This window comes from Chromohalobacter nigrandesensis, from assembly GCF_023061285.1.
In the GTDB taxonomy this organism is placed as follows: Bacteria; Pseudomonadota; Gammaproteobacteria; order Pseudomonadales; family Halomonadaceae; genus Chromohalobacter; species Chromohalobacter nigrandesensis.
On record NZ_JAKGAM010000004.1, the window covers coordinates 57,672 to 112,265 of the forward strand.

General features: G+C 59.2%; 61 protein-coding genes (1 of these 61 cut by a window edge). 27 read left to right on the forward strand and 34 right to left on the reverse strand.

Annotated elements, in window-relative coordinates; all coding sequences use genetic code 11:
* Both pqiB and L1073_RS07035 read right to left on the reverse strand, forming a co-directional pair.
* A protein-coding gene (gene pqiB, locus L1073_RS07030; protein WP_246897934.1) for an intermembrane transport protein PqiB crosses the window boundary here: on the reverse strand, positions 1-195 show its start. The gene continues 1,452 nt to the left of window position 1, outside the view; 195 of the gene's 1,647 nt are visible here — the first part of the coding sequence; it begins with the start codon at positions 193-195; its stop codon lies off the left edge, out of view.
* The gene (locus L1073_RS07035) at positions 188-1,534 is read right to left on the reverse strand and encodes a paraquat-inducible protein A (protein ID WP_246898284.1); all 1,347 of its coding nucleotides are present in this window, start codon (positions 1,532-1,534) and stop codon (positions 188-190) included. The genes pqiB and L1073_RS07035 overlap by 8 nt, the downstream gene beginning before the upstream one ends.
* 271 nt (positions 1,535-1,805) lie before the next feature.
* Between L1073_RS07035 and L1073_RS07040 the strand changes: the two genes are divergently transcribed.
* A complete protein-coding gene (locus L1073_RS07040) occupies positions 1,806-2,780 on the forward strand; it encodes a calcium/sodium antiporter (RefSeq protein WP_246897935.1) in 975 nt (324 codons plus the stop codon).
* A 24-nt stretch (positions 2,781-2,804) separates the two neighbouring features.
* On the opposite strand, the gene L1073_RS07045 is transcribed toward L1073_RS07040, so the two are convergent.
* From L1073_RS07045 to L1073_RS07055, 3 genes are read right to left on the reverse strand one after another with little or no spacing between them, the layout of a single operon-like run.
* Positions 2,805-3,746, reverse strand: coding sequence for an ArsA family ATPase (locus tag L1073_RS07045; protein WP_246897937.1), 942 nt, complete (start codon positions 3,744-3,746; stop codon positions 2,805-2,807).
* A 44-nt stretch (positions 3,747-3,790) separates the two neighbouring features.
* Positions 3,791-4,087 carry a cory-CC-star protein gene (locus L1073_RS07050; protein WP_246897938.1) on the reverse strand — a complete coding sequence of 99 codons (297 nt, stop codon included), beginning with the start codon at positions 4,085-4,087 and terminating at the stop codon, positions 3,791-3,793.
* Complete coding sequence (locus L1073_RS07055) at positions 4,074-5,828, reverse strand: carbon starvation CstA family protein (protein ID WP_246897940.1); 1,755 nt, start codon at positions 5,826-5,828, stop codon at positions 4,074-4,076. Before L1073_RS07055 ends, L1073_RS07050 begins: the two co-directional genes overlap by 14 nt.
* Before the next feature lie 337 nt (positions 5,829-6,165).
* On the opposite strand from L1073_RS07055, the gene L1073_RS07060 reads away from it, so the two are divergent.
* Genes L1073_RS07060 through cydC form a run of 4 tightly spaced genes read left to right on the forward strand, consistent with a single transcriptional unit; the run spans position 6,166 to position 12,095 of the window.
* Positions 6,166-7,587 carry a cytochrome ubiquinol oxidase subunit I gene (locus L1073_RS07060; RefSeq protein WP_246897941.1) on the forward strand — a complete coding sequence of 474 codons (1,422 nt, stop codon included), beginning with the start codon at positions 6,166-6,168 and terminating at the stop codon, positions 7,585-7,587.
* Between the two features lie 3 nt (positions 7,588-7,590).
* Entirely contained in the window at positions 7,591-8,592 is a 1,002-nt protein-coding gene (gene cydB / locus L1073_RS07065; protein ID WP_246897943.1) for a cytochrome d ubiquinol oxidase subunit II, read from the forward strand.
* 3 nt (positions 8,593-8,595) lie between these two features.
* Positions 8,596-10,308, forward strand: coding sequence for a thiol reductant ABC exporter subunit CydD (gene cydD / locus L1073_RS07070; RefSeq protein ID WP_246897944.1), 1,713 nt, complete (start codon positions 8,596-8,598; stop codon positions 10,306-10,308).
* A 14-nt stretch (positions 10,309-10,322) separates the two neighbouring features.
* Positions 10,323-12,095, forward strand: coding sequence for a thiol reductant ABC exporter subunit CydC (gene cydC, locus L1073_RS07075; protein WP_246897946.1), 1,773 nt, complete (start codon positions 10,323-10,325; stop codon positions 12,093-12,095).
* Here the strand turns inward: cydC and L1073_RS07080 are convergent.
* The 11 genes from L1073_RS07080 to L1073_RS07130 all read right to left on the reverse strand — a co-directional run bounded on the left by L1073_RS07080 (position 12,067) and on the right by L1073_RS07130 (position 23,185).
* Positions 12,067-12,492: a type II toxin-antitoxin system VapC family toxin gene (locus L1073_RS07080; RefSeq protein WP_246897948.1), complete on the reverse strand. Its 426-nt coding sequence runs from the start codon at positions 12,490-12,492 to the stop codon at positions 12,067-12,069. The genes cydC and L1073_RS07080 overlap by 29 nt on opposite strands.
* The gene (locus L1073_RS07085; RefSeq protein ID WP_246897949.1) at positions 12,489-12,743 is read right to left on the reverse strand and encodes a FitA-like ribbon-helix-helix domain-containing protein; all 255 of its coding nucleotides are present in this window, start codon (positions 12,741-12,743) and stop codon (positions 12,489-12,491) included. The genes L1073_RS07080 and L1073_RS07085 overlap by 4 nt, the downstream gene beginning before the upstream one ends.
* Before the next feature lie 237 nt (positions 12,744-12,980).
* Complete coding sequence (gene glpK / locus L1073_RS07090) at positions 12,981-14,489, reverse strand: glycerol kinase GlpK (RefSeq protein WP_246897951.1); 1,509 nt, start codon at positions 14,487-14,489, stop codon at positions 12,981-12,983.
* Positions 14,490-14,540: 51 nt separating this feature from the next.
* Positions 14,541-15,269: an MIP/aquaporin family protein gene (locus L1073_RS07095; protein ID WP_246897954.1), complete on the reverse strand. Its 729-nt coding sequence runs from the start codon at positions 15,267-15,269 to the stop codon at positions 14,541-14,543.
* A gap of 184 nt (positions 15,270-15,453) precedes the next feature.
* A complete protein-coding gene (gene glpD, locus L1073_RS07100; protein WP_246897955.1) occupies positions 15,454-16,968 on the reverse strand; it encodes a glycerol-3-phosphate dehydrogenase in 1,515 nt (504 codons plus the stop codon).
* Positions 16,969-17,239: 271 nt separating this feature from the next.
* Positions 17,240-18,982: a SulP family inorganic anion transporter gene (locus L1073_RS07105; RefSeq protein WP_246897957.1), complete on the reverse strand. Its 1,743-nt coding sequence runs from the start codon at positions 18,980-18,982 to the stop codon at positions 17,240-17,242.
* 141 nt (positions 18,983-19,123) lie between these two features.
* Positions 19,124-19,501 carry a flagellar protein FlaG gene (locus tag L1073_RS07110; RefSeq protein WP_246897959.1) on the reverse strand — a complete coding sequence of 126 codons (378 nt, stop codon included), beginning with the start codon at positions 19,499-19,501 and terminating at the stop codon, positions 19,124-19,126.
* 102 nt (positions 19,502-19,603) lie between these two features.
* Complete coding sequence (locus tag L1073_RS07115) at positions 19,604-20,083, reverse strand: hypothetical protein (RefSeq protein ID WP_246897961.1); 480 nt, start codon at positions 20,081-20,083, stop codon at positions 19,604-19,606.
* Positions 20,084-20,182: 99 nt separating this feature from the next.
* The gene (locus tag L1073_RS07120) at positions 20,183-20,752 is read right to left on the reverse strand and encodes a hypothetical protein (RefSeq protein WP_246897962.1); all 570 of its coding nucleotides are present in this window, start codon (positions 20,750-20,752) and stop codon (positions 20,183-20,185) included.
* Positions 20,753-20,902: 150 nt separating this feature from the next.
* Positions 20,903-21,256: a hypothetical protein gene (locus tag L1073_RS07125; RefSeq protein ID WP_246897964.1), complete on the reverse strand. Its 354-nt coding sequence runs from the start codon at positions 21,254-21,256 to the stop codon at positions 20,903-20,905.
* A gap of 198 nt (positions 21,257-21,454) precedes the next feature.
* Positions 21,455-23,185, reverse strand: a complete 1,731-nt coding sequence (locus L1073_RS07130) for a PilZ domain-containing protein (protein ID WP_246897966.1) — start codon at positions 23,183-23,185, stop codon at positions 21,455-21,457.
* A 215-nt stretch (positions 23,186-23,400) separates the two neighbouring features.
* Between L1073_RS07130 and L1073_RS07135 the strand changes: the two genes are divergently transcribed.
* The 3 genes from L1073_RS07135 to L1073_RS07145 all read left to right on the forward strand — a co-directional run bounded on the left by L1073_RS07135 (position 23,401) and on the right by L1073_RS07145 (position 24,380).
* Entirely contained in the window at positions 23,401-23,724 is a 324-nt protein-coding gene (locus tag L1073_RS07135; protein WP_246897968.1) for an RpnC/YadD family protein, read from the forward strand.
* A 160-nt stretch (positions 23,725-23,884) separates the two neighbouring features.
* Positions 23,885-24,178 carry a BrnT family toxin gene (locus L1073_RS07140; RefSeq protein WP_246897969.1) on the forward strand — a complete coding sequence of 98 codons (294 nt, stop codon included), beginning with the start codon at positions 23,885-23,887 and terminating at the stop codon, positions 24,176-24,178.
* Positions 24,156-24,380 (forward strand): BrnA antitoxin family protein, encoded by a 225-nt coding sequence (locus tag L1073_RS07145; protein ID WP_246897971.1) that lies wholly within the window; start codon positions 24,156-24,158, stop codon positions 24,378-24,380. Before L1073_RS07140 ends, L1073_RS07145 begins: the two co-directional genes overlap by 23 nt.
* 230 nt (positions 24,381-24,610) lie before the next feature.
* Here the strand turns inward: L1073_RS07145 and L1073_RS07150 are convergent, their stop codons facing one another.
* From L1073_RS07150 to L1073_RS07170, 5 genes are all read right to left on the reverse strand, one after another.
* The gene (locus L1073_RS07150) at positions 24,611-25,057 is read right to left on the reverse strand and encodes a type II toxin-antitoxin system YhaV family toxin (protein ID WP_246897972.1); all 447 of its coding nucleotides are present in this window, start codon (positions 25,055-25,057) and stop codon (positions 24,611-24,613) included.
* Positions 25,054-25,389: a type II toxin-antitoxin system PrlF family antitoxin gene (locus L1073_RS07155; RefSeq protein ID WP_246897974.1), complete on the reverse strand. Its 336-nt coding sequence runs from the start codon at positions 25,387-25,389 to the stop codon at positions 25,054-25,056. Before L1073_RS07155 ends, L1073_RS07150 begins: the two co-directional genes overlap by 4 nt.
* 187 nt (positions 25,390-25,576) lie before the next feature.
* A complete protein-coding gene (gene cysC / locus L1073_RS07160; RefSeq protein WP_281506028.1) occupies positions 25,577-26,173 on the reverse strand; it encodes an adenylyl-sulfate kinase in 597 nt (198 codons plus the stop codon).
* A gap of 12 nt (positions 26,174-26,185) precedes the next feature.
* Complete coding sequence (locus tag L1073_RS07165) at positions 26,186-29,581, reverse strand: O-linked N-acetylglucosamine transferase, SPINDLY family protein (RefSeq protein ID WP_246897976.1); 3,396 nt, start codon at positions 29,579-29,581, stop codon at positions 26,186-26,188.
* A 208-nt stretch (positions 29,582-29,789) separates the two neighbouring features.
* Positions 29,790-30,968, reverse strand: coding sequence for a FliC/FljB family flagellin (locus tag L1073_RS07170; protein WP_246897977.1), 1,179 nt, complete (start codon positions 30,966-30,968; stop codon positions 29,790-29,792).
* A 198-nt stretch (positions 30,969-31,166) separates the two neighbouring features.
* Between L1073_RS07170 and L1073_RS07175 the strand changes: the two genes are divergently transcribed.
* The 3 genes from L1073_RS07175 to L1073_RS07185 all read left to right on the forward strand — a co-directional run bounded on the left by L1073_RS07175 (position 31,167) and on the right by L1073_RS07185 (position 33,063).
* Positions 31,167-31,403 carry a DUF2835 family protein gene (locus L1073_RS07175; RefSeq protein ID WP_246897979.1) on the forward strand — a complete coding sequence of 79 codons (237 nt, stop codon included), beginning with the start codon at positions 31,167-31,169 and terminating at the stop codon, positions 31,401-31,403.
* Between the two features lie 96 nt (positions 31,404-31,499).
* The gene (locus L1073_RS07180) at positions 31,500-31,778 is read left to right on the forward strand and encodes a helix-turn-helix domain-containing protein (RefSeq protein WP_246897982.1); all 279 of its coding nucleotides are present in this window, start codon (positions 31,500-31,502) and stop codon (positions 31,776-31,778) included.
* Complete coding sequence (locus tag L1073_RS07185) at positions 31,771-33,063, forward strand: type II toxin-antitoxin system HipA family toxin (RefSeq protein ID WP_246897984.1); 1,293 nt, start codon at positions 31,771-31,773, stop codon at positions 33,061-33,063. The genes L1073_RS07180 and L1073_RS07185 overlap by 8 nt, the downstream gene beginning before the upstream one ends.
* Before the next feature lie 328 nt (positions 33,064-33,391).
* On the opposite strand, the gene L1073_RS07190 is transcribed toward L1073_RS07185, so the two are convergent.
* Positions 33,392-33,931 (reverse strand): hypothetical protein, encoded by a 540-nt coding sequence (locus L1073_RS07190; RefSeq protein WP_246897986.1) that lies wholly within the window; start codon positions 33,929-33,931, stop codon positions 33,392-33,394.
* Between the two features lie 239 nt (positions 33,932-34,170).
* Here L1073_RS07190 and L1073_RS07195 point away from each other — a divergent pair, with 239 nt between their 5' ends.
* From L1073_RS07195 to L1073_RS07215, 5 genes are all read left to right on the forward strand, one after another.
* Positions 34,171-34,458, forward strand: a complete 288-nt coding sequence (locus L1073_RS07195) for a HigA family addiction module antitoxin (RefSeq protein WP_246897988.1) — start codon at positions 34,171-34,173, stop codon at positions 34,456-34,458.
* 32 nt (positions 34,459-34,490) lie between these two features.
* Positions 34,491-34,655, forward strand: coding sequence for a hypothetical protein (locus L1073_RS07200; RefSeq protein WP_425531571.1), 165 nt, complete (start codon positions 34,491-34,493; stop codon positions 34,653-34,655).
* A complete protein-coding gene (locus L1073_RS07205) occupies positions 34,648-34,812 on the forward strand; it encodes a DUF4160 domain-containing protein (protein ID WP_246897989.1) in 165 nt (54 codons plus the stop codon). The genes L1073_RS07200 and L1073_RS07205 overlap by 8 nt, the downstream gene beginning before the upstream one ends.
* Positions 34,793-35,068, forward strand: coding sequence for a DUF2442 domain-containing protein (locus tag L1073_RS07210; protein ID WP_246897990.1), 276 nt, complete (start codon positions 34,793-34,795; stop codon positions 35,066-35,068). Before L1073_RS07205 ends, L1073_RS07210 begins: the two co-directional genes overlap by 20 nt.
* Before the next feature lie 185 nt (positions 35,069-35,253).
* The gene (locus L1073_RS07215) at positions 35,254-36,249 is read left to right on the forward strand and encodes an adenosine deaminase (RefSeq protein ID WP_246898289.1); all 996 of its coding nucleotides are present in this window, start codon (positions 35,254-35,256) and stop codon (positions 36,247-36,249) included.
* 73 nt (positions 36,250-36,322) lie between these two features.
* Here the strand turns inward: L1073_RS07215 and L1073_RS07220 are convergent, their stop codons facing one another.
* The 5 genes from L1073_RS07220 to flgA form a co-directional block, all read right to left on the reverse strand.
* The gene (locus L1073_RS07220; protein ID WP_246897991.1) at positions 36,323-36,484 is read right to left on the reverse strand and encodes a hypothetical protein; all 162 of its coding nucleotides are present in this window, start codon (positions 36,482-36,484) and stop codon (positions 36,323-36,325) included.
* Positions 36,481-36,795 carry a helix-turn-helix transcriptional regulator gene (locus tag L1073_RS07225; protein ID WP_246897993.1) on the reverse strand — a complete coding sequence of 105 codons (315 nt, stop codon included), beginning with the start codon at positions 36,793-36,795 and terminating at the stop codon, positions 36,481-36,483. The genes L1073_RS07220 and L1073_RS07225 overlap by 4 nt, the downstream gene beginning before the upstream one ends.
* A 573-nt stretch (positions 36,796-37,368) precedes the next feature.
* A complete protein-coding gene (locus L1073_RS07230) occupies positions 37,369-37,821 on the reverse strand; it encodes a flagella synthesis protein FlgN (protein WP_246897995.1) in 453 nt (150 codons plus the stop codon).
* Between the two features lie 56 nt (positions 37,822-37,877).
* Positions 37,878-38,168, reverse strand: coding sequence for a flagellar biosynthesis anti-sigma factor FlgM (gene flgM / locus L1073_RS07235; protein ID WP_246897997.1), 291 nt, complete (start codon positions 38,166-38,168; stop codon positions 37,878-37,880).
* Positions 38,169-38,306: 138 nt separating this feature from the next.
* On the reverse strand, positions 38,307-39,026 hold the full coding sequence (gene flgA, locus L1073_RS07240) for a flagellar basal body P-ring formation chaperone FlgA (RefSeq protein ID WP_246897998.1): 720 nt from the start codon (positions 39,024-39,026) through the stop codon (positions 38,307-38,309).
* Positions 39,027-39,238: 212 nt separating this feature from the next.
* On the opposite strand from flgA, the gene flgB reads away from it, so the two are divergent.
* From flgB to flgL, 11 genes are all read left to right on the forward strand, one after another.
* Positions 39,239-39,661, forward strand: a complete 423-nt coding sequence (flgB, locus tag L1073_RS07245) for a flagellar basal body rod protein FlgB (protein ID WP_246898000.1) — start codon at positions 39,239-39,241, stop codon at positions 39,659-39,661.
* A 9-nt stretch (positions 39,662-39,670) separates the two neighbouring features.
* The gene (flgC, locus tag L1073_RS07250) at positions 39,671-40,078 is read left to right on the forward strand and encodes a flagellar basal body rod protein FlgC (RefSeq protein ID WP_246898002.1); all 408 of its coding nucleotides are present in this window, start codon (positions 39,671-39,673) and stop codon (positions 40,076-40,078) included.
* Positions 40,079-40,089: 11 nt separating this feature from the next.
* A complete protein-coding gene (locus L1073_RS07255) occupies positions 40,090-40,803 on the forward strand; it encodes a flagellar hook assembly protein FlgD (RefSeq protein WP_246898004.1) in 714 nt (237 codons plus the stop codon).
* A 53-nt stretch (positions 40,804-40,856) separates the two neighbouring features.
* Positions 40,857-42,086, forward strand: a complete 1,230-nt coding sequence (locus L1073_RS07260; RefSeq protein WP_246898006.1) for a flagellar hook protein FlgE — start codon at positions 40,857-40,859, stop codon at positions 42,084-42,086.
* A 63-nt stretch (positions 42,087-42,149) separates the two neighbouring features.
* Positions 42,150-42,914, forward strand: a complete 765-nt coding sequence (locus L1073_RS07265) for a flagellar basal body rod protein FlgF (protein ID WP_246898008.1) — start codon at positions 42,150-42,152, stop codon at positions 42,912-42,914.
* 55 nt (positions 42,915-42,969) lie between these two features.
* Positions 42,970-43,752 (forward strand): flagellar basal-body rod protein FlgG, encoded by a 783-nt coding sequence (flgG, locus tag L1073_RS07270; RefSeq protein WP_246898010.1) that lies wholly within the window; start codon positions 42,970-42,972, stop codon positions 43,750-43,752.
* Between the two features lie 53 nt (positions 43,753-43,805).
* On the forward strand, positions 43,806-44,492 hold the full coding sequence (locus L1073_RS07275; protein ID WP_246898291.1) for a flagellar basal body L-ring protein FlgH: 687 nt from the start codon (positions 43,806-43,808) through the stop codon (positions 44,490-44,492).
* Between the two features lie 34 nt (positions 44,493-44,526).
* Positions 44,527-45,636 carry a flagellar basal body P-ring protein FlgI gene (locus L1073_RS07280; protein WP_246898012.1) on the forward strand — a complete coding sequence of 370 codons (1,110 nt, stop codon included), beginning with the start codon at positions 44,527-44,529 and terminating at the stop codon, positions 45,634-45,636.
* Complete coding sequence (gene flgJ / locus L1073_RS07285) at positions 45,636-46,733, forward strand: flagellar assembly peptidoglycan hydrolase FlgJ (protein WP_246898014.1); 1,098 nt, start codon at positions 45,636-45,638, stop codon at positions 46,731-46,733. The genes L1073_RS07280 and flgJ overlap by 1 nt, the downstream gene beginning before the upstream one ends.
* 120 nt (positions 46,734-46,853) lie before the next feature.
* Positions 46,854-48,476 (forward strand): flagellar hook-associated protein FlgK, encoded by a 1,623-nt coding sequence (flgK, locus tag L1073_RS07290; protein ID WP_246898015.1) that lies wholly within the window; start codon positions 46,854-46,856, stop codon positions 48,474-48,476.
* Between the two features lie 121 nt (positions 48,477-48,597).
* Positions 48,598-49,839, forward strand: a complete 1,242-nt coding sequence (gene flgL, locus L1073_RS07295) for a flagellar hook-associated protein FlgL (protein WP_246898017.1) — start codon at positions 48,598-48,600, stop codon at positions 49,837-49,839.
* A 130-nt stretch (positions 49,840-49,969) separates the two neighbouring features.
* On the opposite strand, the gene fliR is transcribed toward flgL, so the two are convergent.
* The 7 genes from fliR to fliL all read right to left on the reverse strand — a co-directional run bounded on the left by fliR (position 49,970) and on the right by fliL (position 54,455).
* A complete protein-coding gene (gene fliR / locus L1073_RS07300; protein ID WP_246898018.1) occupies positions 49,970-50,755 on the reverse strand; it encodes a flagellar biosynthetic protein FliR in 786 nt (261 codons plus the stop codon).
* Between the two features lie 6 nt (positions 50,756-50,761).
* Positions 50,762-51,031: a flagellar biosynthesis protein FliQ gene (fliQ, locus tag L1073_RS07305; RefSeq protein WP_246898020.1), complete on the reverse strand. Its 270-nt coding sequence runs from the start codon at positions 51,029-51,031 to the stop codon at positions 50,762-50,764.
* 62 nt (positions 51,032-51,093) lie between these two features.
* On the reverse strand, positions 51,094-51,828 hold the full coding sequence (gene fliP / locus L1073_RS07310; RefSeq protein WP_246898292.1) for a flagellar type III secretion system pore protein FliP: 735 nt from the start codon (positions 51,826-51,828) through the stop codon (positions 51,094-51,096).
* Positions 51,829-51,866: 38 nt separating this feature from the next.
* Complete coding sequence (gene fliO, locus L1073_RS07315; protein ID WP_246898022.1) at positions 51,867-52,343, reverse strand: flagellar biosynthetic protein FliO; 477 nt, start codon at positions 52,341-52,343, stop codon at positions 51,867-51,869.
* The gene (gene fliN, locus L1073_RS07320) at positions 52,340-52,966 is read right to left on the reverse strand and encodes a flagellar motor switch protein FliN (RefSeq protein WP_246898023.1); all 627 of its coding nucleotides are present in this window, start codon (positions 52,964-52,966) and stop codon (positions 52,340-52,342) included. The genes fliO and fliN overlap by 4 nt, the downstream gene beginning before the upstream one ends.
* Positions 52,959-53,975, reverse strand: coding sequence for a flagellar motor switch protein FliM (fliM, locus tag L1073_RS07325; protein ID WP_246898025.1), 1,017 nt, complete (start codon positions 53,973-53,975; stop codon positions 52,959-52,961). The genes fliN and fliM overlap by 8 nt, the downstream gene beginning before the upstream one ends.
* A gap of 6 nt (positions 53,976-53,981) precedes the next feature.
* Entirely contained in the window at positions 53,982-54,455 is a 474-nt protein-coding gene (gene fliL / locus L1073_RS07330; protein WP_246898027.1) for a flagellar basal body-associated protein FliL, read from the reverse strand.
* Between the last annotated feature and the right edge of the window lie 139 nt (positions 54,456-54,594).

Consider the following 54,594-nt stretch of genomic DNA (forward strand, 5'->3'; position numbering starts at 1 on the left):
GCGTGTCTTGATCAACGTCTTGCCGGCTTCGATGCCTTCGGCGTTTTCCATTTGTAGCGTGATCGTGGGGCCGAGGCCGGAAAGGTTATCGTAAAGCATCCATAAGCCGATGAGGATCGCCACCAGGGGCACGATCCAGATCGGCGAGAGGCGTCGGCGATGTTGGCGTGTCGCGCGCTGTGGAGCTTCAGGCATCGTCGGATTCCTTGCGTGATGAAACGGTAGCGATATGTCGTGGTAGGCGGTCGCGCCACGCGCGTCGAGGTCGCTGGGGAAGATCGTCCCAGATCATGCGGGGATCGAAACTGTGGGCCGCCAACATGGTAAGCACCACAACGCTGGCGAAGGAGAGGGCGGCGGGGCCAGGCGATATCGACATCAATTCGCCCGCGCGGATCAGCGCGACGAGGATGGCGACCACGAACACATCCACCATCGACCAGCGGCCGATGAACTCGGTGATGCGATACAGGCGTACGCGGGTGACGTTGCCCAGCGGCTCGCCGCGATGGCGTACTGCGTAGCACAACCAGCCGAGCGCGAGAATCTTGCCGATGGGCACCACCACGCTGGCGGTGAAGATGATCACCGCGATGGGAATGTCGCCATGCTGCAGAAACAGCATGACGCCACCGATGATGGTCGAGGGCGAGGTGTTACCCAACGATGTCGTGCTCATGATCGGATAAAGGTTCGCCGGAATGTACATCAGCAGCGCGGCGAATAGCAGGGCCAGCGTGCGTTGACGGCTCCCGGGGGTTCGCGCGTGCAGCGTTTCTCGGCAACGCCGACAGCGCCCGCGCCCTCGCGGATCGAGACGATTGACCAGCCCGCAGGTCGGGCATCCACTCAAGCCTTGCGGCGCTGCGGGCTCGCCCGAGCGGGCGCCTTCCGGCGCCAAGGGCTCGCTGGCCAGCGCGAACCACATCCAGTCGGTGTCGATGGATTGGGTGGTGAGCAGCAATAGCAAGGCGTAGGCGCAGAACGTCCAGAATGAGAGCCCCAGGTCGACATCGGCCATTCCCGCGATCTTGAATAGACTGACCAGCGCAGCGATAACGAAGACATCGGCCATCATCCACGGTGTCAAGTGTTTCAGGGTGCGGGCGATACCGCGCGAATAGGGCAGAACGCGGCGCTTGAGAAGTCCCAGCGAGAGCCAGATGACGCCACACAGATAGACCGTGGGCAGGATGATCACGGTCAGCAGCACGCAAATCGCCACCAGTGGTTCGTGAAAGCCGACCAGTGCCGAGGCAGTTTCGGTCAGCTCGATACGGTTGGTGACGCCACGTGCCTCGAAACTGATGAAAGGAAAGGCCACCGACAGCATAAGCATGACCAAGGCGGCGACGGCCAGTGCCAGGCTGCGCTCGGCAGGCTTGTCGTGGCGTGTGGCCAGCGTATGCTCGCAACGCGGGCAGTCGGCTTTTTCTCGAGGACGCAAGGGCGGCAGCGCCACTAGCAAATCGCATTCGTGACAGGCGCGCAGACGCCGCCGTGAGTGGCGCGTCGTTGCCACACCCGAGGCCATGTCGCGCGGTGGGTGCTGGGGCGCATGTGACGAAACGGTATCGACCAAACTCAGTCTCGCTCCAAGATTTAGGGTGCCGGGTAACGTGCGTACTATAGCAAGTTGGCGCGCCACCTTTTTGCCTGAGGTATCAGGATAGCGAACAGCGTACATTCACGTGCGTATGTTTGTCAGTAGCGTGCCCGGCCAATTGCGTTAGAATAGCGCGGCATCGCGATAACATGCATGTCACGACGATGTTCAAGGGCAACGACATTCAAGGAGAAGTACCGTGCTGATGGCCATCATTGCCGTAGCGCTGGGGTTGGCGGTCCTGGTATGGAGCGCCGATCGATTCGTCGATGGTGCAGCGGCGACCTCACGCCACCTGGGGTTACCGCCGTTGTTGATCGGTATGGTGATCATCGGTTTCGGCACCTCGGCGCCGGAGCTGATGGTCTCGGGGCTTTCCGCCTGGCAAGGCAATCCCGGTCTCGCGCTGGGTAACGCCTATGGTTCTAATATTGCCAATATTGGCCTGATCGTGGGCCTGGTGGCATTGTTCAGCCCATTGACCATGCACTCTCAAGTGTTGCGTCAGGAGCTTCCGCTGCTGGTGTTGGTGACCCTGGCCTCGCTGTGGTGCCTGCAGGATGGCGACGTTTCGCGCTGGGATGCCGTATTGCTGCTGGCGATGCTGGTGGCGTTTCTAACCTATAGCGTCATGCGGGGACGTCAGCAGGGCAGCGACACGCTGGCCGACAATACCACCGCTAACCTCGATACTCAGTCGATGACGCTCAAGCGCGCGATCACCTGGACCCTGGTGGGGCTGGTCATGCTGATCGCCAGCTCGCGCCTATTGGTATGGGGGGCGGTGGATATCGCCTCTGCGTTTGGGGTCAGCGACCTCATCATCGGGCTCACGGTCGTGGCCATCGGCACGTCGCTGCCGGAGCTTGCTTCGTCTATTAGCGCGGTACGCAAGAATGAGCACGATCTGGTGATCGGTAATGTCGTGGGCTCGAATTTGTTCAATACCCTGGCGGTAGTGGGGTTGGCGGGCGTCATCACGCCCATCGACGTGGAGGGTGCGGTCCTGGTGCGCGACTGGCCCGTCATGGCGGGTTTGACCCTGGCGCTGACCGTGTTCGGCATCGGCTGGAAGGGGCAGGGGCGCATCAACCGCGTAGAAGGCGCGCTGCTGTTGGCCGCCTTTATCGTGTATACCGCCTGGCTGGTGATGTCGGTCGTTGGCGGACGCTAGGCGAATCCGCATCGAGCCAGTCGCTTAGACATGCTCGTGCCAGGGCGAGAGCTCGCCAAGGGCCTCGCTGAGCGGACGCAGGTCCTCGCTCGAGGCGGGCGCGCGGGATTGATAGTCGATGCGTATGCGCGTGCGATCCGCAAACGCCGTCTCGAGCTGCTCGATCCACGGGCGCTGCTCCTCGCGCCAGTTAGTGAGCCACTGACTATCGACCTCGGCGGGCAAGCATTTATTGATGACCACCGCGCCGACATGCAAACCATTGGCCTCGAGCAGGTCACGCGTGCGGGCCGTTTCCAGCACCGGCAGGCGTTCCGGGTTGGCGACCAGGATCACCGCCGAGTGTGCAGAGCAGGTCAAGTGCTCGCGAGCGGCGGCGAGACGCCCACGGCGGCGCATCAACGCCTCCTGAATGGGGTCGTCTACCACCTCGCCGTCCCCCAGCCAGGCCTTGTAATCGTTACGCACCTTATGGCGACGTTGCATCAAGCCGTCCACCCAGGCGCCCATGATTTCCGGTAACGCCAGCAAGCGTACGGTATGGCCGCCCGGCGCGGTATCGAAGATCAACCGATCATAGTCCTCGCCGGTATCCAGCAGCAGACCAACCAGGGCATCGAATAAGGCGGCTTCCTCGGTGCCCGGTGCATGGCGGGCCAGATCGAGCTGGCGGAATACCGCTGCGCTGCGTTCGCCGCTTACCATGGGCTTGATGTTGTCCTTGACTTGCTCCAGGTAGCGCTGCGTTTCGTGGTCGGGGTCGAGTTCGACGACATCCAGGCCGGGGCGCATGCGTGTCGGTGTCGGGCCGGGTTGGCGACCGAATAGATCGGCCAGATTGTGGGCCGGGTCGGTGGACACCAGCAGGGTGTTCCATCCGGCATCCGCGCAGCTCAGCGCGTAAGCGGTCGCACAGCTAGTCTTGCCGACGCCGCCCTTGCCGCCGAAAAACAGGCTCTTGGCCATATCGACTTTTTCTCCTCGATTGTGCCACGCGTCATCGACGCTGCTCAGCAGCAGCGAAAACCGTCCAGGGGCGAGCGGGGCATGCCCTGGCGCTGATGCCACTCGTGAAAGCGGTCCAGCATGTAGGGATAAAGTTCCAGGGTCATGTCGCCGACGGGGTTGGGGATTCCCATCATGTCGCAGAAGCACAGCAGCATGAAGAGATCTTCTTCATCCTGAAGCTCGCGGGCGATTTCACGGCGGTGCTGAAGGCTCAGCACCGCGTCGTAGCCCTCGATGATTTGTTTGAGCCGCGACCGCCAACCGGCGGGCGCGGCGTTGTCGTCGTCAGCGCGACTCATCGGAACTCAACGACTCTTGGGAGGCTGTCGGGCCCTGGCGGAAGCTTCGCGAGGCCTCGAGCAGGATCCATAGCGCGAAGACCAAGATCAAGCTACCGAAGGTGAACAGCAGCAAGTTGCGGTCAGCATCGCCAAAGCCCGACCAGGTGAAGATTACCTGCTGCCCCATGGCCCACAGCGTCATCACCAGCAGGAACAGCATGGGCACCAATGTGAAGACCACCGGGCGACCTTGGCGCTTGAGCCATACCGATACCAGCATCAGGGTGATGCCTGCCAGTAGCTGGTTGCTGGTGCCGAACAGCGGCCACAGCAAGTAACCGCCTGAGCCGAAGCCCTTGGGGCCTTCCGGCAGGATCACCAGCGCGGCGCTGGCGATGACGGCGATGCTGGTCGCGACGTGTTTGCGTGCGATCACTGGCATGCCGTATTCGGTGCCCAGTTCGGCGATGATGTAGCGCATCAGACGTATAGCGGTATCCAGCGTGGTGGCAGCGAAGCTGACGACGATTACCGCGACCAGGGTCGAGCCCATGTGCTCGGGAATGCCGAGGTTGCCGATCAGTTGCCCGGCACCTTTCACAAAGGAACCGAGCCCGTTGGAACCGGCGGCCGTAAAGCTTGAATAGGTAGCGGTGAAATCTGCGCTGGAGGCGAATAGCGTGCCCACGGCGATGATGGCGATCAGTGCCAGCATGCCTTCACCCAAGGCGCCGCCGTAGCCGATCATGCGCGCGTCGGTTTCCTTGTCGATCTGCTTGGAGGTGGTGCCCGAGGCGACCAGGCCATGGAAGCCGGAAATCGCCCCGCAGGCGATGGTGATGAACAGCAGCGGGTACCAACTGACCTCGGCTTCACCGTTGACGCTGGGTGCGGTCATCTCCGGTGCCCCGAAGAACAACCCCAGATACAGCAGGGCGAGCCCCACCACGAGCTGATGCGAGTTGATATAGTCACGCGGCTGCAAGAGCTTCCAGACCGGCAGCGTCGAGGCGATGTAGACGTAGGCCATCAGCACCACGATCCACACCAGGAAGGCCATCGAAGTGGCGTTGAAGCCTCCTGCCACCGCTGTGTCGGTGCCGCCGAACCAACTGACCAGATCGAACTGCAGTATCGGGACTTCGCTGGCCAACAACGCGGTGGCATACATGACGACAAGGGCGATCACCGAAGGTAGGAGCATCGACCCTGAATGACGATATACGCGATAGCCGATCCATACTGCCAGCGGAATCTGGATGAGCACCGACAGCACGCTGGCAGGGAAGGTGATGAAGAGGTTGGCGATGACCCAGGCGAAGACTGCATTGAGCATCAATACCAGGATCAGAATGATGAACAGAAAGAGCAGCTTGGCGCGTTGACCGATCAACTTGTTGGCCAGTGTGCCGACGGAGTGCCCCTTATGACGATTGGAAAGCACCACGGCGCCGAAGTCATGCACGCCGGCGGCGAACACGGTCCCCAGCACGACCCACAGGATGGCCGGCAGCCAGCCCCAGTAGATAGCGATGGCAGGCCCCACGATAGGGGCTGCGCCAGCCACCGAGGTAAAGTGGTGTCCCCATAGAATCCACTTGTTGGTGGGCACGTAGTCGACGCCGTCTTGATAGGTGTGAGCGGGCGTTTGGAAATCGGGGTCAAGTCGGTAAATGCGTTCAGCGATGAACTTCGAATAGAAGCGATAGCCCATCACGAAACACACGGCGCCGAAGATGGCGATCCAAATAGCGTTCATGGGTGATCCTTGTCGATAACGAGCATGATGCGATGGCGTTGCGTGCCCGGCAGTGCACGGTTTGAGAGCAATGACCCTACCAAAGAATGATGGCGTTTTCCGTTAGACGAACGATGCAGAACGAAGGCGGCTGCGACATTGGCGCGCATGCGGCAATTTGCCTTGCGGCAACGCGACACATACGAAACCCCGCCATAGCGCTTTTTAAGGTTATATAAAGCCTCTACGATGAATGGGTATCGGAGGCGAGATAAGAAAAACCAAACGGTGGCCGTTTTTCGTAGTGACCACCTCATTCCGATGACATTTCGACTACGTGGGCTTCAAGGAGTCAGCCATGGCGCTAGATCCGATTCTTCTGTCGCGATTGCAGTTCGCATTCGTGGTTTCCTTTCATGCCATCTTTCCGGTCTTCACGATCGGGCTGGCATCCTATATCGCCGTGCTGCAGGGCCTTTACGTGTCCACGGGCAACCGCGTCTGGGACCGCCTCGGCCTGTTCTGGACCAAGGTCTTCGCCGTGGTCTTCGGCATGGGCGTGGTGTCCGGCATCGTGATGGCGTTCCAGTTCGGCACCAACTGGAGCAACTTCTCGCAGATGGCGGCGAACTTCATCGGCCCGATGTTGAGCTACGAGGTGGTCACGGCTTTCTTCCTCGAAGCCGGCTTCCTGGGGGTCTTGCTGTTCGGCCGGCATCGTGTCTCGCCGGCGGTGCACTTCTTCGCCGCGCTGATGGTCGCCGTGGGTACCTTCATCTCGGCATTCTGGATCCTGGCCACCAATAGCTGGATGCAGACCCCCGACGGTTACGAGATTCGCGAGGGTGTGATCCATGTGACCTCCTGGTTCGATGCGATCTTCAACGCCTCCTTCCCGTACCGCTTCACGCACATGGCCTTGGCGGCGTTCTTGACCGGTGGCTTCGTGGTGACCGGGGTCAGCGCCTGGTTCCTGCTGCGCGGTCGTGAGGTCGATGCCCACAAGCGTGCGCTGTCGATGACGCTATGGTTGTTGCTGTTCTTGGCGCCGCTGCAAGCCTTCGTCGGCGATGAACACGGTCTCAATACACTGGAACACCAGCCGATGAAAATCGCTGCCATGGAAGGCAACTGGGAAACCCAGTCGAACGTGCCGCTGTTGCTGTTCGCATTGCCGGACCGCGACTTGCAGGCCAACCGCGTGGAGATCGGCATTCCCAATGGCGCCAGTCTTATCCTGCGCCACGACCCAGACGGCGTCGTACCGGGGCTCGATCAAATCGACCGTGCGCAGCAGCCGCCAGTGTGGATCACCTTCTATAGCTTCCGTGTGATGGTGGCGCTGGGGCTCTTGATGATCGCCTTCGCCGTCGCCGGGCTGGTACTACGCAAGGGCGGGCGCGTGTATCGCAGTCGCTGGTTCTTGCGTGGGCTGCAAGGCATGAGCCTGGCACCGTTCGTCGCGGTGGTCGCGGGTTGGTTCGTGACCGAAACCGGGCGTTCGCCGTGGTTGATCTACGGCGTGCTCGACTATGCCGATGCCATCACCCCCTCGCTGAGTGGCGGCATGGTGCTGTTCACGCTGCTGGGCTATATCGCCGTCTACGCCGTGATCTTCATCGCCGGTGTCTATTACCTGTGCAAGGTGATCAATCAGGGCCTTGATGAACACGACGATACGGAGGATTTGGATAGCCACGACCGTCCGGCACGGCCTATGTCCGCCGCCCACGTGCCCTTCGATGATGCGCGCGACGATCGCGCCCCGAACAGGAGCTAAACCATGGAAACGTTCGATCTCTCGTTGATCTGGGCCGTCATCATCGCCTTCGGTGTGATCATGTACGTGCTCATGGATGGTTTCGACCTGGGGCTGGGGATCCTGTTTCCCTTCGCCCCGGATGAAGACGCGCGTGACGTGATGATGAATTCCGTCGCTCCGGTATGGGACGGCAACGAGACGTGGCTGGTACTGGGAGGTGCCGGGCTGATCGGAGCCTTCCCGCTGGTCTATTCGATCCTCTTGCCGGCGATGTACATCGGGGTCTTTCTGATGCTAGCGGGCTTGATCTTTCGTGGCGTGGCCTTCGAGTTTCGCTTCAAATCGCGGCGTACACGCAACTGGTGGAATGCGGCCTTTGCCGGCGGCTCCTTCGTGGCGGCCTTCGCCCAGGGCGCCGTAGTGGGGGCCTATATCGAAGGTTTCGAGACCGCCGATCGCGTGTTCACCGGTGGGGCGCTCGACTGGCTGACGCCGTTTTCAGTGATTACCGGTCTCGGGCTGGTGGCCGGCTATGCATTGCTCGGTGCGACCTGGCTGGTGCTCAAGTCCGAAGGCCATGTGCGTGACTGGGCGCGCAGCCTGGTACCCAAGTTGCTCGCTGGCGTGGTGTTGGTCTTCGTCATCGTCAGCTTGTGGACGCCGTGGATCGATCCGGGCGTCTGGGAGCGCTGGTTCAACCATATGCAGGTGATCTGGCTACTGCCGGCACTGGCCTTGGCTTGCGTGGTCGGCATCTATGCCGCCAACCGCAAAGGGCGTGAGCTGATGGCGTTTTTGCTCACACTGGGGATGTTCATCTTCACCTACATGGGGTTGCTGGTGAGCCGCTGGCCGTATGTCATTCCGCCGGACTACACCCTGTGGGATGCGGCATCCGCTCCCGAATCGCAGTTCTTCCTGTTGATCGGCGTACTGTTCGTGGTGCCCATCATCCTGACCTACACCGCCTGGTCGTACTGGGTATTCCGCGGCAAGGTGCGTGTCGGCGAGGGGTATCACTGAGCCGTGTCTCGATCTCAAGCACAAACCCCGGCGCGTGCGTCGCGCCAATGGCTGGCCGCGCAATCCCGCGAGGTGCGCGGCTACCTGAGCCTTGCCATCGCTGCCGGTGTCGTCGGCGGGCTGGCGACACTGGCGCAACTGGGCCTGATGGCGTGGCTGATCAGCGCCGTCGTGGTCCACGAGTCGGCCTTGGTGACGCTATGGCCTTATGCGGCGGCGTTGGCTGGGGCGGTGATCGTGCGCAGCCTGGCGCAGTGGCTGCAGGAGACCTGCGGTCTGGAAGCCGGGCTGCGCGTCAAGGCACGCGTGCGCGCCCAGGTGCTCGATCATCTCGCGGCGCTGGGGCCGGTGTCTCTGGCCGAGCGACATAGCGCCGGCAGCACCGCGCAACTGGTCGATCAGGTCGAGGCGCTGGAAGGCTATATCGCACGGTACGTACCTCAGGCCACGCTGGCGGTGGTAATGCCGCTGATCTTTCTCGGTGTGGCATTCTCGCTGGACTGGTTGGCGGCGTTGTTCTTCCTGATCGCGGCGCCGTTGATTCCGCTGTTCATGGCGTTGATCGGCATGGGGGCCCAGCGCCTCAATGAACAGCAGTTCCAGGCCATGACGCGTCTCGCGGGGCATTTTCTCGACCGCGTGCGCGGGCTGACCACCTTGCAGCTATTCGGCCGTACCCGCCAGGCCACCGAGGAAGTCACGGCGGTGGCCGACGACTATCGGCGGCGCAATATGAAAACGCTGCGCGTGGCGTTTCTCTCCTCGGCGGTGCTGGAATTCTTCGCCTCGGTGTCGATTGCGGTGATCGCCATCTACATTGGCTTCGGGCTGCTGGGGTACATCCAGTTCGGTCCGGCCGATCAACTGACGCTGTTCAGCGGGTTGTTCCTGCTGTTCATGGCGCCGGATTTCTTCCAGCCGCTGCGCTTGCTGGCGCAGCATTATCATGACCGAGCCAGTGCCCTGGGCGCCGCCGAGGGCTTGCGTGCCTTGCTTGCGCAGACGCCACCCCAGGGCCCACGCATGGCGCCTCTAGACAGTGACGACGACACGACGCCACTGCGGGCGCGCCTGACCGAGGTCAGCGTGACGCATACCGGGCGCGGTCGCGTGTTGGGGCCGCTCGATCTCGATATCGCCGATGGCGAGGTAGTGGCGCTGGTGGGACCCTCGGGCGCCGGCAAGTCGACGCTGCTGCAAGTGCTCGCCGGCTTTGTCGATGCCGAGTCGGGCGAGGTTTTATTGCATGCCGAGTCACGCTTGGCCTGGCTCGATCAGCGTCCGTTCCTGATGCAGGGCACGCTGGCCGAGAATTTGCGTCTGGTCGCGCCCGAGGCCAGTGACGCGCGATTGCGCGAGGCACTGAGTGCTGCGCAGCTTGGCGACTTGCTGGCTGCCTTGCCGGAGGGGCTCGACACTTTCCTCGGCGAGCGCGGCCTGGGGCTGTCCGGCGGGCAGGCCAGCCGCCTGGCGCTGGCACGGGTATTTCTCAGCGATGCGCCGCTGGTGTTGCTCGACGAACCCACGGCGAGCCTCGACCCCGACAGCGAGCGCCGCGTGATCGAGGGGCTCAAGCAATTGGCCGCCCAAGGCCGCACCTTGGTGATCGCCACGCACCATCCCGCCGTCATGGCCATGGCCGACCGCGTGTTGCGTCTCGAGGCGGGGCAGTTGCATTCACAGGATGTACCGACGTCGCCGGAGGCCTTGTCATGAAGGAGCCCACTATCATGAAAGGGTCCACTATCATGAAAGGGTCCACTAGAAAGGCGCTGGGCCCATGGTTGCGCCTGATGGCCGAGCGGCGTACACGCTTGTTGATCGGGGCGTTGCTGATGCTGGCGACGCTGCTGTTCGCCATCGGTCTGCTGACGCTGTCGGGATGGTTCATTACCGCTACCGCGTTAACCGGCATGACGCTCGCGGCGGGTGGCGCGGCGACGCTGGACGTCTTCACGCCGGGTAGCGGGATTCGCTTCTTCGCCGTGGGACGCACCGCCGCGCGTTACGCCGAGCGGCTCTATAACCACGACACCGTGCTGCGCCTGCTGGCGGATATTCGCGGACGGACCTTTGCCGGCTTGTCGCGACTGTCGGGGCGTGAACTGGCGCGCTATCGCGCCGGCGAATGGCTCAACCGGCTGACCGCCGACATCGACGCGCTCGACAATCTCTACCTGCGCTTACTGGCGCCGCCGTTGGTGGGGCTGCTGGCGATTCTCGTCGTCGCCGGCATTCTGGCACTGGCCATGCCTGCACTGGGCGGCGTGCTGCTGGCGATCATGCTGCCATTGTGGATGATCGTCACGCTGGGCATGGCCGTGGCAGGGCGTGGGCCCAGCGCGCGACGCGTCGAGACGCTGGAACGCTTGCGCGTGCGCGCCCTGGAGCATTTACAAGGCCTGGCCGAGCTGCGCACCTTCGGCGTACTCGGAACCCACCGGGAGAAGGTAGAGCACGAACAGCGGGCGTTGCTCGACGATCAGCGGCGTCTGGGCCACCGCACCGCACTGGGTAATGCACTGGTGACTTTGACCGTGCAAGGCGCCGCCGTGGCGATACTCTGCCTGGCGCTGCTGGCGTTCGCTGCGGGCGACATATCGGCGCCCGTCGCAAGCATGTTGCCGCTGGCGGTACTGGCGCTGAATGAAGGCCTTGCCATGCTGCCGGGCGCCTTCGTGCAACTCGGGGCCACGCGTACGGCCGCCGCGCGGCTCAATGCCGAGGCGGCGGTGCCTGCGAGTGACGACGGCGAGACCACTCTGACGAGTGACGAGGCGCCGTCGCTTACCTTCGAGGCGGTGACGCTGCGTTACCCGGGCATGGGCACTACGCCTGCGCTCGAAGACGTCACTCTGCATGTGGCTGCCGGTGAGCGTTTCGCCGTGCTGGGCCCCTCGGGTAGTGGCAAGTCGAGCCTTGCCCAACTGGTCGTCCGCGCGTTCGACCCCGACGCAGGCAGCGTGCAACTGGACGGACAAGATTTACGCCGCTTGGCGCCGCAAGCGTTGCGCGGACGGCTTGCTTACCTGACCCAGCACACCGAGCTCTTTCATGCCTCGCTGGCGGACAATCTGCGTCTGGGATTGCCGGTGAACCACGACCTGGACGAAGCGGCCGTCGAGCGTGCCTTGTGGCAGGCGCTATGGATCGTCGATCTGGATGGCTGGGTGCGCCAACTGCCGCACGGACTCGAGACCTGGGTCGGTGAGGCCGGGCGGCAGCTTTCCGGCGGGCAGGCACGCCGCGTGGCGCTGGCTCGGGTGATCCTCCGCGATGCGCCGCTGGTGTTGCTCGACGAACCGCTGGCGGGACTGGACGCTACCACGGCGGCGACGGTGGCCGAGCGTCTCGACACCTGGCTCGACGGGCGCACGGCGCTGATGTTTGCTCATAACTGTGACGCTCTACCGCTTTGCGATAGGGCGTTAGCATTACATGCAGCCGTGAAACACGCCTTCGCGAAGGGTGACGCTAGCGTCCTTTCTGATCCCAGGGATTGATGACGTCTACATTGGCCGCTTTAAACGGTGCCGTGTCACGGGACGCAACCTGGCAGTCCTGTGACATGGCAATGGCTGCAATATAGCCATCCGGTAGGGGGAAGCCTTGCCCGGCAGCTCTAGCTGCTACAGCCAGTTTGGCATACTGGCGAGCAGCGTCGGTGTCGAAGGACAAGAAGCGTCCCTTGAAAAGCTCCATAAGGCCGTTCAAAGCCTCGTTCAGCCTGTTCTTGCGCCTTCCATCGGGCAGTGCTGCGATGCCAAACAGCAGCTCTGCCAATGTGACACTGGACAGGTAGAGCGTTTCGGCCGACTGCTCATTGAGCCAAGCTCTCACGACCGGATCAGGTTCGGGCTTCATGGCCTCGGAAACGACGTTGGTATCCAAGACGATCATTCAAACCTCAGTGGTTCTGCCGGCGTTTTGTCGTGTACTTGCTCAAGGACGGTAACGTCTTCATTGGTCAGCCCAGCCTGACGGCTCACATCAGCCAGGGCATCGCCCATGTGAAGGCGTGTCTCTGGCCGCGTGACTTCTTCCAGAATGGCGCGCACCTCAGCCTCGGCGCTACGGTTGTGCCGTTTGGCGCGTGCTTTCAGCGCATTGTGTACTTCTTCGGGAATATTCCTGACTGACATCATGCCCATAGCGTGTTTCTCCTTCTGCACCCATACATATTAAATGCATTCAATATGCTTTCAATATAGGTATATGCAAGCAAAAAACAAGTGTCGGTTTGTGCATCTATGTTATAGATAAAACGTAAAAGGCCCGAGCCTCGTGGAAAACGGGACTCGGGCCTTGTTGCCGGCGATACGAACCATCCAACTTGCTACCGGGAGCCGTCCGCGTGCGATGGAGACTCTGCAAGGCTTGAACGCGGCTTACGAAGCGACATGAAAGCCCATGGTCGCTTGGACGGCACGCTTCCAGCCCTCATAAAGTTCGTCGCGCTTTTCTACGCCCATCTGGGGGGTGAAGCGGCGATCCATGACCCATTGCTTGGCAATCTGCTCGCGTGATTCCCAGAAGCCCAGTGCCAGGCCGGCTAGATAGGCGGCACCCAGCGCGGTGGTTTCGTTGATCGCGCAACGCAGAACATCCGTGCCTAGGATGTCGGCCTGAAATTGGGCGAGAAAATCGTTGGCGATGGCGCCGCCGTCGGCACGCAGTTCGGTGAGCTCGAGACCCGCATCGGCCTGCATGGCGTGGAGAACATCCGCGCTCTGGTAGGCCATGGACTCCACCGCCGCACGAATGAAATGTTCCTTGCTCGTGCCGCGTGACAGGCCGAACATCGCGCCGCGCACGTTGGAATCCCAGTAGGGCGCGCCCAGACCGGTGAACGCCGGCACGAGGTAGACGCCGTCGTTGTCCCCGGCGCGTTCGGCATAGGCTTCTGAATCGGAAGACTTGCCCAGCATGCGCAGGCCGTCGCGCAGCCACTGGATCACTGAACCGGCGACGAAAACGCTGCCCTCCAGAGCGTATTCGAGCTGGCCGTCTATTTCCCAGGCGACGGTCGTGAGCAGGCCGTTTTCAGAGGCCGTGGCTTCCGGGCCGGTGTTCATCAGCGTGAAGCAGCCCGTGCCATAGGTGTTCTTGGCCATGCCAGGCTTGAAGCAGGCCTGGCCGAACAGCGCGGCTTGCTGGTCACCGGCCATACCTGCGATGGGCAGTTCATTGCCGAAGAAATATTTCGGCAGCACCGTGCCATAGACTTCACTGCAGGATTTGACCTCGGGCAGCATCGATTCGGGCACCCCGAACAACTCGAGGAGTTCCGGGTCCCATTGACGGTTGCGGATGTTGAACATCATCGTCCGCGAAGCGTTGGTCACGTCGGTGACATGCACCTCACCGCCGGTGAGGTTCCACACCAGCCAGGAATCGATGGTGCCGAACAGCAGCTCGCCGTTGTCGGCTTTTTCTTTGACGCCGTCGACGTTATCGAAGATCCACTTGAGCTTGGTGCCCGAGAAATACGCATCGATGACCAGCCCGGTCTTGTCGCGGATCATATCCGCATGCCCGGCTTCACGCAGCTCATCGCAGATCTCGGCCGAATGGCGTGATTGCCAGACGATGGCGTTATAGACCGGCTGCCCGGTGTTCTTGTCCCACACGACGGTGGTTTCGCGCTGGTTGGTGATGCCGATGCCGGCAATTTCCGAGACATCGACCTGGGTATTGTTGATCACCTCGGTGAGCGTGGTCAGCACGCTGGTCATGATGTCGCGCGGGTTGTGCTCCACCCAGCCCGGCTGCGGGAAGATCTGCTCGAACTCGCGCTGAGCGATGCCGGCGATCTGACCGTCATGATCGAATAGCATCGAGCGGGAACTGGTCGTACCTTGGTCGATCGCGAGTATGTATTTCTTTGCATTGCTCATGGAAGGTCACTCCTCGTGTTCGTTGCGAAAAAATCGATCAATCTGAACGGGTTAGTAGACGTAGGCAACAAGCGCCGCCAACGTGCTGCCGATGACAGGGCCCACTATCGGTACCCACGCATAGCGCCAATCGTTAGAGCCCTTGTTCTTGATGGGCAGTACGGCGTGGGCAATGCGCGGGCCCAGGTCGCGCGCCGGATTGATGGCATAGCCGGTCGTCCCGCCCAGCGAAGCCCCGATAGAGACCACCAATAGCGCGACCGCCAAGGGTCCGAGGCCAGACGGCGTGTTACCGAACATGAGGATCACGAAGATCAGCACGAATGTGCCGATGATCTCGCTGACCAAGTTCCAGCCATAGGATCGGATGGTCGGTGCCGTGGAGAAAGTGGCGAGTTTGAGCGCGCCATCTTCGGTGTCGTCGTACTGTTTCTTGTACGCCAGATAGCAAACGATCGCCCCTAGAAAACCGCCGATGAACTCGGCCACAAAGTAGGTGAGGGTGGTGACGAAGTTGATCGGAATACCCTCGGCATACTCTTTGGCCGGGCCGATCAGCAGGGCTAATGTCACGGCTGGATTGATATGCGCACCGGTATCGAAGGCAACGTACACACCGCAGAACACGGCAAGCCCCCAGCCGAAGAAGATCACGATGCCATCGCTGCCGTTGCCATTCGTTTTGTTAAGCAGGACGTTGGCCACCACGCCGCAACCCAGCAGCGTCAGAAATGCCGTTCCAGCGATCTCGTGGACCAGTATCGTTTCTACGATGTCCATGAGTATTCCTCCCTGTGATGGGAATCACGCGCGGATAAGGCGGGATTTGCATGCCCTGCAATGTCGCTGGAGATGCGGGTAAGCTGGCGAGTCATGATTTTCCTCCTTGTTGTTGTGCCACTCGTGCGGATGGCGATTGAATGGGTGTCTTTATTCCTATGCGCTACGTGGTGTGCTCCTATGTCTATGTATCGGCTTCAGTCGACTCGGCGGAGGAGTAGGTGAGGTAATCGGCGAGCCGGTGTTGTTCGTTTTCATCGAGACGCAGCCCCAGCTTGGATCGCCGCCAGAGAATGTCCTCGGCCGTGTGTGCCCATTCGTGATCGCGCAGATAATCGACTTCGGCGGCATACAGATCGGCACCAAAGTGCTCACCCAGATCGTCCAGACTTTTGGCGTCTCCCACGATGTCGCGCACGCGGGTGCCGTAGTTGAAGACCATGCGATTGGCCATGCCCAGTGGAATGAAGGGATGACTGGCCTGTAGCGACTCGAACAGATGCTGGGGTTTCGCTTCTTCGCCACCGGGCAGTGGATGACCTTTACCGGTCCAGGCTTTTGCTTGGTGGCCGAGTTCGGGAGCCAGTTGATCGACAGCGTCTTCAGCCAGCCGCCGATAGGTCGTCAACTTGCCGCCGAAGACGTTGAGCAGTACAGCGCCAGCGGAGGTATCGAGCTGGATGCGGTAATCGCGAGTGATCTCGCTGGCGTTGTCCTCGTGATCATCGAGCAGGGGGCGTACGCCGGAGTAGCTCCAGACGATATCGCCAGGGGCGATAGACTGTTCGAAGTAGCGATTGGCCGACTCGCAGAGATACTCGATTTCGTCTTTCGCGATGGTGGCCTCGCCGGGGGCGCCATCGTGCTCGACGTCGGTCGTCCCGATGAGCGTGAAGTCGCGCTCGTAGGGAATGGCGAACACGATGCGTCCATCGGGCTGCTGGAAGATGTAAGAGTAGGCATGGTCGAACAGCTTGTTGACCACGATATGGCTGCCCTTGATCAGGCGCAGCGAATACGGGTGATCCAGCGAAGTGGCCTCGTCGAGAAAGCGCACGGCCCAGGGCCCGGCCGCATTGACCAGTCCGCGGGCGGCGACCTCGATCGACTCGCCCTCGGCGGTGCGCAGGGTGACGGTCCATCCATCGGAGCCGCGTACGGCAGTTTCGGCACGCGTGCGGGTCATGATGCGGGCGCCACGATTGGCTGCATCCATGCAGTTGAGCACCACCAGCCGGGCATCCTGAACCCAGGCGTCCGAGTAGACGAAGCCCTTGGTGAACTCGGGCTTCAGAGGCGCCCCTGCCGGATGGTCGGCAAACTTGATGCCTTGCGAGCCTTCGAGCGTCTGTCGTCCACCCAGATGGTCATACATGAAAAGCCCGGTGCGGATCATCCAGGCCGGACGTAAATGCTTCTGGTGGGGCAGGATGAAACGCATCGGCCAGATGATGTGCGGTGCCGCCTTGAGGAGTATCTCGCGCTCGGAGAGGGCTTTGGCCACGAGCTTGAATTCGTACTGCTCGAGATAACGCAGGCCACCGTGGATCAGCTTGGTCGAAGCGGATGACGTATGGCTGGCGAGATCATCCGCCTCGACGAGTAGCACCGAAAGACCACGGCCTGCCGCATCACGCGCGATGCCCGCACCGTTGATACCGCCGCCGATGACAATCAGATCGTAGGGTTCGTTGCGCATGTTCGGATCCGCTCACTAGTGTTCGAGTTAGATCATTGTGGCGCGGAATCGAACATTTTTAATTAGGCAAAAAGTAGTAGACGCTATGTCGGTCTATGGCTGAGATCGAGCATATGGACCCGAGGCCGACCTGATAGGGCCTCGGTGAGCGCATGGTGGGGTTCGTCAGTGAAAAAGCGAATCGATGTGAAAATTTCGAAATTCGGATCAGAATATTAGCGATCCCCGTCGGCAAGCATGTCGTCGATAAGGTGAAGGCGCTGGTGGAAGGCTAAGAAGACGAGGCGTCCTGAGTCGGTTTCACGACGGTTTTCTCATCGTGTAGCGCTTCCCAGGCGTGATAAGTGCTGAGGAAGACCTCGCCGGTGAGGTGGTCGAGGAAGTCGCTTTGCTTGAGCCGGTCCATCACCGGGCCCTTCACTTCCGCGAGGTGCAGTTTGACCTGCGAGTCGTTGAGGCGGGAGTTGATGGCTTCGAGGCTTTCCAGTGCCGAGGCGTCGATGAGGTTGACCGCCGAGCTGATCAGCACGACATGCTTGAGCGCCGGGCGTTCGGCGACCATGGCGTAGACGGTGTCCTCGAGATAGCGTGCGTTGGCGAAATAAAGGCTTTCGTCGACGCGCAACAGTGCCACGCTGGGGTCGTGTTCGGTGGTGTAGCGCTCGACGTTGCGGAAGTGCTCGGTGCCCGGAACGCGGCCCACCAGGGCGCTATGCGGTCGGCTGGTGGTGTAGAGGAACAGTGCCAATGAAAGTCCCACGCCGACCATTACGCCGACTTCAACGCCGCTGACGAAGGTCAGCACGATGGTCGCCAGCATGGCGGCGAAATCGCGCTTCGAGTAGTGCCAGGTACGCTTGAGGCCGCGCGCGTCGAGCAACGTGAAGGTCGAGACGATGATGCTGGCGGCGAGCGTGGCGATGGGCAGAAAGTGGATCAGCGGCGTGAGGTAGAGCGTCACCAGCGCCACGCCCAGGGCGGCGAAGCTGCCGGCGGCCGGCGTGCGTGCGCCGGCATCGAAGTTGATTACCGTGCGCGACAGGCTGCCCGTCACTGGCATGCTGCTGCTCACGGCGGCGGCGAGGTTGCTGCCGCCCAGCGCGAAGAGTTCCTGATCGGGCGCAATGCGCTGGCGACGCTTGGCGGCCAGCATCTGTGCCAGCGATACCGACTCGATGAAGCCCACCAGACTGATCAGAAACGCCGGCATGAGTAGCGTGCTGATCAAGGTCGGGTCGAGCGAGGGCAGCGCCAATGGTGGGAGATGGCGCGGAATCTCGCCGACCACGGCCACGCCGTACGCCTCCAGGTTGAATGCCCATACCAACAGGGTCGAGATCATGACGGCAATGATCGGCCCGGCCTTGGTGATGAAGCCACTCAAGGTGGTAGTCATGCCCAGACGGCGCAGCGTGGGACCGGCGCGGCGCATTCCCACCAGAAACGCCAGCGAGCCGAGACCGATCAAGGCGGTGAGTACGTTGAAATCCTGCCAGTGCGTGATTAGCCCAGCGAGCTGTTCGATCAGCGTGAAGCCGGACATCGTGATGCCCAGCAAGTTGCCCAGTTGGCTAGTGGCGATCAACACGCCCGAGGCGCTGAGCAGGCCGGACACGACCGGATGACTCAGAAAGTTGGCGAAGAAGCCCAGCCGGAAGACGCCCATCAGCATCAGCATGCCGCCGGACAAGAACGCCAGCGTTGCGGCGGCCTCGCTGTAGGCGACGGTCCCCGTGGCGACGATGTTTGATAACGCTGCGGCCGTCATCAGAGCGACGATTGCCATTGGCCCCACCGCCAGCGTGCGGCTGGTGCCGAAGACGGTATATGCGATCAACGGCAGCATGCTGGCGTAAAGCCCCGTCACCGCCGGCAATCCGGCGAGCAGGGCATAGGCCAGCGCTTGCGGGATGACCATCAAGGTGACGATGACGGCGGCGAAGAGATCCTGGGATAGCGTTTGGCGATCGTAGCCTGGCAGCCATTCGACAATGGGAAAGTAACGCTTGAGCATCCGGGTCTCGTTGGTGTGCAAGGAGGTCAGGTTTCTGAGCGAAAAGATATAACGCTAGAAGTATTGCTAATAGTCACTAATGGTGCGGCGTGCGGGCCGTGTGTGCAAGTGCGAAGGGGTGACGCAAGGCGTCTGCTAAAATCACGCTTCCCAATCGACAAGCCGGCCCTGGCGTTGCGCCAGGGTTTCGGCGATGCGCAGCACTTCTTCGCTGGGGATCTGGCGGATCAGTTCCTGGCTTTCGCGGTCGACGATACGGGTCACGATCCGCCCCTCGTATTCCGACAACTCGAATTGGATGTTATAGGAGCGCATGACGGCGTTGACGCGGTCGATGGGCTTGGCGAGCTCGCTCATGGTCAAGTCCGATGATGACGCCGAGATCCCCAGCGCATCATTATCGGGCTGGATGTGGGCCAGGGCCATGTCCAGTCGCTGGCGGCCGCTCAGCGGGTTGGGTGTGATGTTGGCGGTGGCAGGACCGCTGTTGACGGGAAATTCAGGAATGTTCGACGACATATACGTCCCCTGCGTTGTTATCGATCTTGTTGTCGAGTGCGGCCTCGTTCAAGCGGTAGGCGCTTTTCAGAGAGAGGCCCAGAGCACTCGCTGGCAACCGGATCACGTCATCATGTCGATGTGCGTGTGTCCGGCATCGTCGCCGACACCGATGTCGACGAAGAAGGCATGTAAAAAGCTGCTATCGTGCTTGTAAGCTTGGATCTTCTTGATGTCCTGATGCTTACCGAAGCTGTTGGTGCTTTTTTGCACCTCGATGGCGGCAAGATTTTCGTGGGTTCCGCGGTGATGAATGATGATGTCGGGGTAGGCAGTACGCGCATCGGTGTCGGCGGTATTGGTCACGCAGGTCATGTGGCGGGTGCGTTTGCAAGGCCCCGACCAGCGATTGTATTCGCAATCGATATCCCAATCGGGAAACGCCTGTTGCAGATACATGGCCAGGCGGAAGGAGAGCGAACGCTCCGTCGCCGATGCCTTGAGCAGGGGGGCGTCGCGCTCGAGAAGCGTTTCAAGGGCATGGTTCAGCTTCTCTTGAATACTGGTGTCGGATTCGGTGATGAATGTACCGATATGGGTCATCGGGTGCCTCACTTTTTTTCTTCGTTAGCGCGATAATAACGGTGTAATGCCCTGCTAAGTAGTTATCGGCGATGCCCGCCCAAACTTTAACGGCGCGTATTAAACGGGCCGAAATTCGGCATGCAGTTTGCCGTCGCGCACCATCACATACGCCATGTTGCGTTTGCCGGTTTCGTCTAACCAGTCGAGTTCATTGACCCCCGGTTTGAGCACCGATTCAGCCGCTGCGAGTGATGTCGCGGCGGTACCATTGACCGATATCACCACCGCGCCGAGCGGCAAGCGGCTGTGCAAAGGACTTTCCGCGCCGATGTCGACGAGCTGAAGACCGGTGCTGGCGGGGTTGGCGGGTGCCTCTTCTTTTTTTGGGCGCGGCGAGCCTGAGGGACGCGCCTTGGGCTGGGGGGCAGGCGACGGCGGTGCTTCACGCTGGCTCTGCGAATGGCCCTGACGCAACTGCGAATGAGCAGAGGTCACTAGCAGCAATATACCGACCAGAAGCACGATCATGGCAATATTGGCAAAGAGCAACGCGGGCAAGTGGGCACTGAGTAGTGACGGTGCATAGCGTTGGAAGAGCAATATTTTGTATGTCGTATAAGGCAGGGTTGCCATCACCGCTACCCATATCACCACGAGAAAGATCTGACTGCGCAATAATGTCCGCATGGTGTGCTAGCCATATTCAAATAAGTCCAGGAGGTTTAACGCATTACACGAAAAAATCAAGTACTCCAGTCTAAAGTTACGCACGTACTTTCGTCATGAGCGCACAAATCAGACGATTAATACGCGCAGCAGCTAATACGTGCCGCAGCACTACTGGCGCGCATGCGCCTTGACCTGATCGTAGAGTAATCTTGCGTTATCCAGGGCGATGGCCTCGTTTTCATCCAACTGCAAGAGAGAACTGCCAGTACGGTCGCCGTTCTGGGTGGCGCGGATCACCGTCGCATGGCGGCGCGATACGCTGGCGACATTCATGCGGATGGACAGCAGCATCAGCTCGAAACGGCGCTTCTGATCCTCGCGGCGCTCACGCTCCTCGGCGGATTCGGTGGTTTCGATGAGCGACGCCAGGGTCGTATTGATCAACCTCTCGACCAGATCGAGGCGCGGCACGATCTCGTCATTCAGCTCATTGACGGTGATTTGGGTACGGGGAGAAGACATGGCAATGCCTGAGTGATAAAAGGCCATAAAATGAGATGGATGACAAAAGGGCCAGCCAAGCTGGCCCAAGGCTCGCCGGTTGGCAAGCGTCATACACAGCGAGTGTCGGTAGTCACGGCACTTGAAACGGTCGCGATACCTACGTGCATCTTATCGGCCCATGCGTGTTGAACTTTAATTCGCGTTGTTCTTCTTGATTCAATGCTTATGATCGACGCGGTGGTCGTCAGGATTGACGATACCTACGAGCCGGCCAATTTGCATGAAATCGGTCGATGACAAGACGGTATCGATATGCGCATCGATAAAAGCGAGGTTCTTGACGACATGAACCTGGGTCGGTACGCCCTTGCTATCGATATCCATGATCCAAGCGAGGAAGCCTCTAGAAAACTTGGCCAGGCTGCCGATGGGGTATAAGCCGTATTGTTGGATGTACTCGGTGAGAATCGCGTGGTCGTAGAGCTCGTCGTGTTCATGCACCCAGCGATAAGCATCCAGTGGTGTGCATGGCTCAACACCATTGCGTGCATGCGTGTATTTATTGACCGCCTTGATGACGGAAATGTGCTTGACGAGCTCCGAGAGTTCATCTCCCGTCTTGCCCGCAGGGTAACCGCTGCCATCGAGCAATTCGTTAGCGTTCTGGATGATATCCAGGCAGCCTTCGCTAGGGTACCAATCCAGCTCAGAGAGCTTCTCGAGCAGCTTATCGACATGGCCGAGGAGGAGCTCTTTTTGCTGAGGCGTCATGTTGGCTTTCAGTGAGGGAAGCTTTTCACTCATCAAAAGCGGCTTGCCCATGGTATGCATCAGTGTGCCTGCGACGGCCTCGCGCAAGTGACTTGAATGCGGATCACGCGACGTGACCATGTCCGCCAGAAAGCCGGCTACCTGGATGGCATGTCGTACCCACTCCGGTTGATCGCGCAGGAAGGAAAGCGCGTATAACAGCTCCTTGCGATTCTGCTTGACGAGATAGAGCAATGAGTCGGTGCAGTCGTAAAGCGTCTCCTCGGGGAAGGTATTCCAATTCTTGGTGAAGATCAGCACGGCCTGAAGTTGGCGTGCGATGGTCCGTACCCCCTTGACCATCGGTGGAGCGTTGGGAGAATCATCCTGATTGTGGCTGGCATGTTTCAGAATGCTATCTTCCTTTTTCCGGGGGATGTAAACGGCCGACTGGCTGACGCTGCGGCCATCGACGCCGGCCCGATAAGCGGCCTCACGCTCGGACTCGGAAACGACATGGAACAGCGTATTCTCCATGTCGCGTTCCACCTCGACGAACTGAATGCCCAGCGCCGCATGTCCCTCACTACCGAAAGGACGCATGTGGCGTATGCATCCGCGGGCGTAGAAATACTCGCCATTGGGAAATTCCAGCGTGATGCTGGGCAGCACCTGGTTGACGTAAAGCGGCAGGCTGTCTTCCATGGCGATGTCGATCATGCAGCCACCGGTGGAGATATTGCGCAGCCGCCCCTTGATGGTCAACTCATTGGCGAACACCTCGAGTCTGGCACGCGCATACATACCGAGGATCAGCGGAATACGTACCGCACCACGCGTTTCCTCGGTGAACAACGCATCCGCCAGTTGGCACTGGATATCGTAGGAATCGGCCTCCTTCCTGAGCGGTTTGGCCTTGATCTTCTCGAAATTGTAGATCTCCGTGGCCTCCTCATCGGATGGCGCGGAGATCTCGATATCGAAGGATAAATACCCTCGATAGATGTACGACTCTATGTCGGCCTTTTCATCGGAGACGCTAAGATCAAAAGCCCCGGTTTCCGTATCCAGGTTGAAGATTTCGCCCTGAAGCGGGTTAGTCGTCTTCTTGGAAAACACCGTTATGGTGTGTTCCTTGGCGATCAGAGCGCGAAGAACGCCCGCCAGGTGATTGCCTGAGTATTGGTGTGACAGCATATGCGTACCTATGAGTCCATTGCCGGGGCGATGTACGGTTCGTATGTTCTTTTATTGTAATAGTATTTTTTTATTTTAATCGTGCTTATACGTGGTGCTTGCGCTGCCAGGCCGTATGGATAGGTGCGCCGGAAGCGTCACCGATAACGACCATGTCTCCCTTATATCATAGATAGACAGGATGGGGCGTAGGGTAGATTAAGTATGTTCGGTGAGTGCCTGGCAACCATATCATCGACTGGATGATCCAACTGCCCAAAGGGTTGGAACCGGAGTTTTTGCAGGCGGTTTACGCCATTGAGGAGGAGAAGAAAATGCCTTACATCAACACGGCTGAGCGTCTGGGGCTTGAGAAGGGGCTTGAAAAGGGACGCCAAGAAGGGCTCCAGGAAGGGCGTCAGGAAGGCCAGCTAGAAGCCAGGCAAGCAACCGCTCGTAACCTGATCAAGCTGGGGGTGCTGAGCGATGAACAGATTGTTGAAGCCACCGGGCTGACAGTGGCTGAGGTGCAGGAATTGCGAGTCGACGACAGACACTGACTGATCTAATGGCCAGCCCTGCCGAGCGGCTGGCCGGCCCCGCGAGCGCTGAATACCCATTGAAGTGCTCCAATTGGAGCGGACAAACCGAGACGTCGTCCCGATGCGTCACCGTAGTCGTCGCCTTGACGACACGCACGCTATAACTACAATGTAATGCATGAGCCATCTTACCTTTGACTGGGATCCTCGCAAGGATGCTGCCAATCGCAAAAAGCATGACGTCTCGTTCCACGAGGCTAAGACTGCTTTTACGGACGAGTTTGGCCGACTTATAGCAGACCCTGACCATTCTGATGAGGAGGACCGGTTCATACTCCTCGCAACGAGTATTCATTCGCGTTTGCTGGTGGTATGCCACTGCGTTAGAGAGGGTGAGACAATTCGAATCATCTCTGCGCGTAAGGCAGACAAGCGAGAGCGAAAGACATATGAAGGGTATCGACATGCGTGATCATTACGATTTTTCTCAGTCCGTCAAGAATCCATACGCCAAAAAACTCAAGAAGCAGGTTACGATCCGACTTGATGAAGACACCATTGCGTATTTCAAGAACCTTGCCGAGGAAAAAGACCTTCCGTATCAGAGCCTCATTAATCTCTATCTGCGCGACTGCGCACAGTCACATAAAGACCTTAAAATTGAGTGGCAGTAAACAATTATCAAGCGTTAGAGCGGCGGTTGTCGAAGCTACCGGGCTGACAGTGGCCGAGGTAAAGGCACTGCGAGTCGACGACAGGCACTGACTGATTTAGTGGCCAGCCCAGCCGTGCGGCTGGCCCGCTCACCGCAGCGGCCTCGTGGGAGCGAATTTATTCGCGATTATCCCACCGCCATCGCGAACGAGTTCGTTCCCACAACCTCACCTATCCCCAACTATGGGCGTCAACAGGCCGCTTGCCACAAGTCACCCCAGCTATCCGGTGGGTTGCCGTTCTTGAGCATCTTGCGGAAGACAGCATAAGCGTCGTGCTTGCTGTCATAGGCGCGTTGGGTGGATTCGTCGTTGACCCAGGCGTAAATGAGGATCTTGCTGGCGAGGTCGTAGCGAAAGGACAACTGGTATTGCGGGTAGAATTTTGCTCGTTGCCAATGGGTATGAGTCGTTCCGAGCGTGTTCCCTTGGCGATACTGAGGGCCGGATGGGTCCTGGGGGATATCGTTCAACGCCAGCTTCACAATCGCGGCCAGACGCTTGGTGGCGGGTTTGCTCTGATATCCAGCCGGATCTTTCGCTTGCAGCCGTTTCACCTTGTCGGTCAACGCATCGACCTGCTCCAGGAAGAGTGGATGGGCGTAGATCGTCCATCCATTGATCTTCAGCGGGCTCATGCGTCGTCATCGTCCACTGGCAGCGTCTCATCGAGGTCTACCTCAATGCCTGACGTCAGGCGTTCAGCCTCGGCAAAGGTGCTGGTGGTGGCAGGACGAATGTTCTCCGGATGCGCCTGTAGATCGCGCTCCAGAAATGCCAAGAAGCCAGCTACCACGGGGTCTTGGCTAGGCTCATCACCGGCACGCGAGAGCACGACTTCTCCATTGGGACGAACCGTATAGTGAAGCCGATCGCGACGCTTCAGTTTCAGTGCGCGTCGGATCGATGCCGGCACGGTCGTCTGGTAGCGATCCGTCAGGGTGGAGTCATCCTCAATGACCGTGTTCATGATTGGCCTCCGCTCGATGGCAATGCAAGGGAATAGAGAGAAGGTAATGCAATTGCATTGTGCGGTCAATATGGACTGTTCCCTTCAAAGCTGCGCTACGAGCCTGTAAGGCTTTGGAGGAAACGGACCCACAAGCCGGCGACTTGGTACCGGCTTGTCGGCCTCGTTTCATAGCAAGCTGAGCGTTTTACTGACCAAGGTAGCCATTGGCTTGCAGATGGCGGATGACCTGCTCGGCTGATTCGTGCGGTTGGATACCGTCATTCACGATACGTAGCTCAGGTGCTTCAGGCGGCTCGTAGGCCGAGTCGATGCCGGTGAAGTGCTTGATTTCACCGTTGCGTGCTCGATGATACAGCCCCTTGGGATCACGCTGCTCGCAGGTAGCAAGCGGTGTGTCGATGAAGACCTCAATGAAATCACCTTCTCCCATCAGCTCACGCACGTTATTCCGGTCGACACGAAAAGGGGAGATGAACGCGGCCAGCGTGATCATCCCTGCATCGACGAACAACCGTGCCAGCTCGCCAATGCGGCGGATGTTCTCAAACCTGTCCGCGTCGGAAAATCCCAGATCCCCGTTCAAGCCATGACGCACGTTGTCACCATCGAGCAGATAGGTGCGCTTGCCCATGGCATGCAGTTTTTCCTCCACCAGACCGGCAATGGTGGATTTGCCTGAACCGCTCAGCCCCGTGAACCATAACAGGCACGTCCGGTGCCCGTTGAGGTGCTCGCGATATGAGCAGTTGATGTTGTGATTTTTATTAAAATTTATGCTCAGGTGTTTCGTGCTTTATTGGGGGGTTTTGCAGTACTGTTCCCATAAAGCCTCCACCTTTTTAGGGTCTACGTTTTTCTTTATTTTGAATACGCCGGCCGTTTCTTCTTTTTCTACTAAGTCCAGAAAATCCAGTATTTCGTGGTAATGTTTTCTATTCCAGAAATCGTGGATGAATATTCTAGTCTCTGCTGGCGTGGGTGAATATGTGAGAGTGTGTTGTATTGCTGATAGTGTACAAGCCACACGAAAGCGGCCATCAACCAGTATGAAGTCGAAAGGCTTTGGGTGGTCAAAGATAGCTTGGCTATATTGCGGAAACTTGCCTGAATTCTCCAGTGAAGCTGGAAACCCCCATTCTTTAGTTGGGCCAATATCTACAGCTTCGACTTGGCAATTCTTTCCAAGCTTGCCTTGTAATGCACATACCCAATCATTATCGCTTTCAACGCCATGAACTGTTAAGCCCTCATTGGCTGCCCAGACAGTAGATCCACCAGAGCCGAATTCAAAGTAGTTTTTTACATTTTTTAAGTAGCTTCTGAAAAGCTCTTTTTCTCCCGGGGACATATGAGGAGCTTCAGGTGTTGAAATGCTCGTTGTTGCTTTATTTTCGGCATCGGGGCTATTGGTTGGGTACAGTGTCTCTTTATTTGAAGGCTTGAGGCTTTCTTCTTCGATATAACTTTGTGCTTTTGAAAAATCAATGCCGGCTAAAAGTGTGTAAGATACATCCTTTACGCCAAACACCGTATGCAACAAAAATGCGAGCCGAGTCCGTTGGTTATCAGAAAGCGAGTCCATGCGCTCATGACTGGGCAGCAGCAGTGCATCCGCACTTGTCAGCTCAGTGGCTTGGCGCTGGGCTTCGGGCACTTCTTCCGGGAGGTGGCTGCGATGTTGAGGCTCGTGTAGCCGGTAGAAACGGAAGCCGTTACGGCTGGCCCAGTGTTGCAGTTCTGCCAGGTTGGGTTGGCGCTCGTGCGTGGGTTGAAACGCGACCTTTACCTGGAGAAGCAGGGTGTCTTTCAGCGCTTGGGTGCCGTTGTCGAGAATCGCGGTGGCGTCGTTGAGGTCATCCAATACCAGCCAGTCGATGGCGGGGAGGCCGTCGATGCTGTCGAGTTTGATGGTATTCAGCGGTAGTCGGGTGAGCACCTGGCTGCTTTTGCGAATGGCCTCGGGCTGGTAGTCGTCGTCCAGTGGTGCCAAGCTAGCGCTAAGCTTGGGGTTGAGGCACGCATGTAGTTGCCCTGGCTGGCCGTCGCCGAGTGTGGCGTTGGGGTAGTAGTGCACGCCCTTGTGCTGCTTCAGCGAGGTGTCCAGCGCTTGGCTGCTGGGGTCGAAGGCGATGAGTTCGAGGGCGTCACGCTGCAGTAACTGGCGGATGACCTCGTTAGTGAGCAATTGCCCGCCGTTATCGACGGCGATGAGTTTGCCTTCGAATTGCCATTGAAACTCGGCATCTTCTTCTGGTGCTTCTGCGTAGTGGATCTCAACTGGAGCGTCTTCATCCTCGAACCGGGCTTCGCCCTCCTTGTTGAAGGTCAACGCGGCGGGGGCCTTGTCGTCGCAGTAACGCTGCCAGATGGCGCGCATGGCATCCGTGAAATGCCGAGCAAAGCGTGGGCCGTCGCAGACAGGAGATTGCAGCAGTATGTCGCGCAGGTGCTGGCGAATCGTGCCCAAGCTTTCCAGGTCACTGGCGAGCTCGATCACGCGGGCGCGATACTCCTCCCAGCTATTGACCACCAGCTCCGGCATGCCGGCGTGAACGAGGTGTGTCGCACTATGCCGGCCGGCAAAGGTCGGGCCGGGGAGCGTCACCACCGGCACCCCCATAATGAATGATTCGCAGGTCGTCAAGCCGCCCGAGTAGGGCCAAGGGTCCAGGGCGATGTCCGCGCGGTTGTAGGCTTCCAGCATTTCATAGTTATTACCGGGGCCCTCGATGATCAAACGCTCGCGAGCGATGCCCTCCGCTTCAAGCGTGGCATACAAGCGCTCGCAGAAACTGTCGCTGGTGTAGGGGCGGCCCTTGAGTAACAACCGAGAATTGGGCAACTCATGCATGATGCTCGCCCATTGCTTGAGCGCGACATCATTGAGTTTGGTGGGGTTGTTGAAGCACGCCAGGGTGATGTAACCATTGTGCTGCGCGGGTGGCGAACTCAACGCAGGCAGCTTTTCGGGTGGATTGAAAACGATATAGTCATCCGGCATGCGAATGAGTTTCTCGGTGTAGTACTCGTCTTCGCCTTCCGGCGTCTCGACATGATCGCTGATCAGATAGTCAATGGCTTGCACACCCGTGGTGTTGATCAAGCCGCCGACCCATTTGACGATCAACGGCGCCGGTTGAATGGCAACTGCACGCATCCTCGAGCCCGTGTTATGGCCCGAAAGGTCGATAAGAATATCGATTTCGTCGTCACGAATCTGCTGGGCAAATTCCTCGTCGCCAAGGCGACTAATTGGTTGCCAATACTGCGCACAACGCTGAATCCGTTTGGTGACAACGTCCACTGCATCACTCGTGGTATAGCAATAAAGCTCAAATTGTCCCTTAGGAAGTTGCTCCAGACATCGGGTGATCATCTTGCCTACGGGGTGCTTGCGAAAGCCATCCGATAGCAGTCCTAGGCGTAATTTTTGCTCGGCCGCTGCATTAGGGCGCTTTGGCCGTGGTGGCACAAGATGACTGGCGGGCGCGAAGCGTTCTTCCCAAGACTTGGCAAATGCCATGAGCTCTTCCCGAGATACTCTGGGATCATAGTGAAGAGCCGTCAGGTGATTGGAGTAGGGAATAGGGTGCTGGCCTACTTTGTTTGCCTGCTTATAATAGGTGTAAGACTCATTGAGACGCCCCAGGTCCCGGAGCATGTTGCCGGCATTATTCCAGGAGGAGAAATCTTTTGGTACCAGCTTCGTAAGATGACGGTAAAGGTCAAAGGCTTCTTCGTAGCGGAATAGGCCGCTAAGGGTACTGGCGAGTGTATCAATAGCGGGGATGTGCTGGGGCGACACCTCGTAGGCTTTTTGTGCATATTCCAGGCCTTGCTGAAATTCGCTGCGATCAATATGCAGCCTGGCGAGTGTCACAAGTCCGAGGGTGTGTGTCGGTTTTTGCGACAGTGCATCGTGCAAAAAAGTCAGTGCGTCTTGTGACCGGTTCTGGTGATAGGCGACATGCCCTAGCCATGCTTTTTGATCGATGTTGTCCGGTCGCAAAATTTGCGCTTGTTCGAGTGCTTCTCTGGCGTTCTGCCAGTCTTTCTGCTCGACTAGTAGGCGCCCCAGTGCCAGCCAGGCATCAGGGTCTGATGGGGAAAGCTGTGTTTTCTTGCGTGCCTGAGCCAGAGTGGGCGTGTCGTTCGTGCTTGCGTGACGGCGATTGCGTTTCTTGGACATAGGGATCGCATGGTGATGGTGATGGTGATTGATACCACCACTATAAAGGGCTGTGACGATGTCAAAGGCGGGAAAAGCTCGCTAGGAAGTAGACTTTTACGGCTTTTGCGATGGATAGGCTGAGAAGAGAAGAAAGAAGAACTGAAAAAGCGGGCCCGGATGGGCCCGCTTCGTTGTTACTACGCAGTCTGTCGCTGAAGGCGGGTGCTTAGCCCAGCAGTGACAGGGCGTTCTGCGGCAACTGGTTGGCTTGCGCCAGCACGGAGGTACCGGCCTGCTGCAGAATCTGGTTCTGGGTCATGTTGGCGACTTCATCTGCGTAGTCGGCATCTTCGATGCGCGAACGTGCGGCGGAGAGGTTAGTCTCGGTGGTGCTCAGATTGGTAATTGCCGAGTCAAAGCGGTTCTGCAAGGCACCCAATTCGGAGCGCTGGCTATCGACTTGGCCGATGGCAGTATCCAATGCAGCCAGAGGAGAGGTTGTAGCACTTTCAGTATCGTCCTCGGTGATATTAACCGCTTCTGCATCCTCAGCCACGGTGTAGTTAACTGTTGCTGAGTCCGTGCCGTCGGCAGTTTCTGCTGTTAGTTCAGCCGCGTAGTAATTGGTTTCTCCGCCATTCTCGTTTTTGACGTAGGCATTGCCATCAGCATCGCTGACGATGGAGTTAGTACCGTTTTCAATGGGGGTGTCAGCAATAGCCGCACCAGTGGCTGCGCTGATAGCACCAGTGGAGATTTCGGTGTCACCAGAAGTTGTTGAGGCAGTGCCAGTCACCGCAGTGAAGTCTTGACCATCAACAGTGATGGTGTCGCCTTCTGCGAGGCTTTCCACATTGCCAGTAGTGGCCAGTGTCGGGCCGTTGACGTTGAAATCACCCAGATCCAATGTTTCGGAGTTAACTTCGCTGAGGTTCATGCTGATGGTCTGGCCATCTTCGGAACCCACCTGAATGGACAGCTCCTGATCGCTGGCGAGCACATCGACGCCGTTGAAGCTGGTTTCTTCGGAGATACGGTCGATCTCGTTCAGGCGCGCGCCGATTTCGTCCTGGATGGAATCCAGGTCTTCCTGGCTGTTGGTGCCGTTTTCCGCCTGAACGGTCAGCTCGCGAACGCGCTGCAGGTTGTCGTTGACCTGGTTGAGGGCGCCCTCAGTGGTCTGCGCGACGGAGATGCCGTCGTTGGCATTGCTCTGTGCCTGGCCGAGGCCACTGATCTGGCTGGTCATGCGGTTGGCGATGGCCTGGCCAGCGGCATCGTCGGCGGCGCTGTTGATCTTCAACCCTGAGGAAAGACGCTCCATGGAGGTTGAAAGGGCGTTTTCAGACTTGCTGAGGTTCTGCTGGCCGATCATGGCCGTGATGTTGGTATTGATCACTGACATGTGATGTTCCTTCCTCTCTGTTTGGGCTCCATTGGCCTGCCGTCGGTAATTCCGGGGCTTGCCACAACGGCGCCGTTGGCCGTTACCTCATTTATCGGCGCAGGGGGAATTTGCTTTAGGGATAAATTGCAAATTTTTTCAGGCGCCGTGGCTGGGTATACTTGGCGTCTGTTTATTCACCCGGAGCTTGCGCTCGCCATGCCGTCGCTGGATATCATGCTCGACCTATCGCTGGAGACCTGCCGTTACCATTATGAAGGCGCGATGCAAACGGTGATCGCCACCAGCGTGGATGGGCGCCTGGTTAGCTTCCCCGCCACGGCGTTACGGCGCATCGTCACGCCGGATGGCGCACACGGTGTGTTCCGGCTGACGTTCAGCGAGGAGGGCAAGTTCATGTCGATGGTGGCGGTACAGCGTTGGGCGGGGGAATGAGGGGCGTTATACGTATATCAATATGGATACTATAATATCTAAAAAATTATAATAAGTGCTATAATAGCTATTATGGTATCTATAAAGGCGGTCTAAATGCATCTGTCTCTTTTGACGGCGGCGGACGTACAGCATGAGCTGGCGGGGGCGGTGCGTACGCGTCGCCGGGCACTCAAGTGGTCGCGCCAGCGCCTGGCGGAACGCAGCGGCGTGCCGGCGCCCACGATCAAGAAGTTCGAGACGACAGGGCAGATCTCGCTGCGCCAGTTCCTGCTGCTGTGGCAGTGTGTCGACCGGCTGGAGCGTGTGGCCGCGCTCAGCGAGGCGCCGACACAAACGCCTCGCAGCATCGACGAGGTGCTCGCCGATGAGTGACTTTCAGCCCGTGCGGAAACTGGAGGTTGTGCGTCGTTTGCAACAAGGCGGCGAATGCCGCGTCGGTGTGCTGGCACAGAGCACGAGAGGCGTGTTCTTTCAGTACGATGACGCCTACGTGGACGCCTATCACAGTCTGTCGCCATTTCTGTTGCCTTTCGATACCCAACTACATACGGCGCCGGCTTCTCCCCATCACGGTATCCATGGCCTTTTTGCGGACTCCTTGCCGGATGGATGGGGTTTGATGTTGATGGATCGTGTTTTTCGTCAACATGGCATCGCGCCTCGGCAGGTGACGGCGATGGATCGCCTGGCTTATGTCGGGGATCGCGGCATGGGAGCGTTGCGTTTTCGCCCGCTGTCACCTTACGTCCATCAGCCGAGCGATCACTGGATCGATATAGGCCGATTGGGCGAAGAAGCCAGGCAGTTGTTCGAAGGGCAAACCGAGACAGTGTTAGAGGCGCTCGCGGAAGCAGGAAGTTCCGGGGGGGCGCGGCCGAAAGCGCAGCTTTATTTCTCATCGGCATCGTCACAGCATGCCAGTACCCACCCTCAGGAAGGGCTTTCGCCGTGGCTGGTGAAATTCACGTCGTCCTCACTATCGCTCGGCCATGAGGAGGGGCTTTGCGAAGCCGCTTATCTCTCGATGGCCGCGAGCGCGGGAATCGATGTGCCTGAATGGCGCTTGCTACCGCCACCCAATGGGGCGCCAGCGGTGGCCTGGTTGGCCACGAAGCGATTCGATTGCGCCACGCAGAACGGGCAAGGGCGTTATCACTTGCATAGTGCCTGTGGGCTATTGGATGCAGACTTCCGATTACCTTCGCTGGACTACGAAGACCTGATAAAAGCCGGTCAGATTTTGTGCGGCGCCCCGCGTGTTGGGCAAGCCTTGTTTCGTCGGGCGATATTCAACCTTCTGGCGGTCAATCAGGATGACCACAGCAAGAACTGGGCGTTTCTCATGGACGATGCCGGCCAATGGTCCTTGGCGCCATTTTATGATGTCACGTTCAGTCCGAGCCCTTTTGGGGAACATGCCACGGCGTATTGCGGTCATGGCAAGACACCGCCCCGCAATACGCTCCAGCGATTGGCCGATCAAGCGGGCTTCACTCGTTGGTCGCAGGCGCGCGAGGTGATCGAGGAGGTAGCCGATGGCGTCCAGCAGTGGGCGCGAGTGTCGGATGAGCTTGGTGTTTCTCGCGGCACACGTCAGCTTATTCAGAAGGCGCTGGATGATACCCACGAGTACGCTAAGACGCTCTTGGCTGGTTGACCCGAGACCGTAGAGCCGGCCACCTTCGCCCAGCTAACTATCTTGAAATTCCTGGGCGATGTAGCCGAGTTGCTTCATTATCTCGGTGTCGCGCGCCAGCGCATGAGCATCGGGTTGGAGTAGAGCCACGATCAAAATAGGTATGGTTCGTTGAAGATCGAGTCACGTCCGAACGTTTCTGGCAAGTCGGCGGTTTCAGACGAAACGTAAGCGTAGAAGCTGTTCAGAATATCCTGCCGAAGGGAAGGATACCTCTCCGACAAGTCACTCAATGCCTGATCAAAGAGGGGGTGCGTGTCGATCTGAACGGACATGTGCATGCCGTGTTCTATCCGCACTTTTCTCGGAGAAGCCGGGTGTTGACGCGTGCAAGCTCTCGCAGACCTTCCGGGTCTGCCGTGGAAGGAACACTGGACTGTGCCCCTGGCGTCTTTTGCCGAATCAGGTTTACTACGAGGCTGGCATTGGAGCGAGCTTTTGCTGTCGCGCGGCGCAATGGCATCATAATGTCGCGAATAACCTGGTGCTCGGCCATGCCCCTGTCCATCTCGGCCTCGCTTTCGCGCATCTCGTCGAGCATTCTTTGAAAGGGCGCCGCACTTGGGGGCTTACCAGGGACTTCGGTCTCTAGAATCCGGTAGGTGGCCCACAGCAATTCAGCTAGCTCGAGAGAGTCTTTGCGTGTTTCCTCGCATACAGCGCGTAACTTGGCTACTGCTGATTGAGTATCGGCAGTAGCCGGTTGGTGAGAAAGCGCATCGGTTGCGCGCAGGGCGTTGCCCACTCCCATCGCTGTGGCGTAGGCCGATGCCATCACCTCGAAGTCGGGCTGCTTGGGTGGTGTGTGTTGCTGAAAATCCATCATCATGTGTGGATCCTCCGGGAGGAAGCCTCATTCTATGTGGCGCCATTTAATCGGACACCGAGTCGTTATTCTAGTTCTGTCATGACACAACGTCTATGGGGCACAGGGCTCTCGAATGCTGAGGGATTCGGGGTTAAGCGGTAGAGCGGCCTGTGAGCCCGGGGGCGTCATGATGCGCAGCCCCCAGAAAAAGACGATAATGCCGGATACTAACGGCTGTAACTGAATATGAGGTTTATGCCATGTCGATGAAAAACCCTCCGCATCCGGGGAGGATGTTGCGGCGTCGCATCGTTCCTGCCCTGAATATGAGCGTGACCGAGCTAGCGGAAAAGTTGGGCATGTCTCGCAACTCGGTGTCTCGCGTGTTGAATGAGCATGCTGCCATTTCTCCCGATTTCGCCGTTCGCCTTGAGTCTGGCGGCCTCGGTGAGGCAGCGCATTGGCTGCGCATGCAGGCGGCTCACGATCTCGCCGAGGCGAAAGCCAAAGAAAAGAACCACATTGAGAGCTTCGCTCAGACTGCGTAAGTCTCTGCGCAGGCCTAGCAGAGCGCAGCGGCGTGCCGGCGCCCACGATCAAGAAGTTCGAGACGACAGGGCAGATCTCGCTGCGCCAGTTCCTGCTGCTGTGGCAATGTGTCGACCGGCTGGAGCGTGTGGCCGCGCTCAGCGAGACGCCGACACAAACGCCCCGCAGCATCGACGAGGTGCTCGCCGATGAGTGATGTCGAGCGTGAGAAGGTCGCAAAGTTCTGGCTGGATCCCGTTGAGCTACAATCGAGCAAACGCCTGCGTGCCCATGAGATTAATCAGCTTTGCAAGATAGTCGAACGGCATCAGGTCCAGTTTTTGGAGGCATGGTATGCGTACTTTGAATCTTGAATCCGATCCGTTGGCTGTTGAAGTTAGCTTCACGGCTGACACGTTTCGTGTCGCGCTGGACGATGGCCGAGAGCTGTCGATTCCGCTGGCGTGGTTTCCTCGTCTTCTGCATGCCACCTCGGAGCAGCGTGAACAGTGGGAGCTGATTGGGCGTGGCGAAGGTCTGCACTGGGAAGCGCTGGACGAGGATATTTCCGTTGCCGGTCTGCTGGCCGGTCGTGGCGATCAGACTCGCGGCCGTAAGGACGTTGCGTAAGTCTCTGCACAGGCCCGAAGCGGGCACTCAAGTGGTCGCGCGAGCGCCTCGCGAAGTGTTGTTGTCAGGTGGTGGGGTGTCGGTAGCCACGAATGACGCCATTGGCATCCGGTTACTCCTTGATGCATCCTTGACCGAACGGACAGCATGAGGTGAAAGACGCGATGACGACGAGCGAGACGGCGATGACGGCTTGGCTGCGAGCGTTGCCCAAGGCGGAGCTGCACCTGCATATCGAGGGCACGCTGGAGCCGGAGCTGATGTTCGCCCTGGCCGAGCGCAATGGTGTGACGTTACCGCACGACTCGGTAGAGGCGGTGCGCGCGGCATACGATTTCGAGGATCTGCCGTCGTTCCTCGGTTTGTATTACCAGGGTATGAGCGTGCTGCACACGCAGGACGATTTCTACGATCTGGCGATGGCGTATTTCGCCCGTGCCAAGGAAGATGGCGTGGCGCATGTCGAGCTGTCGTTCGATCCGCAGGCGCATTTGGTGCGTGGCGTGCCGCTCGAGGCGCCGTTCGAGGGGCTGCTGGCCGCGTGTCGTGAGGCCGAGTCGCGCTACGCTATTTCCTCGGCGTTGATCATGAGCTTTCTGCGCGATCGCGATTCTGCCGAGGCGCTGGAGGTGTTCGAACAGGCGACGCCGTGGCACGCGATGATCGATGCGGTGGGGCTGGATAGCGCTGAGCGTGACAATCCGCCGGGGCGTTTTGCCGAGGTGTTCGCGCGAGCGCGTGAGAAGGGTATTCCTGGTGTGGCGCATGCCGGAGAAGAAGGCCCCGCCGCTTATATCCGCGAAGCCTGGGAGGCGCTTGAGGTGTGCCGCATCGATCACGGCGTGCGCTGCCTGGAAGACCCCGACCTGGTCGCGCGGTTGCGCGATGCCCGCATACCGCTGACGGTGTGCCCGCTGTCCAACGTCAAGCTCAAGGTGACCGACACGCTGGCCGAGCATCCGTTGCCCGCCCTGCGCGAAGCGGGGCTCAACGTTACCCTCAATTCGGACGACCCCGCCTATTTCGGCGGCGGCATGCTGGATAACTACGCCGCCTGCCATACCGCCTTCGACTGGACCCGCGACGACTTCATCGATATGACTCGCAACGCCCTGCAGGCCGCCTTCATGGCTGAAGAAAGGCGTGAGGCGTTGTTGGAAAAGCTGCGAGGGGTTGCTTGAATTCAGGGCGGTGAAGGGCAGTTTTGCAGTGCTGTAAGTCCCCAGCTATTGGGTAGCCGTTGCCAGTGGGCGATCAACTTGCGCTTGTGTTCGGGGTGCATCGGCGCGTCTTGAAGAAGTCACGAAATGCCGTATCGAAGGTCATGACGTTACGTCCCCCTTGATAGCCGACCAAATGGCCGACACGCGTGCCGTGCAAGCTGATTTCGAGCACGGAGACAGACTCGTTCTTCATGCGTCATGCCCGTGCGATGAACTGTCGGGCCCATCCAGCAGGCCTTGCCAGGGGTCGGCATCGAGCGGGCGCTCGGTAACGCCACGCTGGCCACCGAGTACCGCCTGGACGGCATACAGCTTGTCTTGGGGGATGAGCATCAATTCGGCATTGAGCCCTGCGGCGACAAGGGTAAGGGAATCAAGGCGTGGATTGCCGCCGGCTTCCAGCCGTTGATATTGCTGGCGGCTCATGCCGATGCGTGGCTGCATATCGTGTTGCGTCAGCCCTAGGGCCTGGCGGCGATGCTTGATCTGATCGTGTAGTGACATATTGCTTAGCAACTCATAAGTTTCATTAAGGTCAATATAGAAACTTATCCGTTGCTATACAAGCCATAAAGCAACGCATACGTTGCTGGTGGCATCCACTCGAACGAAAAAAGCCCCGTCCAAAAGGGCGGGGCGAAGCTTTGTACGCAGAGACTAGACTTGGGATGCAGCGTCGTCTCGAGGCGTATTCTATCCTGCCGGGCTGGCGACCTTAGCGATGAATTGGGCTCATTAACCTACGTTAATCTTTGTGTTTGTGCAGTTTGTATCGGTGCAGGCAACGTGCCGGCGGTTTGGGTGGACGTCGTTGGCAATGGCTGAAACGTTCGGGGCCGTAATGCTGGGGTCTGCGCGCTTGCGTCTGGGATGGCGTGTCGTCGTGCAAGGCAAGGCGGATCAATAACAGGCTGAGAGCAACGGCGATGAGGTCCATGGCATGACTCCCCCTGGGGCGTTGAGCATGCCATCAGTATGGTTCATTTCGGTAGGTTTCTCATGCCTGCTTAGCAAGTACACAAGGCGAAGGAAAAGGTTGTCACAGAGGCTTGGAAAGAGGCGGAGTCGGTGCGCTTACTATACCCGCGAGCTGATGCGATTGAGCCCTTTGTGGCGTGAGCGCCCGTCGGCTTCGTACATCGTGCTGCCGGCGGCTTCCTTCAGGAAGTTGAGCATGCGCTGGTTCTGTTCCATGCGGTTCATGGCCAGCAAGCCATTGATGCGGTTGAGCTGACGCGCTTCTTCGCCGGTAGTGCGCAGTTGGTGCCAGCTTTCTTGTCGCTGTACCTCGATCGCGGCACGCTCGGCGCCTTGGCGGCTTTCGCCATGGCCTTGTTCATGCAGCAGGCGGCGGCGTTCGGCGTCGAGCGTTTCCAGTTCGGCGGCGACCTGGGACTTGGCCTCGGCGAGGCGTTCCAGTTCGGGGCCATCGACCTCGCCCTGGGACAAGGATTGCCGTTCCTCGCGCAGCAAGGTGACGAAGCGCTGCATGGCGTCGAGTTGGCGATCCAGGGTGTCGGCGAGGGACATGGTTCCTTGTTCCTGTATTGATGGCGTTAATGGCAAGTCTGCTGCGGGCCTAGGCGTTAGCTCTTGGGCGTGTCGCCGAGCAGGTCGCGGACACTGTCGATCAAGCCATCGGCGATCTTGCCTGTGTCGAGCTCCATCTGGCCATCGCTGATGGCCTGGCGGATCTCGTCGACACGCGCGGTGTCGATGTCCTGGCTGGTGTCGGCTTCATTGCTCTGACTCAGCGTGGTGATACTTGCCGGTGAATCGGTTTGTGCGGTGTCACTGCCATGCGGTGTACGCTGGGCAGCGTCACTTTGCTCACTCGGTGAGGGCTGAGTCGGTGGATGTAGATTGGAAATTTTCACAATTGAGCTCTCTTGCAGCGCGGGCTTGTACCCTTTATCGGCCACGGTGATAAAAACTGTAGGGCACTGACCACACCTTTTTGCATGAGGTGAGCCACTGCCACGCTGCCGGTATTGTAGCGTCTGTTGACGTGTCTATCAGTAACGGACTGCGAGTCTTCCTCGTGCATCCACCTGGCCTTGAAGCACTTTCCCATCCGGCATGCGGGCGCGGATCGAGTCGCCTTTGCCGCCATTGTTCAATGCCTCGCCTTCGCGTGTCACCGAAAAGCCCTCGCCGCCGGCGATGAGCGTCACGGATTCGCCGCGATGCACGAGATAGGGCTGGCGAAGCCTGTCGCCGCGCAGGGCCATGCCTTGGGCGAGGCGCTGAGTGACGACCTTGCCGATGGCCTGGCTGGGGTCATCAAGGGCATTGCGAGGGCGGCGCGAGACATCGGCGCGTTCCCAGTCGAGCATGTCGGCGCTAAGGCGCTCACCGTGCTTGATCGCCGTGGACGCTACCAAAAAGCGCACGCTAGCGGTGACGGTAGCCTGTACATAGCGCACTTGCTCATCGTTGCTGCACCGTATGCCGACCATGACCCGTCCCTGTGGGACGCCTTTGCGAGGCAAAAACGGCTGCGGCGAGTGGCATTCGGGAAGCCGCGAGGTGTCGCTTTTAAGCTCGACGCCGACATCGTCTCCCAAGGATGCGGCCTGCCCCATCAAGAAATGCCGGGTGGCCTGGGCGATGGGGTCATCCGGTGTAGCCAGCGCGGCGGGCGTTGCCGTTAACGCCACCAAACCCAGCACAAGCCCACCTAGAAGGTGGGTGAGGCTGAATGCTTGGATTGCCTTACCAACGATGCGCTGCATTGAGTAAGCCTGAAAGAGTGCTAGGTCAAAAGCCGATGGCTCGATTCTAGTGCGAGAGCGCCATAAGCAAAGGTGGAAATGGCGCTCAAATGTCGGCCTGTTTAATCGTTTGCTGGGACGGCAGCGCGTCTATTCTGCATCGTGAACATTTCCCCATGTCTAGCGAAGGGGAAACGAACCGCGAAACGAACGCGATGACAGGGACACAAGGCATGATCGACAAGCTTGCAGGCTACCTGGACCACCACCAGGAGGCGCTTGGCCTTCGCAACGAGCGCCAGAAGGTATTGGCCAACAATATTGCCAATGCCGATACGCCGAATTATAAGGCGCGCGACTTCGACTTCTCGTCGGAACTGGATCGCGCCATGGAGTCCGGTGGAGGTGGCCGCGAGGGCGGCTTGTCGCTTGCCACGACATCCACGCATCACCTTCCCGCGCAGGCGCCGGGTGGTGGCGGTGCCCACGACCTGCTGTACCGCGTTCCCGAGCAGCCGAGCCTGGATGGCAATACCGTTGATATGGATCGCGAGCGCGCTGCGTTCGCTGACAACGCGATGCGTTATCAGGCCAATACCACGATTTTGACTAGCAAGATCCAGGGCATCAAAGGTGCCATGCAGCCTGAAGGCTAAGGAAACGATATGTCCATGTTCAGCATTTTCGATATTTCCTCTTCGGCGATGAGTGCGCAGTCGCAGCGCATGAATACCACCGCCAGCAATATGGCCAACGCCGATAGCGTGGCCGGCCCCGATGGCGAGCCGTATCGCGCCAAGCACGTCATGTTTCAGGCGCAGTCGCAGGGCGGCAGCGAGCTGGGTGGCGTGCGCGCGACCGAGGTGGTCGAGGACGATACGCCTCCGCGCATGGAGTACCGTCCCGAGCATCCCTTGGCGGATGAAGAGGGCTACGTGGCCATGCCCAACGTCAACCCGGTCGACGAAATGGTCGACATGATCGCGGCATCACGTTCCTACCAGGCCAACGTCGAGGTCATGAACACCAGTAAGTCATTGATGAGCCAGACGCTCACCATCGGACAAGGTTAACGGAGAGAGATATGGCTAGCCCCGTCATCGGCAGCAATGCGCTTGCCTCGATCAACGGCACCCCCAATGCCAGCGCCAACGAAGCGAACGAGACCCGTACCACGGGTGCGGAGTCCTCGCAGGATCTCAACGACCGCTTCATGACGTTGTTGATCACCCAGATGCAGAACCAAGATCCGACGAAGCCGATGGACAACTCGGATATGACGGCGCAACTGGCGCAGATCAATACCGTCAGCGGCATTCAGGAACTCAACGACTCGCTGGGCGAGATCAATAACCAGATTGATGCCGGCAAGACATTGCAGGCTTCGTCGTTGATCGGCGAGGGCGTGATGGTGCCGGGCAGTACCGTGCGCGTGGGTGAAGGTGAAGACGGTAGCACCGTGGCCACACCGCTGGGTGCCGAGCTGGAGACGGGCGCCGACGAGCTTGAGATCACCATCACCAATGGCTCCGGCCAGGTGGTTCACCAGAGTGTCGAGGAAAACGTGCCGGAAGGCGTGCAGGCTTTCGATTGGCCGGGTACGGGCATGGATGGCAATGCTGTGGCCGAGGGTGCCTATAACGTCGAGATGACGGCCAAGGTCGGTGGTGAAGACGTCTCCGTTACGCCGCTCAACTACGCCATGGTGCAAGGGGTGACTTCGGGTGAGAGCGGGCCGACCCTCGACTTGGGGACATCCGATAGCGTCGCCCTAGACGACGTGCGCCAGATTCTTTGATCACGACTTACTCTTTGATGTTTTTACGACTTCTATAACGCGGGGAAGAGAAAATGGGCTTTGCACAATCATTGAGCGGGGTTAACGCAGCCTCGTCGCAGTTGGACACCATCGGCAATAATATCTCCAACTCGCAGACCGTGGGTTTCAAGAGTGGCACGACGCAGTTTGCGGATATCTTCGCTAACGGTCAGGGGCTGGGCACGCGCGTCTCGGACACGGTACAGAACTTCGGTACCGGCAGCCTCGAAACCACCGGACGCGATCTTGACCTGGCCATCGCCGGTGAGGGGTTCTTCCAGTTCTCGCAGAACGAGCAAATGGCGTATTCGCGCAACGGTCAGTTGAGCATGAGCGCCGACGGCTATTTCGAGAATGCCCAGGGCGCGCGCCTGACCGACCAGCAGGGCGAGCCGCTGCAGGTCACCGAGTTCAGTCAGGCTGCCCAGGCAACGGGCACTGAAACTGGCGCTCAGGCGGAGTTCAACCTGGATGCCGAGGCTGAAACGATTGATCGTGCTGCGAATGATTTTGATCCTGAGAACGCGGACACGTATTCCTATGCAACCAACGCTGGCAGCGTTTATGACTCGCAAGGTGTCGCGCATGATATGACGCTCTATTACACCAAAACAGGGGGTAATCAATGGGAAGCTCGGGCGTCAATTTCTAACCCGTATGACCCGAATGGTGCTGCTGTTTTCAGTGACCCTGATTTTTCTGAGACGGGTGGAAACGAGATTACTTTCGATGCCAATGGGGCAATCGATACGGGTGCACAGATTGAAGACATGGAATTTGACTTAACCCAAGGTGGAACGCTTAACGTCGGAGCCGATAACCCTGAATTCGATCTCGACTTAGCTAATACCACCCAGTATGGCGCTGACTTCGAACTGAGAAACTTTGCTCAAGACGGACGTAGCTCGGGCACTTTCGTGGGCGTGGATATCACCGAGAACGGTGAGATCATGGCCAACTATTCCAACGGTAATAGCGGTGAAGTCGGTACCATCGGCATGGCCAGCTTCCGCAATCCCGAAGGGCTGACGCCAGAGGGCGATAACCTGTGGACGGCGACCGAGGCCTCCGGCGCGGCACTGACAGGGCAGGCCGGTACCGGTCAGATGGGGAGCCTGGAATCGGGCACCGTGGAAGCCTCCAACGTCGACCTGACCCAGGAGCTGGTGGACATGATCATCGCCCAGCGCAACTTCCAGGCCAACAACAACGCCATCCAGACCCAGTCCGATATTCTGGAAACGGTCACCAACTTGCGCTAATCCCTGAGCCGGCCGGCCGTTTTGGCCGGCTTCATTCGTTGTGAGTCGAGCAGGACGATCAGCATGGATCGGATCATCTATACCGCCGGTAGCGGCGCCAGCCAATCGATGAATCAGCAGGCGGTGGTCAGTCACAATCTGTCCAACGTCTCGACACCGGGGTTTCGCGCTGAGCTCGATGCGATGCGCGCGGTGCCGGTGGAAGGCGATGGCCGCCTGGAGACACGCACCACGGTGGCAGCGACCACGCCGGGTACGGATTTCTCGCCGGGTACCATGAACGCGACAGGGCGGCGCCTGGATGTCGCCATGCAAGAGAATGCCTTTCTGGCCATTCAGGATCCGCAAGGCGGCGAGGCTTATACCAAGCGTGGCGATTTGCAGGTGAGTGCGGATGGCATGTTGACCGTCAAGGGCGAGCCGGTCATGGGCGATAACAACGCGCCGGTCGTGGTGCCGCCGGATGCGGATTTCTCGATTGGCTCGGACGGTTCGATCAGTGTCATCGAAGCCGGCGCCAATCCCGATGAAGTCGCGCCGGTGGGCCGCTTGAAGCTGGTCACGCCGGACCAGCAGGAATTGACGCGTGGCGACGATGGCTGGTTTCGCCTGCCGCCGGGTGAGGATGCCGAGATAGCAGCGCCGCAACCCCAGAACGAGGATGCGCGCTTGCGCTCCGGCGTGCTGGAAGGCAGTAACGTCAGCGCCACGGATGCCATGGTCGCGATGATCGACGGCGCGCGTCGCTACGACATGCAGATGAAGGTGATCGAGAGCGCCGACCAGAATGCGCAACGCGCCAACAGCTTGTTGTCGATTCAAGCCTAATCGCGCCAACGAATTTCCGGCATCGCTCTGCGGTGCCCTCTAACAGGTAAGAGTCATGATTAGATCGCTGTGGACGGCCAAGACGGGGCTTGAATCCCAACAGGTCAAGCTCGACGTCATTTCCAACAACCTCTCCAACGTGTCGACCAATGGCTTCAAGCGCTCGCGGCCGGTTTTCGAGGATCTGCTCTATCAGAACGTGCGCCAACCCGGTGCGCAGGCCACGGCGGTGGATACATTGCCTTCCGGCTTGCAGGTGGGCACTGGGGTGCGGCCGGTTGCCACCGAGCGTTTGCACACCCAGGGTGGCTTGCAGAACACCGATAACTCCAAGGACCTGGCCATCAATGGCGACGGCTTCTTCGCGGTACAGATGCCCGACGGGACTGCGGCATATACCCGTGACGGCAGCTTCCAGATCGACCAGAACGGCCAGATGGTCACCGCAGGAGGGTATCCGCTCGATCCGCCCATCGTGATTCCCGAGAACGCGCTATCGGTGACGGTGGGCCAGGATGGCGTGGTCTCCGTCACCCAGCCTGGCGATAACGCCACGCAGGAAGTCGGGCAGCTCACGGTCTCCAAGTTCATCAACCCTGCCGGCCTGGAGAGCATGGGCGAGAACCTTTATCAAGAAACCGATGCCTCCGGTCCGCGCAATGATTTGATTCCGGGCATGGAAGGTGCAGGGCGGCTGTATCAAGGCTACGTCGAAACCTCCAACGTCAACGTGGTGGAGGAGATGGTCAGCATGATCGAGACCCAGCGTGCCTATGAAATCAACAGCAAGGCGGTGGAAACCTCCGATCAGATGCTGTCGCGCTTGACGCAGCTTTGATGAGGAGTCGCGTCGTGAAGGGAGTGGAAGTGGAAAGCGCGATGGGCGGATTAATGGCTGGCCGCGACGGGCTGGGCATCTTGGCACGCGTGCTATGCCTGCTCGTGCTGTTGATCATGAGCGGCTGTGCGCAGTTGCCGCATGAGTCGGTGGTGCCCGATACCGGTCCGGTGAGCTATCCCGAGTCACCCATGTCGCAGCCCAACGGGGCGATTTATCAGGCGCGCTACGGATATCAGCCGCTCTTTCAGGACCGGCGTCCGCGTCAGATCGGCGACATCATCACCATCACGATCAACGAAGATGTCAGCGCCAGCAAGGACTCCTCGGCCAATGCCAACCGCGAGGGCAGCGCGGCGCTGGATCTGGAGACGATCCCCGATCTGATGAGCTTTCTCGAAGAGTACGGTACGGATATCTCGGGTGAGAACGACTTCGAAGGTAGTGGTGGTGCGAGCGCCAGTAACACCTTCACGGGCACTCTGACGGCGACGGTAGTGGATATCCTGCCCAACGGCAATCTTAGTATCCGCGGGGAAAAACGTATCGCCATCAATCAGGGCACCGAGTACATCCGCTTCTCTGGGGTCGTCGATCCGCGTTCGGTGACGACGCAGAACACCGTTCCCTCGGGGCAGGTGGCCGATGCACGTATCGAATACGTGGGTGATGGTTACATCAACGAGGCGCAGCACATGGGTTGGCTCCAGCGCCTTTGGTTGAACATTGCGCCTTTCTGATGAGTGCGCCTTTCTGATGAGGATGAGATACGTCATGAGAAGTTTGCAGCGGTGGATGGGCGTGCTGTTGTTGTGTGGCCTCTGCGCCGCCCCCGCGCAGGCCGAGCGCATTCGTGACCTGGCGAGCTTTGCCGGAGTCCGCGAGAACCAGTTGGTGGGCTATGGTCTGGTCGTGGGGCTGGATGGCTCGGGCGACCAGACGACGCAGACGCCGTTCACGGGCCAGACGTTGATCAACATGCTCTCGCAGTTGGGCGTGACCATTCCCGAAGGGACCAACATGCAGTTGCGCAATGTGGCGGCGGTCATGGTCACGGCGCAGATGCCTCCCTTCGCGCGTCAGGGACAGGAGATGGATATCACCGTCTCCTCGATGGGTAACGCCGACAGCCTGCGTGGCGGTACGCTACTGATGACGCCGCTGCGTGGGGTGGATGGCAACGTCTACGCGATGGCACAGGGCAACTTGCTGGTCGGCGGCGTCGGTGCCCAGCAGGCCGGCAATAGTGTTCAGGTCAACCACACGGCGGCTGGGCGGATTCCCGGTGGGGCCACTGTCGAGCAGGAAGTGGCTCTGCGCCTGGGGCGCGGTGACGGCACGCTGGATCTTTACCTCAATGAGTCCGACTTTACTACGGCGCAGCGTGTGGTCGAGGCCATCAACCAAGACTTCGGTACACCAGTCGCGGCAGCGATGGATGGTCGCTTGATTCGCCTGAAATCGCCTAGTGACAGTAACTCGCGGGTCAATTTCATGGCGCGTATCCAGAACCTGGATGTCACACCCAACGAAGGCCCGGCCAAGGTCATCGTCAATTCGCGTACCGGTTCGGTGGTCCTCAACCGTGAGGTGACATTGGACCGCGCGGCGGTAGCGCACGGCAATCTCTCGGTGACCATCGATTCCACTCCTCAGGTCAGCCAGCCCAATCCTCTGGGTGAGGGCGAGACCGTGGTGGTGCCGGATGCGGATGTTTCCATCCAGCAAGAAGGCGGAGCGCTGCAAATGGTCAATACCAGCGCCGATCTCATGGATGTCGTCAATGCGCTCAATGCGCTGGGCGCCGATCCGCAGGATTTGATGTCGATTCTGCAGGCGCTGAAGTCGGCGGGCTCACTCAATGCAGAACTGGAGATCATTTGATGAGTGTCGATGGGCTCAGCAATCAGTTCGCACTCGATGTGCAGTCGTTGTCGCGGCTCAAGCATACGGCCAGTCAATCGCCCGAGAAGGGGCTCTCCCAGGCGGCGGATCAGTTCGAGGCGGTGTTCCTGCAGATGATGCTCAAGAGCATGCGCGACGCGATTCCGCAGTCCGATCTGCTCAACAGCAATGAGACCGATACCTATACCTCGATGCTCGACAAGCAATGGGCACAAAAGCTCTCGGGTGACGTTGGGCTCTCGGATATGTTGGTCGAGCAGTTGCAGGGGAGAGGCATTGTCGGCCGTGATGACGATGTCACGCGCAGCGATCTGATCGCCGGTATTCCGCGAGGCACGCCGCAGGTGCTGAGCGATCCGGTGGTTCCCAAGGATGATGCAGCTCCCAAGGATGACGCTGCGACGCAGGCATCCGGCGCGTCGTCTTCACCGTCAGCGTCGTCGGAAGTGGCGGAAAATAGTGAGGCACGGTCGCCGGCGTCTGAAGTCGACACTGGCGAGACACGCACGGCGCCGCATGTCGAGGAATTCGTGTCACGCTTGCGTGAGCCTGCCGAGGTGGCTGCCCAGGATAGTGGCGTGCCTTCGTCATTGATTCTGGCGCAAGCGGCATTGGAAACCGGCTGGGGCGAGCGCGAGATCCCCACCCGCGATGGTGGCAATAGCCATAATCTCTTCGGTATCAAGGCCAGCGATGGCTGGGACGGTGATGCCACTAGCATCATGACCACGGAGTATGTCGACGGGCGTGCTCGTCAGCAAAGCGATGAGTTCCGTGTCTACGACTCCTTCGAGGCTGCGTTCAAGGACTACGCCCAATTGATCGGTAACAACCCGCGTTACGAGGGCGTGGTCACCGCATCGACACCTGAGAACGCGGCGCGCGCCTTGCAGTCCGGCGGCTATGCCACCGATCCGAACTATGCCGATAAGGTGATCGATGTCATGGCGCAGATCGATGACGGTTCCGTGAGTGGCCCGGCGTTGGCCAGTGCCGCCGAGCGTTCTGGCACAGGTGCAGACGCTGACAATGCCGACCCCTATGGTGTGTCGCGTATGCCCACGGGCATTTTCTGAGCGTCTGTATGGATTTTTCCTCAAGTCGTGCGTGGGCTTGCCGATACAACAAGTAATCACTATTCGTCGTGCCGGCTACCCTTGGTAGCGCCCCGGTACCCCTAGCCAGGAAAACGTGTCATGAGCATTTTCTCGATCGGCCTGAGTGGCCTCAGTGCGGCCCAGACAGCGTTGTCGACCACCAGTAATAACCTGAGCAACGTCAACACCGAGGGCTACAATCGCCAGTTGCCGATTCTCGGGGAAAGTTACAGCGACGGTTCGACGGGCACCGGGGTCTCGGTCGACGAGGTACAGCGCCAGTTCAATAGCTACGTCACCGAGCAGTATAACGACGCCAACAGTCAGACAAGCGCCCTGGAGAGCTATCAGAGCCAGGTTTCGCAGATCGATAACCTGCTGGCCGATAGCGATGCGGGGCTGGCGCCCCTGATGCAGGACTTCTTCTCCAGCCTGGACGATCTTTCCGGTGCAGCATCCGATCCCGCCGCCCGCGAAGGGGTGCTGGGCTCGGCGTCGTCCATGGCGGCGCAGTTTCGTTCGTTCGATTCTTACCTGGGCGACATGCGCAGCAGCCTCAACGGTCAGCTCGAAGGGACGGTGACGGATATCAATAACACTGCCACGCAGATCGCCTCGCTCAACGACCAGATCACCCAGGCGCGCGCCAAATCCGGTGGTGAAGAACCCAACACATTGCTCAACAAGCGCGACAAGCTGGTGTCAGACCTCAATGGATTGGTAGGCGCGGACCTGAACGTTCAGGATGGCGATACCTACAACATCAATCTGGAAAATGGCCAGCCGCTGGTCTCGGGCACGAATAGCTATGACCTTGAAGCGGTGTCTTCCAGCGAAGATCCATCGCGTACGGTGATCGGGTATCGCGATGCCGGCGGGAATCTGAACGAGATCGATGACGGCGCCTTCGAGAACGGTGAACTGGGCGGCTTGCTGTCGTTTCGTAGCGAGACGCTGGACAGTGTGCAGAACCAGCTCGGCCGCATGACGGCGGTGCTGGGATCGGAATTCAACGCCGTGCATGAGCAGGGCGTCGATCTCAATGGTGACGATGGCGAGGCCTTCTTCAATGTTGGCTCGCCGCGGGTACTAAGCAATAGCGAGAATGACGGCGACGGTGCGATCACCGCTGAATACAGCAACGTCAACGAGCTGACCTCGAGCGATTATCGTATTACTTATGCGGAGGGGGAGTATCAAGCCGAGAAATTATCGGACGGCACGACTACTACCTTGACCCCAAATGGTGACGGCGATGTCGAGTTTGACGGTATGACCTTGAATATCTCCGGCACTGCGCAGGAAGGCGATAGCTTTATGCTGCAGCCGACACGGACCGCCTCGCAGGACTTCGAGGTCGCGATTAGCGAAGGCGCGGAGATCGCTGCTGCCAGTCAGGAGGGGGGAAGTGGCAACAATGAAAACGCCCTGGCGCTGCTCGACTTGCAGAGCGAGAAGATCGTCGGCGGGACATCGTCGGTCAGCGACGCCTACGCTTCCCTGGTCAATGACGTGGGCAATACCACCAACATCACGCAGGTCAATCTGGACGCGCAATCCGGACTCACCGAGCAACTGCGCGAGTATCAGCAGTCCGAGTCGGGCGTGAACCTGGATGAAGAGTACGCCAATCTGGTCCGTTATCAGCAGTATTACCAGGCCAATGCACGGGTCATCGACGTGGGTTCCCAGGTCCTCGATTCGGTTCTGCAGTTGCGTTGATGTTGTGGGCTGAGCGCCGCGTAACGCCATGACGGTTGGCGAAGGCAGGGTGCTCGAAGACAAGATTCCCGAAGACAATACGACGCTGGGTAAACGCAGCGTGGTGACGAGGTAAGCAAAGATGCGTATCAGCACCGTAACGATGTACGAGCAAGGCGTTTCGGCGATGAACCGCCAGCAGGCCGATTTCACCGAGGTCGGTCAGCAGATCGCTTCCGGCAAGCGTGTGGTGAATCCTTCCGATGCCCCGCGCGACGCCTCGCGCGCGGTGGGTGTATCGCAGTCTTTGGCCGTCAATGCGCAGCAAGAAAGCAGCCGGACGACCGCGCGTAACTCTCTTGGTCAGGAGGAAAGCGTCCTCAACAGCGTCAGCGATGCCATCGGGTCGGCCAAGTCCATGGTCGTGCAAGCCGGTAACGGTACCTTGAGCGATGCCGACCGCGAGTCGCTGGCGTCCGATCTCGAGGGTACCTATGAAACGCTGGTGGGGCTGGGTAACACCACCGATGGCAATGGCACCTACTTGTTCAGCGGTTATCAGGATAACGCCAAAGCCTTCTCGCGCACCGATGACGGCGATGGTGTCGATACCATCAGTTATGAAGGCGACCAGGGCGTCAAGCAGCAGAAGGTCGATGCCGAGCGCTCGATGAACACCAGCGATACGGGTTCCGACGTGTTCATGAAATTCTCGTCGGGCAGTGAATATATCGCCGAAGCCGGTGAGGGCAATACGGGAAGCATGACCTTCTCGGGCCCGGATGTTCGTGATGCCGCTGCCGACGGTTACGGTGATGCGTACGAGATCTCGTTCGCGGAAAATGGCGACGGTGATCTCGAATATACCGTTACCAACACCAACAGTGGTGATGACGTGGCAACGGCTGAGTACACCGACGGTGAAACTATCGAATTCGGCGGTGTGGCGCTGACGCTGGAAGGCGAGCCGGCAGACGGTGATTCCTTGAACGTCACGCCGGGTGGCGATATGAATGAGGAGCAGGCCAGCCTGTTCAAGACCATCGGCGATACCATCAATGCCCTGCGTCAGCCCGTCGAGACCGATGCCGATCAAGCAGCGCTGGACAACACTCTGTCTACCGCGAGCCGCAAGTTGGATGCCTCGCTGGATAACGTGCTGACCACACGGGCCTCGGTCGGCGCACGCATGAATGAACTGGACGCCCTGGACGATGTCGGCGGCAACCGCGAGATTGCCTACGAGCAGACACGCTCCGATCTGGTCGATGTGGATTACAACTCGGCGATTTCCGACTATATGCTCAGCCAGGTGGGGCTGCAGGCATCACAGAAATCGTTCGCCGATATTCAGCAGATGTCCCTGTTCCAGTATCTCAACTAGGCTGGGGTCATGTAAGCACCTGCCGCACGCCATAGAGCACGCCATAGAGTATGCGCAAGCAAAACGCCACGTCCGCAAGGACGTGGCGTTTTACGTTCAGCCGGAAGGGCAGAACCCAGGCGTTCATCGTCTAGCCGCCCGCCAAGCGCTGCACCACTTCCTGCATGGTATTCAGGCTATCGGTGAAGATGATCTCAAGAAAGCGCAGCAGGTCCGGCATCAGCGTCATCAGCAGCGCTAGGCCGGTGGTCAGGGTCATGGGGAAGCCTATCGAGAAGATCGACAACTGCGGCGAGGCACGGTTGAGCACACCCAGTGTCAGGTTGATGGTCAGTAGCGAGACGATCAAGGGCAATGCCAGCAGCACGCCGGATTTGAAGATTTCTCCTCCCCAGTAGGCGATGAGTTCGCCGGCGCTGCCGTCCACTCTGGGGCCGCCGATCGGCAGGGTCTGGAAGGAATTGGCGAGTATCTCCAGGGTCATCAAATGCCCGTTGAGCGCCAGGAACATGAGCAGGGTGGTCATTTGAAAAATGCGCGACAGCACCATGCTGTTGCCCACGCCCGGCGTGAAGAAGGTGGCAAACGCCAGCCCCATTTGCAGGCCGATGAATTCGCCGGCGGCCTGTACGATCGCGATGGTGACGCGCAGGACCATTCCCATGGCGATCCCGATCAGCATTTCCTGTATGAGAATGCCGAGCGCCGCCACCGAGAACATCGGCGTGTCGGGCATGGGCGGCAGCGTCGGTGCGATGACCACTGCCAGCAGTGCTCCCAGTACGATCGACACCTGGCGCGGTACGCCGTGCTGGTTCCATATCGGTGTCGCCGCGAGGAAAGCCAGGATGCGCACGAACGGCCAAAAGAATAGCGTCAGCCACCCATGCAATTGGTCGAACGTTACCTCAACCATGGATGTCTAGCTGACCATCGTGGGTAGGTTCTGAAACAGCTCGCGGGTAAAGTCGACAATGACTTGGATCAGCCATGGGCCTGCCACGACCAAGGCGCCGAAAACGCCCAGTATCTTGGGGATGAAGGTCAACGTCATCTCGTTGATCTGCGTGGCCGCTTGAAACAAGCTGACCAGCAGGCCGATCAGCAAGGCCGTCATCAGTAGGGGACCGGCGAGCATGAGGGTGACCTTCATGCCTCGGTAAGCCAATCCCATGACCATTTCGGGTGTCATGGCAGCGTCTCCTCAATCTCGGTGGCAGGGGCGTCGTCGGTGTGCGCTCATGCCGTGTCTACCTACATATAGAAGCTTTCGGCCAGCGAACCGATGAGCAAATTCCAGCCGTCGACGAGCACGAATAGCATGAGCTTGAAGGGCAGGGAAATCGTCGCCGGGGGCACCATCATCATCCCCAGTGCCATCAGCACACTGGCAACCACCAGATCGATGATCAGAAACGGAATGAAGATACTGAAGCCGATCTGAAAGGCGGTCTTGAGTTCGCTGGTCATGAACGCGGGTACCAGCAGGCGCATAGGCACGTCCTCGGGGCCCTGCATTTCCTCGGCGTCGGCCATGCGCGCGAAGAGTGCCAGGTCGGTTTCACGCGTCTGGGCGAACATGAACTCGCGAAAAGGCTGACTGCCTTGCTCCATGGCCTGCTCGAGGCTGATCTGATCCTCAGAGAAAGGCACCCACGCCTGCTCATGCACGCGGTCGATCACCGGCGACATGATGAAAAACGTCATGAACAACGCTAGGCCCAGCAAGACCTGGTTGGGCGGCGTCGACTGGGTGCCGATGGCCGTGCGCAGCAGGCTCAACACGATGATGATGCGGGTAAAGCAGGTCATGCCCAGGAGCAGTGCGGGCAAGAAGGCCAGCGAGCTGAGAAACAGCAGCGTCTGCAGGCTCAACGACCATTGCTGACCGCCGTCTCCTGTGGGCTCGGTGACAATGCCCGGGATCTCCTGCCCCCAGCCCAGCGCGGGCCAGGCTAGCAGCAGTAGCGCCAGTCCACGACGCAGCATGACGGCGACGTCTATCCGATTGAGGATGGCGGCGACATTCATCGATCGGCTTCCTTGTCCGCAGTAGCGCCGTCCTGAGATCGCGAGGTAGACGGAGTCGGCGATTTACGCCCCATATTCTGCGCCAGCGCCTGGCGAAAGCGTTGTGCGAAGCTGCCGCTAAGGGGGGACGGGGACGCTGGCGTCGGTGCGTCGCTGGCCTCGGCGGCCGGCATATCCTTGAGCAGGGTGACCTGGTTGCCGCCGACGCCGAGCACCAGCCAGCGTCCGTCGATCTCGACGACGGTCACGCGCTCGCGTTGGCCGATGGCGGTGTTGGACACCACCTTGACGTGCTGGGACGCGCGCAGTCGCCCCGGTGTCAGTCGGCGCAGCAGCCAGGCACACAGCAATATAATGGCGACGATCAACGCCAGGGAGAGGGCGGTCTTGCCTACCCAGGCCATCCCTATTGCGGCGTCACCGCCACTGTCGAGCGAGACGGCCGCCTCGCGTGCGCTGTCGGCGACACTCATTTATTCAGCTTTTTGACGCGTTCCGAGGGAGTGATGATCTCGGTGATGCGGATGCCGTACTTGTCATCCACGACCACGACTTCTCCCTGCGCGATCAGGTAGCTGTTGATGAGAATATCCATGGGTTCGCCGGCCAGGCCATCCAGTTCGATCACCGAGCCTTGGGCAAGCTCGAGTAGCTGCTTGATGGTGATGCGTGTGCGCCCCAGTTCAACGCTGAGTTTGACCGGGATATCCATGATCATCTCGAGATCGCGCGGCGTCGTGCCGGCGGCGCCCTCGTCGAGCTGCTTGAACACTTCGTGGTCGGCGTTTTTCGCCCGTGATGCGTTTTCGCCCGACGTGATGTCGGCGCTTTCTTCCTCGGTCGACTGCTGCTCGGCCATTGCCGCCGCCCACAGGTCTTCTTCCGCGTCGGCAGTGTTCTCATCGGCGTCCTTGGACGTACCGGTGTCCTCGGTCGCGTCGGCAGTGTTCTCATCGGCGTCCTTGGACGTACCGGCGTCCTCGGTCGCGTCGGTATCTTCGGACGCGTCGCGGTCCTTGGACGCATCTTGCTCTGCCATGGCCTCGGCCCACTCGTCCTCGGTGCCTTTCTGATCGGGGTTCTTGGAATCAGTCATCTTTCGGATCCTTCGCTGCAACTTGGCTCGAGCCGTGTTCGATGAGGTGCCGGACGCGCAACGCGCGTTGGAATTTCTGGCTGCCGTAATCGCATGTCATCACGGGAATGCCATCGACGCTGACACTCACCGTCTCGGGTAATTCGATGGGGATGATGTCGCCCACCGATAGCTGGGTGACATCCCGCAGACGCAAGGGAATGTCGACGAAACCAGCGGTTAGCTCCACGTCCGAGTGGCGGATCTCTTGAGCCATGCGCGCTTCCCACTGCTGCTCCTCGTCGGGATGCGTGTCGTGCAGCGGGCTGGCAAGCGTGTCGCGGATCGGCTCGATCATCGAGTAAGGAATGCAGATATTGAACTCGCTGGAAAGATTGCCGACCTCGACGTGGAAGGTGGTGTTGACGACGATCTCGTTGGGCGAGTTGGTGATGTTGGCGAACTTCACCTGCAGTTCCGAGCGTGTGTATTCGATATCCAGTGGATAGACCGATTTCCACGATTCGCTGTAGCCGTCCAGCGCCAGTTTGAGCATGCGGTGGATGATGCGCTGTTCGGTGCGCGTGAACTCACGCCCCTCGGATTTGGTGAGGAAGCGCCCGTCACCACCGAACAAGTTGTCGACCACCATGAAGACCAGGCTGGGCGGAAATACCACCAGCGCCGAGCCACGCAATGGTTTCATGGTGATCAGGTTGAGGTTGGTGGGCACCGGCAGGTTGCGCGAGAATTCGCTATAGCTTTGATAGCGAACGCTTTCCACCGTGATGTCGGCGCTACGCCGCATCAGGTTGAAAAGCGCCACGCGGAACTGACGGGCAAAGCGTTCGTTGATGATATCCAGCGCATGGAGCCGCTCGCGTATGATGCGATGCTGCTTGGCGGGATCGAACGGACGCACCTTCCCCTCGCGCGAAGTATTGTCTTCCTTCGCGCTATCCTCGTTACCGCTCACGCCCTTTAGGAGCGCGTCGACCTCTTCCTGCGAGAGCAGATCGTCTTGGGACATGTCGTCTTATTGCACAATGAATTCGGAAAATAGTACGCCGGTGATGTCCAGAGTCGGCTGCGGCTCGGCCAACGGTTCGTCGAACAGCTCCAGAATCTGATTGGCAAGGCGTTGCTTGCCCTTGGGTTCGACGAGAGCCCCGACCTCTTGGTCGGAAAGCAGCATCAGCAAGCGACTGCGTACCTCCGGCATGTATTGCTCGAGGATTTCTTTCGTCTTGTCGTCACCCACCTTCAAGGAGAGCCCGACATAGAGCAGACGCTCTCTGTATTCGTCGTCCTGCAAGTTGACCGTGAACGGTTCGATCTCGACGAAAATCGGGTCCGGCGCTTCCTCGGGTTCGCTCTGCTCCTCGTCGGCCGATGCCTCCTGCTGCGAGTCCATGAGCAGGTAAACGCCAATGGAACTGCCGACCGAGAACAGGACGATCAGCAGTCCTATCAGCCATAGAGACTTGCCGCGCTTGTTGGGTTTGGCCATCGTTTATGTCATTCGCTTCGACGTAGATGAGTGGGCCGAGTATGGCGATAGAAAGCGCTATTCGATTGCTCGAATAGAAAGCTTCACGCATGCCACTTCGGGCTTTGTCGAGACGTTTATTGTGGACGTCTCTCAAGTG

Bases quoted from the DNA above. Each gene is read 5' to 3' on its own strand.
- cydC (WP_246897946.1), top strand. From the start codon at position 10,323: ATGAAAGGGTCCACTATCATGAAAGGGTCCACTAGAAAGGCGCTGGGC.
- flgJ (WP_246898014.1), top strand. From the start codon at position 45,636: ATGAGTGTCGATGGGCTCAGCAATCAGTTCGCACTCGATGTGCAGTCG.
- glpK (WP_246897951.1), bottom strand. From the start codon at position 14,489: ATGAGCAATGCAAAGAAATACATACTCGCGATCGACCAAGGTACGACC.
- fliL (WP_246898027.1), bottom strand. From the start codon at position 54,455: ATGGCCAAACCCAACAAGCGCGGCAAGTCTCTATGGCTGATAGGACTG.
- L1073_RS07130 (WP_246897966.1), bottom strand. From the start codon at position 23,185: ATGCTGTCACACCAATACTCAGGCAATCACCTGGCGGGCGTTCTTCGC.
- L1073_RS07060 (WP_246897941.1), top strand. From the start codon at position 6,166: ATGGCGCTAGATCCGATTCTTCTGTCGCGATTGCAGTTCGCATTCGTG.
- L1073_RS07150 (WP_246897972.1), bottom strand. From the start codon at position 25,057: ATGAGCCCGCTGAAGATCAATGGATGGACGATCTACGCCCATCCACTC.
- L1073_RS07195 (WP_246897988.1), top strand. From the start codon at position 34,171: ATGTCGATGAAAAACCCTCCGCATCCGGGGAGGATGTTGCGGCGTCGC.
- L1073_RS07115 (WP_246897961.1), bottom strand. From the start codon at position 20,083: ATGACCCATATCGGTACATTCATCACCGAATCCGACACCAGTATTCAA.
- fliM (WP_246898025.1), bottom strand. From the start codon at position 53,975: ATGTCCCAAGACGATCTGCTCTCGCAGGAAGAGGTCGACGCGCTCCTA.
- flgK (WP_246898015.1), top strand. From the start codon at position 46,854: ATGAGCATTTTCTCGATCGGCCTGAGTGGCCTCAGTGCGGCCCAGACA.
- L1073_RS07280 (WP_246898012.1), top strand. From the start codon at position 44,527: ATGAGAAGTTTGCAGCGGTGGATGGGCGTGCTGTTGTTGTGTGGCCTC.
- L1073_RS07155 (WP_246897974.1), bottom strand. From the start codon at position 25,389: ATGAACACGGTCATTGAGGATGACTCCACCCTGACGGATCGCTACCAG.
- flgC (WP_246898002.1), top strand. From the start codon at position 39,671: ATGTCCATGTTCAGCATTTTCGATATTTCCTCTTCGGCGATGAGTGCG.
- L1073_RS07190 (WP_246897986.1), bottom strand. From the start codon at position 33,931: ATGATGATGGATTTTCAGCAACACACACCACCCAAGCAGCCCGACTTC.
- flgL (WP_246898017.1), top strand. From the start codon at position 48,598: ATGCGTATCAGCACCGTAACGATGTACGAGCAAGGCGTTTCGGCGATG.
- L1073_RS07210 (WP_246897990.1), top strand. From the start codon at position 34,793: ATGCGTACTTTGAATCTTGAATCCGATCCGTTGGCTGTTGAAGTTAGC.
- L1073_RS07095 (WP_246897954.1), bottom strand. From the start codon at position 15,269: ATGGACATCGTAGAAACGATACTGGTCCACGAGATCGCTGGAACGGCA.
- L1073_RS07170 (WP_246897977.1), bottom strand. From the start codon at position 30,968: ATGTCAGTGATCAATACCAACATCACGGCCATGATCGGCCAGCAGAAC.
- L1073_RS07220 (WP_246897991.1), bottom strand. From the start codon at position 36,484: ATGAAGAACGAGTCTGTCTCCGTGCTCGAAATCAGCTTGCACGGCACG.
- L1073_RS07275 (WP_246898291.1), top strand. From the start codon at position 43,806: ATGGCTGGCCGCGACGGGCTGGGCATCTTGGCACGCGTGCTATGCCTG.
- L1073_RS07180 (WP_246897982.1), top strand. From the start codon at position 31,500: ATGCATCTGTCTCTTTTGACGGCGGCGGACGTACAGCATGAGCTGGCG.
- fliO (WP_246898022.1), bottom strand. From the start codon at position 52,343: ATGAGTGTCGCCGACAGCGCACGCGAGGCGGCCGTCTCGCTCGACAGT.
- L1073_RS07080 (WP_246897948.1), bottom strand. From the start codon at position 12,492: ATGATCGTCTTGGATACCAACGTCGTTTCCGAGGCCATGAAGCCCGAA.
- L1073_RS07215 (WP_246898289.1), top strand. From the start codon at position 35,254: ATGACGGCTTGGCTGCGAGCGTTGCCCAAGGCGGAGCTGCACCTGCAT.
- L1073_RS07120 (WP_246897962.1), bottom strand. From the start codon at position 20,752: ATGCGGACATTATTGCGCAGTCAGATCTTTCTCGTGGTGATATGGGTA.
- L1073_RS07265 (WP_246898008.1), top strand. From the start codon at position 42,150: ATGGATCGGATCATCTATACCGCCGGTAGCGGCGCCAGCCAATCGATG.
- fliR (WP_246898018.1), bottom strand. From the start codon at position 50,755: ATGGTTGAGGTAACGTTCGACCAATTGCATGGGTGGCTGACGCTATTC.
- L1073_RS07145 (WP_246897971.1), top strand. From the start codon at position 24,156: ATGAAGGGTATCGACATGCGTGATCATTACGATTTTTCTCAGTCCGTC.
- L1073_RS07125 (WP_246897964.1), bottom strand. From the start codon at position 21,256: ATGTCTTCTCCCCGTACCCAAATCACCGTCAATGAGCTGAATGACGAG.
- L1073_RS07225 (WP_246897993.1), bottom strand. From the start codon at position 36,795: ATGTCACTACACGATCAGATCAAGCATCGCCGCCAGGCCCTAGGGCTG.
- L1073_RS07175 (WP_246897979.1), top strand. From the start codon at position 31,167: ATGCCGTCGCTGGATATCATGCTCGACCTATCGCTGGAGACCTGCCGT.
- fliQ (WP_246898020.1), bottom strand. From the start codon at position 51,031: ATGACACCCGAAATGGTCATGGGATTGGCTTACCGAGGCATGAAGGTC.
- fliP (WP_246898292.1), bottom strand. From the start codon at position 51,828: ATGCTGCGTCGTGGACTGGCGCTACTGCTGCTAGCCTGGCCCGCGCTG.
- L1073_RS07050 (WP_246897938.1), bottom strand. From the start codon at position 4,087: ATGAGTCGCGCTGACGACGACAACGCCGCGCCCGCCGGTTGGCGGTCG.
- glpD (WP_246897955.1), bottom strand. From the start codon at position 16,968: ATGCGCAACGAACCCTACGATCTGATTGTCATCGGCGGCGGTATCAAC.
- L1073_RS07035 (WP_246898284.1), bottom strand. From the start codon at position 1,534: ATGGCCTCGGGTGTGGCAACGACGCGCCACTCACGGCGGCGTCTGCGC.
- L1073_RS07185 (WP_246897984.1), top strand. From the start codon at position 31,771: ATGAGTGACTTTCAGCCCGTGCGGAAACTGGAGGTTGTGCGTCGTTTG.
- flgA (WP_246897998.1), bottom strand. From the start codon at position 39,026: ATGCAGCGCATCGTTGGTAAGGCAATCCAAGCATTCAGCCTCACCCAC.
- flgG (WP_246898010.1), top strand. From the start codon at position 42,970: ATGATTAGATCGCTGTGGACGGCCAAGACGGGGCTTGAATCCCAACAG.
- L1073_RS07105 (WP_246897957.1), bottom strand. From the start codon at position 18,982: ATGCTCAAGCGTTACTTTCCCATTGTCGAATGGCTGCCAGGCTACGAT.
- fliN (WP_246898023.1), bottom strand. From the start codon at position 52,966: ATGACTGATTCCAAGAACCCCGATCAGAAAGGCACCGAGGACGAGTGG.
- L1073_RS07205 (WP_246897989.1), top strand. From the start codon at position 34,648: ATGAGTGATGTCGAGCGTGAGAAGGTCGCAAAGTTCTGGCTGGATCCC.
- L1073_RS07045 (WP_246897937.1), bottom strand. From the start codon at position 3,746: ATGGCCAAGAGCCTGTTTTTCGGCGGCAAGGGCGGCGTCGGCAAGACT.
- cydB (WP_246897943.1), top strand. From the start codon at position 7,591: ATGGAAACGTTCGATCTCTCGTTGATCTGGGCCGTCATCATCGCCTTC.
- L1073_RS07055 (WP_246897940.1), bottom strand. From the start codon at position 5,828: ATGAACGCTATTTGGATCGCCATCTTCGGCGCCGTGTGTTTCGTGATG.
- L1073_RS07085 (WP_246897949.1), bottom strand. From the start codon at position 12,743: ATGGGCATGATGTCAGTCAGGAATATTCCCGAAGAAGTACACAATGCG.
- L1073_RS07165 (WP_246897976.1), bottom strand. From the start codon at position 29,581: ATGTCCAAGAAACGCAATCGCCGTCACGCAAGCACGAACGACACGCCC.
- flgB (WP_246898000.1), top strand. From the start codon at position 39,239: ATGATCGACAAGCTTGCAGGCTACCTGGACCACCACCAGGAGGCGCTT.
- L1073_RS07140 (WP_246897969.1), top strand. From the start codon at position 23,885: ATGAGCCATCTTACCTTTGACTGGGATCCTCGCAAGGATGCTGCCAAT.
- L1073_RS07230 (WP_246897995.1), bottom strand. From the start codon at position 37,821: ATGTCCCTCGCCGACACCCTGGATCGCCAACTCGACGCCATGCAGCGC.
- L1073_RS07260 (WP_246898006.1), top strand. From the start codon at position 40,857: ATGGGCTTTGCACAATCATTGAGCGGGGTTAACGCAGCCTCGTCGCAG.
- L1073_RS07110 (WP_246897959.1), bottom strand. From the start codon at position 19,501: ATGTCGTCGAACATTCCTGAATTTCCCGTCAACAGCGGTCCTGCCACC.
- L1073_RS07255 (WP_246898004.1), top strand. From the start codon at position 40,090: ATGGCTAGCCCCGTCATCGGCAGCAATGCGCTTGCCTCGATCAACGGC.